General features: G+C 65.7%; 40 protein-coding genes (1 of these 40 only partly in view). 29 read left to right on the top strand and 11 right to left on the bottom strand.

The genetic code is table 11. The features are described 5' to 3' along the window. The 9 genes from ACFVAV_RS30485 to ACFVAV_RS30525 all read left to right on the top strand — a co-directional run. Positions 1 to 265, top strand: the final stretch of a protein-coding gene (locus ACFVAV_RS30485) for a 2OG-Fe(II) oxygenase family protein (RefSeq protein WP_379039028.1). Its footprint begins 785 nt before the window's first position; the window shows 265 of its 1050 coding nt (coding positions 786–1050); its start codon lies off the left edge, out of view; it ends in the stop codon at positions 263 to 265. Between the two features lie 177 nt (positions 266 to 442). Then, on the top strand, positions 443 to 6691 hold the full coding sequence (locus ACFVAV_RS30490; protein WP_379039029.1) for a type I polyketide synthase: 6249 nt from the start codon (positions 443 to 445) through the stop codon (positions 6689 to 6691). Positions 6692 to 6719: 28 nt separating this feature from the next. Then, the gene (locus ACFVAV_RS30495; protein ID WP_379039030.1) at positions 6720 to 7373 is read left to right on the top strand and encodes a hypothetical protein; all 654 of its coding nucleotides are present in this window, start codon (positions 6720 to 6722) and stop codon (positions 7371 to 7373) included. A 51-nt stretch (positions 7374 to 7424) separates the two neighbouring features. Continuing rightward, a complete protein-coding gene (locus ACFVAV_RS30500) occupies positions 7425 to 8222 on the top strand; it encodes a cupin-like domain-containing protein (protein WP_379039031.1) in 798 nt (265 codons plus the stop codon). Between the two features lie 37 nt (positions 8223 to 8259). Beyond that, positions 8260 to 8532: an acyl carrier protein gene (locus tag ACFVAV_RS30505; RefSeq protein ID WP_379039032.1), complete on the top strand. Its 273-nt coding sequence runs from the start codon at positions 8260 to 8262 to the stop codon at positions 8530 to 8532. Between the two features lie 40 nt (positions 8533 to 8572). Continuing rightward, a complete protein-coding gene (locus ACFVAV_RS30510) occupies positions 8573 to 9007 on the top strand; it encodes an ester cyclase (RefSeq protein WP_379039033.1) in 435 nt (144 codons plus the stop codon). After that, a complete protein-coding gene (locus ACFVAV_RS30515; RefSeq protein WP_379039034.1) occupies positions 9004 to 10353 on the top strand; it encodes a cytochrome P450 in 1350 nt (449 codons plus the stop codon). Before ACFVAV_RS30510 ends, ACFVAV_RS30515 begins: the two co-directional genes overlap by 4 nt. Before the next feature lie 13 nt (positions 10354 to 10366). Further along, positions 10367 to 11254: a phytanoyl-CoA dioxygenase family protein gene (locus tag ACFVAV_RS30520; RefSeq protein WP_379039035.1), complete on the top strand. Its 888-nt coding sequence runs from the start codon at positions 10367 to 10369 to the stop codon at positions 11252 to 11254. Between the two features lie 22 nt (positions 11255 to 11276). After that, positions 11277 to 12167: a phytanoyl-CoA dioxygenase family protein gene (locus ACFVAV_RS30525; RefSeq protein WP_379039036.1), complete on the top strand. Its 891-nt coding sequence runs from the start codon at positions 11277 to 11279 to the stop codon at positions 12165 to 12167. Positions 12168 to 12228: 61 nt separating this feature from the next. On the opposite strand, the gene ACFVAV_RS30530 is transcribed toward ACFVAV_RS30525, so the two are convergent. Further along, entirely contained in the window at positions 12229 to 12765 is a 537-nt protein-coding gene (locus tag ACFVAV_RS30530; RefSeq protein WP_379039037.1) for a DUF6879 family protein, read from the bottom strand. Positions 12766 to 12877: 112 nt separating this feature from the next. After that, positions 12878 to 13954 (bottom strand): 2OG-Fe(II) oxygenase family protein, encoded by a 1077-nt coding sequence (locus ACFVAV_RS30535; protein ID WP_379039038.1) that lies wholly within the window; start codon positions 13952 to 13954, stop codon positions 12878 to 12880. Between the two features lie 530 nt (positions 13955 to 14484). Between ACFVAV_RS30535 and ACFVAV_RS30540 the strand changes: the two genes are divergently transcribed. Beyond that, the gene (locus ACFVAV_RS30540) at positions 14485 to 16278 is read left to right on the top strand and encodes a glycosyltransferase family 87 protein (protein WP_379039039.1); all 1794 of its coding nucleotides are present in this window, start codon (positions 14485 to 14487) and stop codon (positions 16276 to 16278) included. On the opposite strand, the gene ACFVAV_RS30545 is transcribed toward ACFVAV_RS30540, so the two are convergent. Together ACFVAV_RS30545 and ACFVAV_RS30550 are read right to left on the bottom strand one after the other, a co-directional pair. Next, positions 16175 to 17647 carry an MFS transporter gene (locus ACFVAV_RS30545; protein ID WP_379039040.1) on the bottom strand — a complete coding sequence of 491 codons (1473 nt, stop codon included), beginning with the start codon at positions 17645 to 17647 and terminating at the stop codon, positions 16175 to 16177. The genes ACFVAV_RS30540 and ACFVAV_RS30545 overlap by 104 nt on opposite strands. Before the next feature lie 514 nt (positions 17648 to 18161). Next, on the bottom strand, positions 18162 to 19505 hold the full coding sequence (locus ACFVAV_RS30550) for a glycosyltransferase 87 family protein (protein ID WP_379039041.1): 1344 nt from the start codon (positions 19503 to 19505) through the stop codon (positions 18162 to 18164). A gap of 729 nt (positions 19506 to 20234) precedes the next feature. Here ACFVAV_RS30550 and ACFVAV_RS30555 point away from each other — a divergent pair. From ACFVAV_RS30555 to ACFVAV_RS30570, 4 genes are all read left to right on the top strand, one after another. After that, positions 20235 to 21377, top strand: a complete 1143-nt coding sequence (locus tag ACFVAV_RS30555; protein WP_379039042.1) for a glycosyltransferase — start codon at positions 20235 to 20237, stop codon at positions 21375 to 21377. 230 nt (positions 21378 to 21607) lie between these two features. Then, positions 21608 to 23218: an ABC transporter substrate-binding protein gene (locus ACFVAV_RS30560; protein WP_379039043.1), complete on the top strand. Its 1611-nt coding sequence runs from the start codon at positions 21608 to 21610 to the stop codon at positions 23216 to 23218. 134 nt (positions 23219 to 23352) lie between these two features. Continuing rightward, the gene (locus ACFVAV_RS30565; RefSeq protein ID WP_379039044.1) at positions 23353 to 25926 is read left to right on the top strand and encodes an oligopeptide/dipeptide ABC transporter ATP-binding protein; all 2574 of its coding nucleotides are present in this window, start codon (positions 23353 to 23355) and stop codon (positions 25924 to 25926) included. A gap of 50 nt (positions 25927 to 25976) precedes the next feature. Next, complete coding sequence (locus ACFVAV_RS30570; protein ID WP_379039045.1) at positions 25977 to 26975, top strand: ABC transporter permease; 999 nt, start codon at positions 25977 to 25979, stop codon at positions 26973 to 26975. Positions 26976 to 26995: 20 nt separating this feature from the next. Here ACFVAV_RS30570 and ACFVAV_RS30575 read toward each other — a convergent pair whose 3' ends face one another. Then, a complete protein-coding gene (locus ACFVAV_RS30575) occupies positions 26996 to 27595 on the bottom strand; it encodes a PadR family transcriptional regulator (RefSeq protein WP_379039046.1) in 600 nt (199 codons plus the stop codon). Between the two features lie 119 nt (positions 27596 to 27714). Between ACFVAV_RS30575 and ACFVAV_RS30580 the strand changes: the two genes are divergently transcribed. Next, entirely contained in the window at positions 27715 to 28131 is a 417-nt protein-coding gene (locus tag ACFVAV_RS30580; protein ID WP_379039047.1) for a nuclear transport factor 2 family protein, read from the top strand. Continuing rightward, positions 28128 to 28949, top strand: coding sequence for an SGNH/GDSL hydrolase family protein (locus tag ACFVAV_RS30585; RefSeq protein WP_379039048.1), 822 nt, complete (start codon positions 28128 to 28130; stop codon positions 28947 to 28949). Before ACFVAV_RS30580 ends, ACFVAV_RS30585 begins: the two co-directional genes overlap by 4 nt. 88 nt (positions 28950 to 29037) lie before the next feature. Here the strand turns inward: ACFVAV_RS30585 and ACFVAV_RS30590 are convergent, their stop codons facing one another. Further along, on the bottom strand, positions 29038 to 31071 hold the full coding sequence (locus tag ACFVAV_RS30590; protein WP_379039049.1) for an FAD-dependent oxidoreductase: 2034 nt from the start codon (positions 31069 to 31071) through the stop codon (positions 29038 to 29040). A 309-nt stretch (positions 31072 to 31380) separates the two neighbouring features. On the opposite strand from ACFVAV_RS30590, the gene ACFVAV_RS30595 reads away from it, so the two are divergent. Further along, complete coding sequence (locus tag ACFVAV_RS30595; RefSeq protein ID WP_379039050.1) at positions 31381 to 31599, top strand: hypothetical protein; 219 nt, start codon at positions 31381 to 31383, stop codon at positions 31597 to 31599. Between the two features lie 58 nt (positions 31600 to 31657). Next, the gene (locus ACFVAV_RS30600) at positions 31658 to 33490 is read left to right on the top strand and encodes an acyl-CoA dehydrogenase (protein WP_379039051.1); all 1833 of its coding nucleotides are present in this window, start codon (positions 31658 to 31660) and stop codon (positions 33488 to 33490) included. A gap of 90 nt (positions 33491 to 33580) precedes the next feature. Here ACFVAV_RS30600 and ACFVAV_RS30605 read toward each other — a convergent pair whose 3' ends face one another. Beyond that, on the bottom strand, positions 33581 to 34372 hold the full coding sequence (locus ACFVAV_RS30605; RefSeq protein ID WP_379039052.1) for a hypothetical protein: 792 nt from the start codon (positions 34370 to 34372) through the stop codon (positions 33581 to 33583). 220 nt (positions 34373 to 34592) lie between these two features. Here ACFVAV_RS30605 and ACFVAV_RS30610 point away from each other — a divergent pair, with 220 nt between their 5' ends. Beyond that, entirely contained in the window at positions 34593 to 35480 is an 888-nt protein-coding gene (locus tag ACFVAV_RS30610) for a hypothetical protein (protein WP_379039053.1), read from the top strand. 80 nt (positions 35481 to 35560) lie between these two features. Beyond that, a complete protein-coding gene (locus ACFVAV_RS30615; RefSeq protein WP_379039054.1) occupies positions 35561 to 36190 on the top strand; it encodes a TetR/AcrR family transcriptional regulator in 630 nt (209 codons plus the stop codon). Positions 36191 to 36269: 79 nt separating this feature from the next. On the opposite strand, the gene ACFVAV_RS30620 is transcribed toward ACFVAV_RS30615, so the two are convergent. Together ACFVAV_RS30620 and ACFVAV_RS30625 are read right to left on the bottom strand one after the other, a co-directional pair. Then, positions 36270 to 36923, bottom strand: coding sequence for a CoA transferase subunit B (locus tag ACFVAV_RS30620; RefSeq protein ID WP_379039055.1), 654 nt, complete (start codon positions 36921 to 36923; stop codon positions 36270 to 36272). Further along, positions 36920 to 37666 carry a CoA transferase subunit A gene (locus ACFVAV_RS30625; protein WP_379039056.1) on the bottom strand — a complete coding sequence of 249 codons (747 nt, stop codon included), beginning with the start codon at positions 37664 to 37666 and terminating at the stop codon, positions 36920 to 36922. Before ACFVAV_RS30625 ends, ACFVAV_RS30620 begins: the two co-directional genes overlap by 4 nt. A 253-nt stretch (positions 37667 to 37919) precedes the next feature. Here ACFVAV_RS30625 and ACFVAV_RS30630 point away from each other — a divergent pair, with 253 nt between their 5' ends. Both ACFVAV_RS30630 and ACFVAV_RS30635 read left to right on the top strand, forming a co-directional pair. Next, positions 37920 to 38699 carry an IclR family transcriptional regulator gene (locus ACFVAV_RS30630; RefSeq protein ID WP_379039057.1) on the top strand — a complete coding sequence of 260 codons (780 nt, stop codon included), beginning with the start codon at positions 37920 to 37922 and terminating at the stop codon, positions 38697 to 38699. 18 nt (positions 38700 to 38717) lie between these two features. Further along, a complete protein-coding gene (locus ACFVAV_RS30635; protein ID WP_379039058.1) occupies positions 38718 to 39926 on the top strand; it encodes an acetyl-CoA C-acetyltransferase in 1209 nt (402 codons plus the stop codon). A gap of 23 nt (positions 39927 to 39949) precedes the next feature. Here ACFVAV_RS30635 and ACFVAV_RS30640 read toward each other — a convergent pair whose 3' ends face one another. Next, entirely contained in the window at positions 39950 to 40690 is a 741-nt protein-coding gene (locus ACFVAV_RS30640; RefSeq protein WP_379039059.1) for a helix-turn-helix domain-containing protein, read from the bottom strand. Positions 40691 to 41105: 415 nt separating this feature from the next. Between ACFVAV_RS30640 and ACFVAV_RS30645 the strand changes: the two genes are divergently transcribed. The 7 genes from ACFVAV_RS30645 (at position 41106) to ACFVAV_RS30675 (ending at position 47528) form a co-directional block, all read left to right on the top strand. Continuing rightward, positions 41106 to 41996, top strand: a complete 891-nt coding sequence (locus ACFVAV_RS30645) for an NAD(P)-dependent oxidoreductase (RefSeq protein WP_379039060.1) — start codon at positions 41106 to 41108, stop codon at positions 41994 to 41996. Further along, positions 41993 to 42397 carry a nuclear transport factor 2 family protein gene (locus ACFVAV_RS30650; RefSeq protein ID WP_379039061.1) on the top strand — a complete coding sequence of 135 codons (405 nt, stop codon included), beginning with the start codon at positions 41993 to 41995 and terminating at the stop codon, positions 42395 to 42397. The genes ACFVAV_RS30645 and ACFVAV_RS30650 overlap by 4 nt, the downstream gene beginning before the upstream one ends. Continuing rightward, positions 42394 to 43470 carry a maleylacetate reductase gene (locus ACFVAV_RS30655; protein WP_379039062.1) on the top strand — a complete coding sequence of 359 codons (1077 nt, stop codon included), beginning with the start codon at positions 42394 to 42396 and terminating at the stop codon, positions 43468 to 43470. The genes ACFVAV_RS30650 and ACFVAV_RS30655 overlap by 4 nt, the downstream gene beginning before the upstream one ends. Then, complete coding sequence (locus ACFVAV_RS30660) at positions 43467 to 44351, top strand: intradiol ring-cleavage dioxygenase (protein WP_379039063.1); 885 nt, start codon at positions 43467 to 43469, stop codon at positions 44349 to 44351. The genes ACFVAV_RS30655 and ACFVAV_RS30660 overlap by 4 nt, the downstream gene beginning before the upstream one ends. Positions 44352 to 44504: 153 nt before the next feature. Then, a complete protein-coding gene (locus tag ACFVAV_RS30665) occupies positions 44505 to 45737 on the top strand; it encodes an MFS transporter (protein ID WP_379039064.1) in 1233 nt (410 codons plus the stop codon). 91 nt (positions 45738 to 45828) lie between these two features. Further along, entirely contained in the window at positions 45829 to 46893 is a 1065-nt protein-coding gene (locus ACFVAV_RS30670) for a zinc-binding dehydrogenase (RefSeq protein ID WP_379039065.1), read from the top strand. A gap of 134 nt (positions 46894 to 47027) precedes the next feature. Then, positions 47028 to 47528 (top strand): hypothetical protein, encoded by a 501-nt coding sequence (locus tag ACFVAV_RS30675; RefSeq protein ID WP_379039066.1) that lies wholly within the window; start codon positions 47028 to 47030, stop codon positions 47526 to 47528. 85 nt (positions 47529 to 47613) lie between these two features. Here ACFVAV_RS30675 and ACFVAV_RS30680 read toward each other — a convergent pair whose 3' ends face one another. Next, the gene (locus tag ACFVAV_RS30680) at positions 47614 to 49410 is read right to left on the bottom strand and encodes an acyl-CoA dehydrogenase (RefSeq protein ID WP_379039067.1); all 1797 of its coding nucleotides are present in this window, start codon (positions 49408 to 49410) and stop codon (positions 47614 to 47616) included. Positions 49411 to 49539 lie beyond the last annotated feature (129 nt).

Here is a 49539-nt window from a genome sequence, read left to right on the forward strand (position 1 = left end):
CCCCCTCGGGTCCATGATCTTGAACAGCGGCGACTGGCTCCAAATGGTCAGCGCCGATCGTTTCCGTTCGTGTTCGCATCGTGTGTGCGCGCCCAGAGAACCCGGACACCGGGCGGTGTCCCGGATCTCTGTTCCTTATCTCGTTCTTCCCGGTGAAACCTCAGTTCTCGAGGTATGGCCGGGCTGCAGCCCGAAATACGGCCCCATCGGCGCCAAGGACTTCATGGCCAAGCTGGCCGGCAAATATGTGAACTATGACGATTAGACGTCTTCCGTGCGAGATGGCGCGTAGGAGTTTCGCCACGGGACGGTGACCGTCGTTGTCGCCGACTCGTGGTCGGCGCGCCACCCCATCGGTGAGTTCTGCTTACGGTATTGAGAAATTCGCTCATTCTGATATTTGGTGCGAACTTTTGCGTAATCGCGATGAATGAATGGTGCCATGATTAACCACAGAGACTCCGGGCTGGGCGGATTGATTGCGATCGTAGGCATGGACTGTCGTTTCCCTGGTGCCGATGATCCGGATGAATTTTGGAAGCTCCTTTCCGAAGGCAGACATGTCTCCTTCGGCCTTCCCACGGAACGTGGCTGGGATCTTCGTCGTGTGTACAACGAGGACCCGGCCGTCGAGGGGTCTACTTACATCCAGCGGGGTGGCTTCCTACGGAATATCGGCGACTTCGATGCGACCTTGTTCGGGATCGGCCCGCGGGAAGCCACTACGATGGACCCGCAGCAACGAATGCTGCTGGAAAGTTCTTGGCTGGCGCTGGAACGCGCGCGCTTGAGCCCACGGTCGCTGAGCAATGTCCGCTCTGGAGTTTATGTCGGTGCGACCGACAGCTATTACGGCCTGGCAGGCTCGAGAATTCCGGGCCTGGAAAGGCATCTGCTGATGGGTACGATGCTGAGTGCGACCTCGGGAAGGATTGCGTATGCCCTGGGCCTCAACGGTCCTGCTATCACAGTGGATACAGCCTGCTCGTCCGCTCTGGTGGCCTTGCACTTGGCGATTCGTGCACTCCGGTCCGGTGAGTGCGACGTCACCATCGTCGGCAGCGCTACCGCGATTTCCGATCCGTCGATGCTGGCACGATATTCGCGGCACCGGGTCCTTTCGGTGGATGGCTACTCACGCGGATTCTCCGCGGACGGCAACGGATTCGCTCCGGCAGAGGGTGTTGCATCATTGGTCCTGATGCCGTTGGAGCGGGCCGAACTACTGGGAAAGCCTGTGCTGGCGGTGATCCGAGGCAGCGCGGTCAACGAGGACGGGGCAAGTGCCACTCTGCAGGCGCCGAACGGGCGTGCGCAGCAGGCCGTGATCGATGCCGCGCTCGACGACGCCGGTTTGCTTCCCCAGCACATCGGGGCGATCGAAGCACACGGTCCCGGAACTCCGCTCGGCGACGCCACCGAGGCCGCAACTCTGCAGACCAGTTATGCCCGGCACCACTCCGCGGACGATCCCCTGTGGGTAGGTTCGGTCAAATCGAACATCGGCCACACACTGGCCGCAGCCGGTCTCGCGGGCCTCATCAAAATGGTGCTGGCGCTCCAGCACGAGCGGCTGCCCGCCACGCTGCATGTGGAGAGACCGATTGCGGGTGTGGATTGGTCGGCAGGGGGGATGCGGCTACTGCATCAGCCGCGTTCCTGGCCGCGAACGTCCGAACCACGTCGCGCCGGCGTCCTGTCGTACGGGATCACCGGCACCAACGCCCACGTGATCCTCGAAGAAGCTCCCGAGCCCGCCGCTGTCAGGCATCAGACCCCGCGCCGGCGCGAGTCTTCCCCGCTGCGGCAGCAGATACCGATGTTGCCGCTGTACGCGGCGTCGCCGTCCGCTCTCGTCGCACAGGCCGCAGCGCTGGGCCGGTACGTGCGGAGCCACCGGGAACTCTCCGAGATGGATCTCAGCTGGTCGCTGGGCACCACGCGCAGCGCTCTGACGCATCGAGCTGTTGTCACCGGAGGCGGGATAGCGGAATTGGTGGCGAGGCTGGATGCCTTCGCTGCGGAAGCGGTACCTGCCCCGCTCGGCGTGGCCGTGGGGAAGGTGCGGCACGGACCGGGGCCGGTATTCGTCTTCCCCGGCCAAGGATCGCAATGGGTCGGGATGGGCACCCGGCTGCTTGCCGACTCGCCCGTTTTTGCCCGATCGATGGCACGCTGCTCCGAGGCTCTGAGACCTTACGCGAACTTCGACGTCATGGGGGTGTTGCGCGGAGATCGGAGTGCAGCGGTGGAGCGTGCCGAGGTGATCCAGCCGCTCCTGTTCGCGATGTACGTGTCGCTGGCCGAATTGTGGCAGAGCGTCGGTGTCACTCCCGCCGCCGTTATCGGGCACAGCCAAGGAGAGATCGCCGCAGCTCATGTAGCCGGAGCCCTGACGCTCGACGAGGCCGCCCGTGTGGTGGCGCTGCGCAGTGGCGCTCTGCGGGCGGTCGACAGGCGGGGGGCCATGGCGTCCCTGGTGATGCCCGCCGACCGTGCGCGGGAATTGTTGTCTCAATGGAGCGACCGGCTCGAGGTGGCGGTGGTCAACGGACCGTCGGCCACCGTGGTGGCCGGCGATGCCGAAGCGATGACACAGTTGCTGCAGCGGTGCGAACAGGACGGTGTCGAGGGGCGGCTATTGCCCGTGGACTACGCGTCCCACAGCAGTCATATGGAGATGCTGCGCGATCGTATACTCGCCGACCTCGCGGGAATCACATCGCGGGAAGCACGGCTACCCATGATCTCCTCGACCACCGGCGAGATGATCGATGCGACCAGCTTGGATGCCTCGTACTGGTTCGAGAACCTTCGCCGGACTGTCCATTTCGATGAGGCGATACGTCGTGCGCTGACCGCAGGATACCGGCAATTCGTCGAGGTATCGCCGCATCCCGTGCTGACCGGCGCCATCGCCGAAATCGCCTCCGCGGTCGACATCGACGCCGGGGTGACCGGCACACTTCAGCGCGGGCGAGGAGGAGGTGAGGACTTTCTCGCCGCCGTAGCCGACGCGCACGCGCAAGGCGCCGATGTCGATTGGGAGGCGCTATATCCCTGTGCCCGTGAGGTCGACCTACCTACGTATTCGCTGCAACGTCGGTCCTACTGGCTACCCGCAACCAGTACGTCACGGACTGTGCGCGAGGGGTCTTTCGATGTTGCAGACCACCCGCTGATCACCGCCACCACGGACCTTTCCGACGGCAGCATGGTGTGTGTCGGCCACCTCGATATGAAAGAGCACTCGTGGCTGGCGGACCACAAGGTATTCGACCGCGTCATCGTGCCGGCCACCGTGACGGTCGAAATTCTCGCCTGGTGCGCTTCGAGGGCGGGGGGAAGCGGAGTGCAGGATCTGGTCCTGAGCTCTCCTTTGCTGCTGACCGATACAGCAGTCGACATCCAGGTGATGTGCAGCCCGGTGGGAAAGGCCGGCGGCCGACGGGTAACCCTGCACTCCCGCGATCGCGGGGACAAAGGGCAATGGCGCTGCCATGGCGAGGCGACAACAACCATCGACACCGCCACCGCGCAAACCGGAGACGGTACACAGGACCAGGTGTGGCCCCCGCGAGGCAGTCATGCCATATCCGTGGACGGATGTTACCGCGCGCTACGAGACAGGGGTTACGACTACGGTTTCGCCTTCCAGAACCTGACGGCCGCGTGGAGCAAAGACGCCACGCTGTACGTCGAAGTCCATCTGATGCAGCAACAGCGCGTACACACCGAGGGCTTCGCTGTTCATCCCGCTCTGGTCGACTCGATCCTGCACGCTCTGCTGCTGACTGGATCCGAGCAGGGCACCGTATTGCCGTACTCCATCGGATCCGCGCGGATACTGCCGCGGAGGGCCGACGATCTGCGCGCCACGATAAGCCCGGCCGGACCGGACCGCTACCACGTTCGGGTCACCGATCCTGAGGGAAACCTTGTCGCAGACTTCCGAGATCTGCTCCTGCGTCCGGTGACGAAACGTGGATTGCGCAGCATGCTCGCCACCGACGGTCGCCATGCGTTCCGATTCCTGTGGCGGCCGGTGGATGTGGGCACCGACAGCGAAGAGGATTGTTCACGATGGGCGGTTGTCGGCTCACACCGTGATCTTCCAGGGGCGGATGTACACCCCGATGCCTGCTCGTTGTCCCTCGCGCTCCACAACGGGCGATGCGTACCGGAAGTCGTTCTGCTCGATCTTCGCTCCTCGGCTCAGGTGAACGAGCTGCCAGGCGAAACCGCACTGCGCGAACACCTTTCCCGTGTGATGGTCGATGCGCAGACGCTGCTGTCCGAAGATCTGCTCCACAAAACGCTGATCGTCTGCGTCACTCGCGGCGCTTACAGTGCGAGCGTCGCGGAGTGCGTGCCGGACGCGATCGGAGCAGCATGCGCAGGCATGATGCGCTCGGTTCTGAGCGAGAATCCGGGCCGTCTGCAGTTGATCGATCTCGACACCGGCTCTCTCGATCACCAGTTGATGATCGCGGCTATCGCCACCGACCATCCGCAGATAGCTCTGCGCGGCGCGCAGGCGTTCGTCCCACGGCTCGCTCCGGCAGTCGATGGCCTCCTCCGGCCCCCTGCCGTCGAGCAACCCTGGAGGCTGGTCCCAGGTCGGGACAAAACCTTGGACAGTGTCGTCGCTGCACCGGCACCCGACCTCACCATGCCGCTCGAGCCGGGCCAAGTGCGGATCCGTGTGCTGGCGACCGGCGCGAACTTCCGTGATCCTCTCGTCGCGCTCGGCATCCTCGACGAAACCGCACTCGGTTTCGAAGTGGCCGGTGAAGTCGTGGCGGTGGGCGAGCAGGTCGGCGACGTAGCACTCGGCGCGCGGGTCGCCGCGGTCGTGCTGCACGCGGGCTCGAGGCCGGGGGGCTACGGACCCTTCGTCGTCGTCGACCGATGTGCCCTCCTCACCGTGCCTGCGCACTGGAGTCATGCCCAGGCCGCCGGTGTGCCCATCGTCTTCCTCACGGCCTACCACGCGCTCGTCGAGCTCGCGGAGGTCAAACCAGGCATGCGGGTTCTGATCCACTCGGCGGCGGGGGGAGTGGGCATGGCCGCTGTCCAGATCGCCGCCATGCTCGGCGCGGAGATCTACGCGACCGCAAGCCTTCCCAAGCAGGGGGTCGTCGAGGCGATGGGGATTCCGCGAGAACGAATCGCCGACTCCCGCACCCTCGGGTTCGAACATCAGTTCCACGAGGTCACCGGCGCCACCGGTGTCGATGTCGTCCTCGGCAGTCTGGCCGGCGAAGCGGTGGATGCTTCGCTGCGGCTCCTGCGGCCCGGGGGGATCTACCTGGAGATGGGGAGGACCGACCTCAGAGATCCTGCTACTGCCACCGTCGGGTACCCCGATATCACCTACGAGACCATCAACATCGCGGTACTTCCGATGTCTCATGTGGAGGTAGTCCTGGACCACCTCCAATCGCTGTTCGCCGACGGTCTTCTGAGCCCTCTTCCCGTCCAGACCTGGAACATCGGTCACGCGCGGGAAGTGCTGCGGCACCTCAGTCAAGGGCACAGCATGGGCAAGCTCGTCCTGACTCAACCCGCTTCTCTCGTTCCGGAAGAGACCGTCCTGATCACCGGCGGTACGGGAAGTCTGGGTAGATTGCTCGCGCGTCATCTCGTCACCGCCCACGGTTGTCGCCATCTCGTCCTTCTCAGCCGCCAGGGCGACCAGGCGGTCGAGGCCCGGAAGCTGGCAGGTGAACTCCATGAAATGGGCGCGGAGGTCACCTTCGCGGCGTGCGATGTTTCAGACCGCACCGCACTGTCGTCGGTGATCCGAAATATCCCGCCGCGCCACCCTCTCGGCGCTGTCGTTCATGCCGCAGGAATCTTGGACGATTGTCTGTTCACCGACCTGACTCCCGATCGGCTCTGTGGAGTCCTGCAGTCCAAGGCGATCGCGGCGCTACACCTCCATGAGCTCACCGCGGAAATGAACCTGCGCGCCTTCGTGATGTACTCGTCGATCGCCAACCTGGTAGGCACGGCCGGACAAGCGAACTACGCGGCAGCGAACGCCTTCCTCGATGCGCTGTCCTACCACCGGCACAGCATCGGCCTGCCTGCCACATCGATCGCGTGGGGACTGTGGCAGCAATCCAGTGCGCTCACCTCCCACCTCGACGACACCGACCGAGCACGTCTCGCCCGGCACGGTCTGGCCCCACTCGACACTGCCGGCGCTCTGGCCATCTTCGACATGGCCCTGGAGCTGGATGAGCCTCTTCTCGCCGCGACGGCGCTGTCGCCCATCGACCCCGGTACGCCGCTGGCTGCTGTACTGGCCGAACTGCCTCGGCAACTCACGCCGCCACCTGTCGGCGACGGTACCGGCTCCGCTGCGCAAGACCTCCCGCGACCGGACCTCATGGGGCTGCTGCCCAGCGAACGAGTCAAAGCGCTGACAGCCTTGATTCGTACCCACGCCGCTCTCGTTCTGGGACACCAAGATCCCGACGCCCTCGCGGCGGACCGGACCTTCCGAGACGCCGGGTTCGACTCGCTGTCCAATGTGGAGCTACGCACTCGCCTCAGCAGCGCTACCGGCATCCGGCTCACGGTCGCAGGCATCCTGGACCACCCCACCCCGACTCGACTCGCCGTCTACATCAACGAGGCTCTCGACCACGACCGCCGCTCCCGGCCCCTCGACCTCCCGTAGTCGGGAAATGCCTTCGAAGGGAAAGCAAATGCCAACAGGCGACAATACTCCGCGGGTCACCGTCCGCACCATCGCCGGAAACGATATCGAGGTCAGAAACCTCCGGCTGTCCGATCTGGACCAAGTGGTGGAAATGGAGCGTGCCAAGTGGGACGACCAACAGGCCGCTACAGCGGAGGACTTGTTCGACAGAATCGATCAGCTACCCCAACATGCCGCTGGCGCGTTCGCGCGGGACGGGGACAGACTCCTCGCGACCATGTTCGCTCGACCCGTCACGAGGGAAACGATTCAGGAGGCGGAAAACTGGAGGGCGTGCGCCTACGCTCCACTGCCCCCACCCGGCAGTACCGATTGTCTGTTCGGCGTGAGTCTGACCAGCACCAGCTCCAGCGCGGCCGAAGCTCTCTTTCGCTCCTTCTTGCCGCAGCTGGCTGCCATGGGTTATCGGAACCTGTACGGAGGGTCGACCGTCCCCGGGTTACGCGAATGGATCAAGGCCAATCCGGAGGGTTCGCCCACCTCCTATGTCTATGCGACAAACGACGACGGAACGCCCCTGGACCGGCAGCTGCGCTACTACTATTTGAACGGTTTCACGACGATCGTCTCGGTCAAGCCTCATTACTTTCCCCACCCGCAGTCCCTGGACTACGGGGCCGTCATCCGCAGGAGTCTTTGATCGAGTTGCGGGTAACTGCACAAGGCGCCGGCGAAGGGGAGAAGAGGAAATATGCCGCAGCTACAACCTGCAACCGCACCGTTGAGCGAGTATATCGCCAACAGGGAACCAGCATTCTTTCCGGGGCTCGCCGCCGACTGGCCGGCCGTGCATCGGTGGGATTTCGAATTCCTCGGAAGGCTACGGCCGGAGATGTCCATCGAATTGGTTCGAGGGGATCGGGAGAGCGGCGCGACACGTTTCACGGAGTCGACGCTGGGAGCGTACATGGAGCTCCTCATGCACGACGACCCCGGCGAAGAATCCCTGTATCTGAAAGAATTCAACCTCCTGCGGAGGTTCCCGCAGCTTCAGGCCGACATATCTGCTCGAAAGAGGCTCTTCCCGCGACAGGTGGTCTCCCCACCTCCCGGAGTCTGGGTGGGTCCCGCAAGGGCGCGCACCGGCGCTCACTACGACCTTCTCGGCAACATCGCCGTAGTGATCCGCGGCAACAAGCGTTTCCGCATTGCTCCTCCGGGATTCGTAGAAGAGGCCGATGCGTTATCCACAAAATACGATCCATGGGCGCGCCTGTCGGCCCTGCCACTAGTCGAGATAGCCGCCGCGAGGACAAATTCGGAAGGGCGCCTGTATGAAGTCGAACTCGGGGCCGGAGACGCACTTTACGTACCTGATCATTGGTGGCATGAAGTTTACAATCGCTCAGCCAGTATCCTCTTGAGCGGCTTCTTCGGCACCTACAAACACGTCGCGGTTTGCGCGATCCAGGTCGCAGCACGCCACATTGTCCACCTCGCACACCTCGACCGTGGCACCGCGTGTACCTGCCATGAAACCACCGGCTGATCGTGGTGGGCCGCTGCTTTTCCGATAAGGAGCACTGATGAGAGAGTTCGTACTCGATGACCTGAGTCGACTGTACCGGGCCTGTGAGGGCGCCGACATGGAGCTCACCGTGAAGGTACTCGATGAGCCCTTCAGTGACCTCGGTCTGGACTCGCTGGGCACGATCGAATTGGCAGAACGAATTCAACGGGAATGGCATGTCCGCATACCGATGCTGCTACCGAACGAGACCGTAGAAATTCTCCGGACTCCGCGGCTCGCGCTCGAGTATGTCAACAAACTGTTGGCTGCGACGCACGAGAAGTATTAGAACCGGAAGGGGTTCGCGGGTGAGGCCGTCAGTCGACGACTTGATCAAGACCTTCTACCGCGGTTTGAGCGGCGACGTCGGTCTTCTGGATGATGTCCTGGCACCCGGCTGGAGCGACAACTCATCCGGGCCGGCGTCAGGACGTGACGAAATCGAAAGTCTCGTTGCCGCAGTCAATCACGCCTTCTCTGGATTCACGATCGTCGTGGAGACGATCGTCGACGGCCGCGAGGAGGACGGCAACGGGATGGTCGCGGTCCGTGGGGAGATGCGCGGCGTCCACGAGGGAGAGTGGCTCGGTGTGCCCGCGACCGGAAGAGCGGTCCGGATCCGAATCCATGAATTCCACGAGATCGCCGACGGACTCGTCGTTCGGTCATGGGGACTCGAGGACTGGTTCAGTTGGCTTCGCCAGGTCGGGGCCGTCAGCAGCGGTGACCCCGGGATCTATGAAGGGAAACGTAGCGTCTCATGACAGGGCTCTCCTACGAGATACCAACCGCGCCAGGGGCCCGGCCTGTGGTCGGCCATCTTCTGCCGTTCTTGAAGCAGCCTTTCGCATTTCTGGCTCAGCTGCCCGAACACGGTGATGTCGTGAAGATCCGCCTCGGTCCGAAGGTCGCTGTCGTGATATGTGATCCCGGGTTGACTCGCAAAGTTCTGGTCGACGACCGGACCTTCGACAAAGGTGGTCTGTTCCTGGAACGAGAGCGGGAGTGGCTGGGCGAAAGCGTCGCCACGTGTACGCACAGCAAGCATCGGCACAAGCGCCGCCTGGCCCAGCCTGCCTTTCATCCGAAACGTATCGCGGGCTACGCACGCACGATGACCACTCAGATAGCCTCCGTCGTAGACGGCTGGCATTCTGGTCAAGTCCTCGACGTGTGTCCCGAGATGTTTACGATCACTTCCAGAGTCTTCGGCGCCACTATGTTCTCCAGTACCCTCTCAGCCGGGGCGCTGCAGGAGGTGATCGGTGATCTCACCGCCACCTTCGACGGCACTTTTCAGCGCACGCTGCTGCCCGACGCGATCAGCCGGCTACCGATTCCCAGTACTCGACGGTATAACCACGCCAATCGCCGGTTACGGAAGACGATGAACGGCATCATCGCCGATCGCCGCGCGAGTGGCATCGACAACGGGGATCTGCTCTCGGCGCTGCTGGCGGTCCACGACAACGAGAGTGACGCTCATGGCGCGATCGACGGCGATGTCAGCGATGCCGTCGTGACGTTCTTCGTCGCAGGAACGGAGACTACTTCCTCCGCTTTGGCGTGGGTGCTGTATTTGCTTGCGCAACACCCTGATATAGAGGCGCAGTTGCATGCCGAGATCGATACTGTGCTTTCGGGACGGCAGCCCGATTACAGTGACCTGGACCGGTTGACGGTGGCGAGCAGGATCGTCACCGAAACCTTGCGCCTCTATCCTCCTGCGTGGTTCTTCACACGCACAGTCACCGCCGGGGTCGGGCTCGGCCCGTACGATCTACCTGCCGGCAGCACCGTCGCTCTGAGCCCCTATCTCATCCACCGGCGGGCCGACCTCTACGACGATCCCGATCGTTTCGATCCAGACCGGTGGCTCCCGGAACGCGCGGCGTCGTCCCCCGAAGCCCTCCTGCCCTTCGGCGGCGGGGCCAGAAAGTGCATCGGAGAAGCCTTCGGGATGATCGAGGTCGTTCTGGCCTTGGTGACTATCGCGAGTCGCTGGCGGTTGCAGACCATCCCGGGTCTGCGCATCCACCCCCCACTTTCGGTCTCATTGGTACCAGGAGGACTGCATCTGCGACTTATCGACCGCCGGGCCGGTCGATAAAAGGAGGTATTCGGTGTTCGAGTTGACAAAGACTGAACAAGAGTTGCTGCCGTCCGATGACGATGTCGACTTCTATCAGCAGCACGGCTGGTTCATCACACCACGATTGTTCACCGATGAGGCAGTCGACGATGCGTTGACCGCATTGGAGGCGCATCACCGACGCGAGCGTGATTACGCATTGCCAGGCGCGATCGACGAGCTCTACGACTGGGCCCCGGGCGCGGTTCACCAGATCCGGTTCAACGATTACGTCGCGTTGACGAATCGCCGCCTCCGCGATTTCATGTTGCAGCCGGTAGTCGCGGCGGTTGCCGCGCGGTTGGCGCAGACGAGCCAGATCAGACTGTGGCAGAGCAGTATTGTGTACAAGCAACCACAAACCCCCGGCGGCGATACCACCATAGGATGGCATGCCGAACGCGCCTACTTGCGTACCTGCACCTCCACCAATATGTTGACTGCGTGGATCGCTCTACAGGACTGTGACGAGTCCATGGGCCCGGTGGTGATGATCGATGGAAGCCACCGCTGGCCGGATACCGAAGACATTCGTGCCATCAGATTCGGTCGAACATTCTTCGGCGCCGATCCCGCGGTGTTGCAGGACCGTCTCGAGCGCACCGGTATGCCACTTCGACCCGTGCCCATGTTGTTGCGCAAAGGAGAAGTCAGTTTTCATCACTGCCTGACGCTCCACGGCAGCGGCCCCAATCTGAGCGGGCGCGCCAGGGTCGGTGCAACAGTTGATATGCAGGATCGCCTGAACCGCTACGAACCGGTTTACGATCAGGCAGGAGAACTGCTCACAACTGCCAACGATCGGATGTGCCGCAAGCTACCGAATGGCGATTTCGACTACAGCGACCCCGTGATTTGTCCCGTGCTGTGGGATACGTAAGGTAACACTGGAACGAGGTATTATGTTCAATTTGTCACCGGCTGAACAACAGTTGCTGCCATCCGACGACGATGTCGAGTTCTATCAGCAGCACGGCTGGTTCGTCACGCCACGATTGTTCACCGACGAAGTGGTGGAGGCCGCGTCGGCTGCGTTAGCGGCTCATCACAGGGGCGAGCGCGACAGGGTGTTACCCATCACGCTCGACGAGATGGACGACTGGATCGAGGGCTCGTCTTATCAGCTCCGATTCAACGATCACGTCGCACTGACCAGCAACCGTCTCGGAAGCTTTATGCTCCAGCCGCTGATCGGGGCCATTGCGGCGCGGCTGGCGCAGACCAGTCAGATAAGGCTCTGGTTGAGCAGCTTGATATACAAGCCGCCGCGCACGGAACACACCATCGAATGGCATTCCGACCGAGTTCATTGGAACACCTGCACCTCCACCAGAATGTTGACTGCGTGGATCGCTCTACAGGACTGTGACGAGTCCATGGGACCGGTGATCATGATCGATGGGAGCCATCTATGGTCAGATACCGAGCAGATAAGCGCGGTTCGCTATAACGACGAATTCATTCTCGGAGCCGACCCGGCAAAGGCGGAGAGTTTGCTCATGAGCACCGGAATGCCAATTCGTCGCGTGCCGCTGTTGCTGCGAAAAGGGCAGGTGAGTTTTCACAGCTGCATGACGATTCACGGCAGTGGCTCAAATCTGAGCAACCTTGCGCGAGTAGGGCTGATCGTGCATATGCAGGATTGCGCGAACCGATACCAGCGGGTTTACGATGAAACAGGGAAATTGCATTCACATGTCAACGATCAGATGTGTGGCAGACTGACGAACGGAGACGTCGACTACAGCGATCCTACGATTTGTCCCGTGCTTTGGGACGCGACAGGTGCTTGAACCACCCGGGGGGTTCAGCAACTGACTTTTGCTGAACCCCCGGCTGTTCGACACCCGCGGCCTATCGAGACCCCGGAACGTAGTCGGTGTGTCGGACAGCCTTTGCCCACAGCGCGTCGCGCACGGCAATTGCGCGTGCGACCTCGACCGGATCATGCGTCAGGCCGTAGCCCACGAAATCCTCCTCATCGAACAACGTCCAGGCAAGCGTGTCATCGTCGATCAGGCACCACTCGTCTGCGGTGTAGTCCTCAGGCTCCAGCCAATGACGAGGTAGCCAGCGAATGTCCTCACCGTGTGCCTGGTTGCGCCCGGTGACCGCGTGGAGAAAACGGATGTATTCGGTCAGGGGCTCGGTGACGACCCGGACCCGTTGCATGGCGACTCCTCGGGCGGTGGTCGCGTCACTCAGATCCTCCCATTCCTTCCACAATGTCGGGTAGTCGTCCGGGTCCAGCGGCACCAAGCCTGCCTGATAGCGACGCATCGGTTCGTGCTCGTCGCTCACGATATGTTCGTCTTCCATCTCGAATTGAAAGGCGCGGTACCGAGCCTGGCCGAACAGGGAAGCAATGTCGGACCGGGGAAGAAACAGCACAGTCACCACCTCCCGTGGACAGTCTGTCGGCTCCTGGAATGACCAGGGATGTTCGCATTGATCCGACTGTTCATGAGATCGCGTCCGTTCTCCGTGTGCTCGGGTATAAATCTCAAGGATGATTTGTCAACGATCTGCATCTTTCGGATAGTCTGTCAGCTACCCGTGTCATGAATTCTCTACCACTGGTCGGCTGATGTTTCGGATGGAGTCCCGGCAACACTTCGACGACCGATGCTTCATGTGGATGAAGCGTATAGAGAACAGTGACCCGCGGCACGGCCCGCTGGGCAGGGTCACGTGGCACGCTGACGCGATGGGTGCAGGCGCGGAAGCGATCGTTGCTGATAAACCGCAGCCATTCTCCACTGATCACGACAAGAGAACCGGCTGGAGTGTGGACCCTGCTCCAAGCTTTGCTGCGCGGACGATACACCTGCAGCCCTTCGATAGGACTGCCCGCCATCAGGCTGATGAGTCCATAGTCCTCGTGCGAGAGAACGCGGGCCGGCGAGGCAAGGCTCCCGGCAGCAGTGCTGATGGGTGGGTAGTGATTGATTCTCAGCGCGTCGTTCGTCGGGAAGATCTCCTCGTCATAAACCGAAGGATCGACATCCAGATACCGGAGCAGCGCTCTGCCGAGCTGCGGTGTCAAGTCCTCGCATGCCTGCCAGAAGTTTCTGAATGCGGCTTCGAACTTCTCGTTCGGCCAGTAGCTGAGGGCCTTGTCCGCATCTTCCCCGGGAACTCGGAAGGCAGATCTGTCGAACTCCCATGCTTCTACCGCATGGGGCAGCGAAGGCATACTCTCCTGGAGTGGAACGTACCCCAGGTAATAGGGCTCTCCATAGGCGCAGTCCGTCGAGACGAACCTCAATTTTTGTTCATCGGGTATCGTTGTGAAAACGTTCAATGCGTGATCATCGGTGGCCTTCAGTTCTTCGGCGCCGATACCGTGATTGATCAAAATCGCGATCCCGACATCCTCCATCGCGGTGCCGAGGAGGTTGATGAAGCGATCTCGTGCCGCCGGTCCGCCCGTCAGATCCGTCATGTCGCAGACCGGTGGCTGGAAATTGTCGTCGAAGTTGTCGTCAGGGCTCTCGATGAGCGTGTACCCGGAATAGTCGAGATCGTTGGATATCGCTCCGAAGTCGGATACCGTATCGTCGGTTTCTTTGTTGATCACGCCTTCACCCCTTTTGGACGATGATATCCTAGCGAAAGTAACTCGGACTGGTGTCCGATAATGATCGAGTAGCGGGTACGCGAGAGAAGCGCGAACTGGATAAGTTGAGACCGCTGATGCGAATTTTCGTACGCCTGTCGGTTGACGCGAACCTGTGCTGTATTCAACATCGCATCACCACAGCTGCGCTGTCAATAGTCGCAGATCAAAGCGGCGTTCGCGTCTGCGATCGGAAATTCCTTTCACGCGTGCACAGAGCGACTTTCGGCGATCTGAGGAAGCGTCGCGAGTGTCAAGACCTATGGACCACCAGTCCGGAATTTCGGTTGTGCCACAGGCGATTTCGGCATGACGAGCCGGATCTCTAGGTGCCACTTGCGTGGTCGATAATCCGGGGGTTCGAGCAAGGTCTGTGCCGCCGCGGTCGACGTCGGCCCCAACGCCTGGGTGATCCGGGCGCCGAATCCGCGCGGCGGTGCGTACCCGAGTGGCACCGGAAGCGCGGGCCGAGGGCGGTAGCCTCTGATGCCGTGACCGAGGACCAACCGGCACCGACCGCCGCCCCGGCGGAGCTCGCACCCGACCTGCGGTCGGCGGATCGGCGCGACAAGCCCAGTCGCACCGATTCGCTGGCCGCCCAGGCGTGCACCATCGTCGGCGGGCCGGTGGGCGATCATGCCCTGATCGGCCGGGCCCGTTTCTGGACCCCGCTGCGGGTGCTGCTCGCGTTCGCGGTGGTGTTCTTGGCGCTGGGCTGGTTCGGCAAGGCGGGCTGCATCCAGCAGGCCGGCGCCGACGGCGATCTGTCCCTGGACTGGAGCAACGGCCGTCAGTACGTTGCCATGTGCGTCTCGGACACCGTGCCGCTCTACAGCGTGGAGCGGCTGAACGAAGGCGCGTTCCCGTACAAGAAGTCGTGGACCGAGTATTCCGACGGCAGGTCGCAGACCCGGTACATGGAGTATCCGGTGCTGTCGGGCCTGTACCAGTACGTGTCCATGGAGGTCGCCAACGTCTGGGAGCTGTTGCCGCTGCCCAAGGCGCTGCCGGCCGTGGTCTATTTCAATGTCGTCGCGGTGGGCCTGGCCCTGGCCTGGCTGGTGACCGTGTGGGCGTCGGCGATGCTGTCCGGGCGGCGGGTCTGGGATGCCGCGCTGGTGGCGCTGTCGCCGTTGGTACTGGTGCACGCGTTCACCAATTTCGACGCTCTCGCAACGGCTTTCGCGGCCACCGGCCTGCTGGCCTGGGCGCGGCGGCGCCCGGTGCTGGCTGGTGTGCTGTTCGGGCTCGGTGGCGCAGCGAAGCTGTATCCGCTGCTGCTGCTCGGCCCGATCGTGGTGCTGTGCCTGCGCGCCGACACCCGGCATGGGCTGCCCTCGCTGCGGGAACTGCCGCGGTACAGCGAGACCGGATACCGGCAGGCGATCCGCGAGTACCAGGGCGGCGCGTACGTGCGACCGATGCGCGCGGCCGGGGTCGCGGCGGCCGCGGCCGCGGTGACCTGGCTGGTGGTGAACCTGCCGATCGCGCTGTCGTTCCCCGACGGCTGGCGAGAGTTCTTCCGGCTCAACACCGAACGCCACGCGGACGACGACTCGATCTACAACGTGATCACCTCGTTCACCGGCTGGCAGGGTTTCGACGGCCCGCTCGCGCCCTCGGCCACCCCGACCGTGCTGAACGTGGTGTCGCTGCTGCTGTTCGTGGTCGCGTGCGCCGCCATCGGCTACCTCGGCCTGACCGCGCCGCGGCGGCCGCGGGTGGCGCAGCTGGCGTTCCTGGTGGTGGCGGCGTTCCTGCTGACCAACAAGGTGTGGAGCCCGCAGTACTCGCTGTGGCTGGTGCCGCTGGCGGTGCTGGCGCTGCCGCATCGGCGAATCCTGTTGGCGTGGATGACGATCGACGCGCTGGTGTGGTTCCCGCGCATGTACTACTTCCTGGGCACCGACCGCAAGGGCGTGCCGGAGCAGTGGTTCACCGGCGCGGTCGTGCTGCGCGACCTCGCGGTGATCGGGCTGTGCGTGCTCATCGTCCGGCAGATCTACCGGCCCGCCGAGGACCCGGTCCGCCGCGACGGCGTCGACGATCCAGTGGGCGGCGTGCTGGACGGCGCGGTGGCTCCAAGATCCGGCGCCCGGACTACCTACCCAGCGTTGCTCGACGGGGACACCGTTTCCTGCGTCCACGAGGCAATGATCCCATTGCCGCGATCAGCGCAGGTCACACGGTCGTGGGATCGATCGATCGCGATCCAAGCACCGCTGCGGTCGCGGCCAAGACCAGTAGGCCCGCACCGGTCGTGGTGGCGACGTGCATGCCCGTGACGAAGGACCTCTGCGCCGCATCGGCCAGGGCGGGGTCATGGTACGTCCGCGCGAGTGTCTCCCCGAGCGTCGGAGCGAAGTCGCTGCCGGAACGGAATACCAGCGCCGCGAGCGAGCCGAGCAGGGAAAGCCCCAGGGCGTTGCCCAGTTCGATGCTGGTCTCGGAGATGCCGACTGCCGAGCCCGCCCGTTCGGGTGGCACCGCGGCCACCGCGAGGTCGGGCACCAACATGAGCACGATCCCGTAGCCGATGCCGACGATGATGGAACCGGCCATGTACCAGGTGATTCCGCTGTCGACGCTGATGCCGAGCAGCAGCAGGTTACCGACCGCGGCGGCGCCGAGCCCGAACCCGAAGGCGTTGCGCACCCCGAGCCGCCGCGCCACCCCGGCGCCGCACATCGAGGACACACAGACTGCCATCGCCCCTGGAATGCCGAGCAGTGCCGCGTCGAGTGCGTTGCGCCCGGCCACCGATTGCAGGTACACACTGGTCAGAGATCCCATCCCGCCGCCAGACAGCGTGGCAACCAGGCTGGAGGCGACGGCGAGCCGGAACCGTCCGTGCCGGAACAACCGCAGATCCAGCAGCGGTTCGGCAAGCCGTTGCTGCCGCCACACGAACGCCAGCAGCACGACCATGCCGAAGACGCCTGCCACAGCCGTCGACACGGTCATACCCGCCGCGGCGGCCTCCTTCACCGCGTACACCATCAGCAGGATCCCTGCGATCGACAGCACCACGCTCGGCAGATCCGGTGGTCCCCTCCCGGCCGCCCGATGCTCGGGCAACAGGAACGGGCCCAGCGCCAGCAAGACCAGCACCACCGGGGTGTTGATCAGGAAGACCGATCCCCACCAGAATTTGTGCAGCAGCACCCCTCCGATGATCGGGCCGATCGCTGACCCGCCCGCCGCGAACGCCGTCCAGGCGGCGATGGCGGTGGCCCGCACGCGGGGTTCGGTGAACAGGCTCGAGATCAGCGCGAGGCTCGACGGCAGCAGCATCGCACCACCCAGACCCATCAGCGCCCTGGCCGCGATGAGCGCGCCCGCGTTCGGCGCGAACGCCGCGAGCGCCGAGGCCAGCCCGAAGACAGTCGCGCCGCCCAGCAGGATGGTGCGCCGGCCGATTCGGTCGCCCAGGTTACCCATGGTGATCAGCAGTCCCGCCATGAGGAACGCGTAGATATCGAGGATCCACAGTTGCTGAGTGGCCGACGGGGCCAGCTGTTCGGTCACCGTCGGCATCGCCAGGTATAACACCGTGATGTCCATCGACACCGGGAGGACCGGCAGGATAAGCACTGCCAAGCCCAGCCACGCCCGGCGTGGCGGAGCGGTCCCGCGGGTATCGATACGGGTCATCACCTATCTTCCGCTTCGTGCGAACGACGCACGCCGCCGACTGCAGCGTGGAGGCGCTCTGCGTCGAGTTCGCCACGGTGCATCGCGTATTCCGCTATGGCCCAGGCGTCGCGCCGAGGCCCGATTCGGCTAGCGAGGAGGTCGATCAGTTCGCGGCTCGCCTGGACGGTCGGGGTGGTGGAGGTGGGCCGCAGATCTGGCCGTGGCGGACCACGCTGTCGATGATGAGCACCGAACCGGGAGGGGGCGGCTACAGAGCCCGCTGTGCGGTACCGGCCTCCGGCCAGGAATCGAGAGTGGCGTCGCTATTCCGGCTGCGGGTGGCAAAGGCTATGCGGGCTCGGGTGGATGGAGCAAGCAGCCCGTGCATTAGCTGTTACTTTGCTAAGAGTACGTCTTCGAGTATGCCCACTGGCTGTGAACGTAGGCAACCCGGATAACGAAACCGATGCGAAAGATGAAAGGCCTCGTTCGCTGCCGGCGGATACTGCGGATCGTCCCGCCTCGTCTCAGCTCAGGAGTCGACCGATGCCGGGGCAGTTCCCGCCGACGCCCGGCTATGCCCTGGAAAGCTGCCGAGGCGCGACACTGCGCTGTGTGCCTTGCGGCGGTGGATCCTCCACATCGGCTCGCTTCGCGAGTAGACGATGGTTGCTACGGCGACGATGAGGTAGAGAAGTGGCGCGTAGCCGCAGAGCAATATCCGCGTGAGTTCGTTGTGTCCCACGGCTATGTCGGTGCGCGAGTAGTCCATATCGGGGGTGATGGGCAAGTGTCGCGTCCGGAAGTAGGTCCAGACCCCCTCCCACATCAATACCAGGCAGGAGACCACGGCTGTCGCGGATATTGTCGCGCCACTTCGTGGTTCGCCGATCGCCTGGTGGAGCAGCAGAATGAGTAGCGGCACGAACCACACCCATTGGTGTCCCCATGTCAGGGGTGAGACGACGCAGCCGGCCATTCCGAGGATGATCACCGGCAACAGCAGCCAGCCCCGCCGATGCGCTAGGACCGCGGCCAGGAGACCGACGATTCCGGCGAGCCCGGCACAGATCAGCCACGCCCACGCCGGAACAGATCCGGGCGAGTACAGGTTGGCCAGGACGGCGTTGACGGATTGGTTGGTGACATCGTCGGGATGCCCGACCCGGCGGACCTGATAGGCGGTGTGGGTCCAATACTCGCGGCTGTCTTCTGGTAGCAGCACGAACCCGGCCGCGATGGTTACGGCCGCGACGCCCGCCGCCGTAGCTGCCGCGCGCCATTGCCGCGTGAGCAGCAGATAGGGAAGGAAGACCACGGCCATCAGCTTCATTCCCGCTGCTACTCCGACCGACCAGCCGCGCCAGCGGGCGCCGGGCGGGCGGGTGAGGTCCCAGATGAGGATGGCCATGAGGACGATGCTGATCTGCCCCCACGTCAAGGCGCCGCGGACGGCGTCGACCTCGACCGCCAACAGCGACAGGCCGATACAGAGCAACATCGTTGGCCGGTCGCGTTGATACCCCAGCACGCGCAGACACCGCCACACCGTCAGGACCAGCGCGACACATGACAGGGCGAGCCACGTGTGTCGAGCGATCGGCTCCGTGACGAACGTCAGCGGCAGAAACGCCAGTGCGGCGAACGGCGGATAGGTGAAATGGTTCGGCAATCCCGAATACAAGGGGTGAGCGTCGACGACGGCCTGCGCGCCTTCCCGATAGACCACAAGGTCCATCCCGTTGTTGATCAGCCCGAGGCGGGGTGGCGCGGTGAAGGGAATGAGAACAGCATGCAATACCAGCCCGGCGACCCCGGCCGCCAGCGCACCGGCGTGCATCGATACTGATGTGCCGTCAACTTTGCCGGCGCTCACAACGTTGCCCCTGACTGTGGTTGATACAAAGACGGGACAGTAGCGATGTTACTTCTGAGGCAGAATGATAGCTCTGTGACTGATGTGGTTACGGAGGGATGGTAGCCGAACTGGACGCGACCAGGGCGGCGGTGCCGCTACCGGAGTGGGATCTGATCCGGCAGATGGTGGAGCGTGCCCGCGGCAAGGCGGTGAACGCGAAGATTCGCGACGGCAACGTGGCGAACGGGCCGGTCCGACCGGCGGGCCGCGGGCACGGACCGAACCGAGTGTCGTTGCGGTACTGGCCGATACGCGGAACCCAGAGGTGGGTGGCTGGTACGATTGCAGTGGATCAACGCCTGCCCGAGGGGAGGATCGGTCATGGGCAAGGTGAGAGACGTCATCAGTCCCAGTGCCGCTTAGGTAGACGTTCCGACTCGCGTAGCTAGCAGCCTCGCGCTCCTGATTCTCGGCCGAGCGCGGTTTGCCTTGTGAGACAAGGCTCGGCCGCTGTTTCGGCCCGGTTGGTTTCGCCGGAATGACGAGTCGCGCCTCGTTCGCTCCCTGCGGCGGACTGGGCTGGCCTACGCGGAAGAGTTTCTCTGAGGCAGGTCGAAGCTGTGCGCTCACGAAATGCCCTGGGTGCCCGGCTGATCGACAGGGAGGTCACATGCACGCTGCCAACCTTCTTTTCGCTGAATCCGCGACATCCATGATGCGGTCGGCGACCACCGGCGAGTCGGCCACATGAAGATCGTCATCCTCGCGGTCGAGGCGGTAGTCGGTTGGGGCGGCAGCGAAGAGCTGTGGGCCGACACCGCCCGGGCCGCGCTGGCCGCCGGACACGAGGTCTGGTTCACCCCTCGCGTCGACCCCCGCGGATACGAGGCGCCGCTGGACGAACTCGTCGCGTTGGGAGCGACCAAGCTGCCCCGAAGGTCATGGACGGACGCCGATGACCGAGTGCACGCCGAGATGGTCCCCGCCGAGCTGGCGGCCATCGCGTCGCGCGCCGATGTCCTGTTCGTCAGCATCGGCTCCCTGCGCCATGTGCTGGATGACGCCCTCACCAGCCTGATCCAGGACGCGGGAGTGCCGGTGGCGGCCACCATTCAGCTCACCAGCGAAACCGATATGCTGCCGGACGCGCTACGCGAGCGCGTGCGCCGGGTGCTCGGACTTCTCGGAGCACTCGTAGTCCCCGCTCACCGGAGCCTGACAACGCTACAGCGCATCCTCGCGGCCAGAGTCGACCACGGCGTGGTGATCCCGAGCCCGATCCGGCGCGACCTCACCGGGCCGGTCGCGTGGCCGGACTCGGCGGTGCCGACCCTGGCGTGCGTCGCGCGGCTGAGCCCGATCCAGAAGGGGCATGACCTGCTGCTGGAGGTGCTCTCCGACCCACTCTGGAAAAGCCGCCCATGGGCGCTGAATTTCGTCGGCAGAGGGCGGTCGGACCGCTACCTCGCCGAGCTGGCCGCCTTCTACGGGCTCGCGGACCGACTGACACTCACCGGATTCCAGAGCGACATGCGAGCCGTCTGGTCACAAAACCATATGCTGGTGCTGCCGTCGCGTGAAGAGAGCATGCCCATCGCGATCATGGAAGCGATGTTCTGCGCGCGCCCGTGCCTGGTGACCGACGTCGGGGACAACGCGCGCCTGATCACCGACGGTGTCAACGGCTATGTGGCGGAGGGGGACCGCCCCCACGCGTTGGCCGCCGCGTTGGACCGGGCCTGGCACGGTCGCCACGGCTGGAAGACCATGGGGCAACGCGCCTTCGAGACGTACACCGCCGATCGCGACCCGACGCCGGGGAAGACAGTGCTGTCGCTCCTCGAGTCGATGTGCGCCACCGCACCCAGCCGGACGGGGGGCGCCGAATGAGCCACTCGCACCGCGAAGTCGGAAGTTCGGTTGCGCCACACGTGATTTCGGCATGTAGAGCCGGATTCCTATGTGACACTTGAGATTCGGATCATGTGTCTGATTGCCGCGATGGTAGGTGGCGGAACCTCGGAACGAAATCAGATGTTGCTCGCGATGTCGGTGGTACTCGGCACCGCGCCCGCGATCGCCTCGCTGGTGATCGACGACGGGGAAAGGTGCGTTGCGATATGAGCATGACTGCGGATCGACGGACGTTCCTGAAGGGCAGTGCGCTCGTCGCCGTGGCGGAAGCCCTCGGGATATCGGCGCTGTTGTCGGCATGTTCGGGTGGAGCCGGTGGAGCCGGAATGGTCGGCGACACTATCCGGTTCGGATTCCTGGCGGACATGCAAGTGCCCGACCCGGACATCTTCTATGAGGGAGAAGGTCTCCAGGTCACACTGAGTGCCTATGAGGGTTTGGTCGCCTACAAACCCGATTCGCCCGAAATCGGGCCCGGCCTGGCCGAGTCGTGGACGGTCACCGACGACGGCCTCACCTACACGTTCAAGCTACGTGCCGGCGTCACCTTCCACGACGGCACGCCGATGACGGCCACCACGATCATCAAGAGTTTTGAACGGCGTACCGCCATCAACCAAGGGCCTGCCTATCTGATCGCCGACGTGGCGTCGATGTCCGCGCCCGACGACTCCACTCTCGTGGTCGAGCTCAGGCATCCTGTCGAGCCGTTCCTGGACTACCTCGCCTGCCCGTGGGGCCTCAAGGCAGTCAGCCCGACCGCGGTGCAGACCCATACGGTGAACGGTGATCTGGCGCAGGGCTGGTTGAGTACGCACGACGCGGGAACCGGGCCGTACCAGATCACGGAGTTCGTGCCGAGCAGTCACTACACGTTGACCGCGTACGACGGCTACTGGGGAACAAAACCGGAATTCACCTCACTGCGCATCCAGATCATCCCCGACATCACAACGCAACGCCTTCTGCTCGAGCAGGGGCAGCTGGATGTCATCACCAAGGGCCTGCCGATCGCCGCGATCGAGGCGATGAAGACGAACCCGACGTTGACCGTGGTGGAACATCCGACGGCGTTCAAGTCGTCGATCTTTCTGAACTGGAAAAAGGGCGTGTTCTCCGCAACCGGGTTCCGCCAGGCGATGCGCTCGGCAGTAGACGTTCCCGCGCTCATCAACCCGGCCTACGGCTCGACAGCCTCACGATCCACCCAGTTCTACCCGGCCGGAGTGCTGCCGGACGGCGCTGCCCCGGACGCGCCCGACCACGACGTATCCAAGCTGAAGGCGCTGATCGCGAAGCTGTCGGACAGTGACAAGCAGATCGACCTCGCCTACGACGAGGCGGGCGGAGCGACCGATGCCCGCGTTGCCGAGCTGCTCCAGACTCAGTTGGCAGCGCTGGGACTGACTGCCACGGTGCGGGCCATGCCCACCTCGCAGGTGTTCGCACTGCATTCGGCGCCTATCGGGCAGCAACCGCACATGCTGGTCCACGGGTCCGGCGGTGACGCGCTCAATGCCGACACCACACTGCGGATCTTCTTCCGCACGGGCGTATCGCCGATCAACTGGTTCAACTATTCGAACACCGCTCTCGACGCCGTCATGGACGCCGGGCAGCGATCCCGCAGCAAAGCGGACGCCGAAGTGCACTGGGTCAGGGGCGCTGAGATCGTGATGGATCAGGCATGGGTTATCAACCTCTGCGATATGAAAGACGTCATTGTGACCAACTCCGGCATCGGCCAGGTTGTGCATACGCTGCTGGGCCCGGGGATGGTGCCCATCAACCTGCTCCGGAAGGTGCAAGCGAGGTGAAGCACTCCCTGAACGGCGCAGCTCGTGGAGACGATGGCGGCCAGTCGGCTGCCGCACGTGCTCCCCGTGCATGTGTGAGCGACCTCCACGTGACGTTTCGGCGCCGAGGAGTGGCGTTGCATGCGGTGCGGGGCGTGACCATCGAGATCACCGCCGGAGAGATCCTTGCGCTCGTGGGGGAGTCCGGCTCCGGCAAGAGTGTATTGGGGCTGAGCTTGCTCGGACTCCCGGTCGGCGATCCGCCTGCCGTCATCAGCGGGCGGGCCGAGGTGTGTGGTGTCGACATGGTCGCTGCTTCGCCTGCCGAGCGACGCAGGATCCGTCGCGCCCACCTGGGCTCTGTCTTTCAAAATCCGATGACGTCACTGAATCCGACGATGCGAATCGGCGACCAGGTGCGGGAAGTTGCAGGCTCGACTGCGGAGGCATGCCGGCTACTCGACCTGGTCGGTGTCCCGCAGGCCGGCCGCAGGCTGCGGTCATACCCCCACGAGCTTTCCGCGGGATTGCGGCAACGGGTCATGATCGCGATCGCGATCGCCGCAGAGCCGGATTTGATCATTGCCGACGAACCGACGTCGGCGCTGGATGTCACGGTGCAGGCGCAGATTCTTGCGTTGCTTTCCGAACTGCGGGCGGAGATCGGTTGCTCGGTGCTGCTGATCACTCACGATATCGGCGTCGCCGCAGAGGTCGCCGACCGTGCCGCGGTCATGTACGGAGGGCGCCTCGTCGAGATCGGCGCCATGACCGACGTCCTCGCCGCCCCCTCGCACCCCTACACGGTCGGCCTGCTGGGTTCACGACTCGATCTCGGCCTGCCGTTGGGCCACCGCATACCGGTCCTGACCGGTATGCCACCAGATCCCCGCAACCCGCCGCCGGGTTGTCCGTTCGCTCCGCGTTGCTCGTTCCGCACCGACGAATGCGATGGGTCGCTGATCCCCCTGACGCCGGCTGCCACACACTCCGGTCGCGCGGCGTGCATCCTCCCGGCAGAGGTCGAGCGGACCCATGCGCGCGAGCCCACTCCCGCTTTCCCGCCGTTGGGCATCCCGGCCGGTCCGCGACCTGCCGTGCGTTGCATCGAAGTCGGCAAGGACTTCCGAATTCGCAACGGCCTGGCCAGGCGCGAGGGGCTGTCGGTACTGCGCAACCTCAACCTGCAGGTGGAAGCAGGTGAGGCCGTCGCCGTGGTGGGCGAGTCCGGATCGGGCAAATCGACACTGCTGCGGATGATAGCGGGGCTGGAGAAACCCGACAGCGGTGTCATCGAGCTGTCCGGATCACCGACGCAGATGATCTTCCAAGACGCCGGCGCGTCGCTGACGCCGTGGCTGACCGTCGGCCGACAGGTCGGCGAACGGCTGCCGCGGACGCTCGACCGGGCTGGTCAGCGGGCCCAGGTGATCGCAGCGCTCGAACGCGTCGGGCTCCCGGCGGCCGTCGCTGATCTCCGTGCCGGCAGCTTGTCGACAGGGCAGCGCCAGCGCGTCGCGTTCGCGCGGGCGACGATCGTTGTTCCCGCGCTGTTGCTGTGCGATGAGCCGACCTCAGCGTTGGACGCGCCGCTGGCGGCGTCGACGTTGAACTTGCTTCAGACACTGCGGCGCGAGTTCGGGCTGACGGTCATCTTCGTTACCCACGATGTAGCCGCAGCGCGTTTCATCGCCGACCGCGTCGCAGTGATGTATCGCGGCGAGATCGTCGAGATCGGTGCCGCCGTGGAGGTGGCCCATGCACCGTCGCACCCGTACAGCAAGGCGTTGGTGGCTGCGGTGCCGAATCTCAGGAGCGCACCGGTACAGCCGCGCGGCAAACCGACAGGCGCGACGAACATTCCGCCGGCGGCGCCCTCCACGAGCAATGGCACGCGCAGCGAATCGGCGGCCGCGGCTGTAGCGGCGCGCCGACTCTCGAAACCGGGTGATGTGATCACGCTGTGTGTGCTGGCGACCCTGATCGTCGTCATGCTCGGCGCGCCGTGGATTGCCCCCTACCCGCCCGATCTACCGGTCGGGCCCCCGACATCCCCACCGAATGCAGCGCATTGGCTCGGCACCGACGAGGTCGGGCGCGACATCCTGAGCCGCGTCCTGATCGGCATGCGCTCCAGCTGGTGGGGTGCACTCTGCGTGATCGCCTCCGGAGTTGTCCTAGGCGGCGCCGTGGGGCTCGTCGCCGGCACCCTCGGCGGGTTCGTCGACCGGATCCTGATGCGCATCACCGATATCTTCATCGCTCTGCCCGCAGCCCTGCTCGCGATCGCCGTGGTAGTCGCGATCGGGCCGTCGTATGTGCATACGCTGTCGGCGGTGGCACTCGTCTGGTGGCCGCTGTACGCACGGGTTGTGCGGGGCGAGGTGACCAGGCTCCGTTCGCTGCCGCACATCGACGCCGCGCGGGTGTCCGGAGCCGGCCGATTCAGGCTCGGCTGGCTGCACCTGTTACCCGGCGCGTGGCCGCCGACCATCATCGCGGCCAGCCTCGACGTCGGCGCGTTGATCCTGATGCTGTCCGGCCTTTCCTTTGTCGGGCTCGGCGCACCCGCGCCGGCTCCCGAGCTGGGAGCGATGTGTTCGAGGGGACTGCCCTACCTCCTTGATTCCTGGTGGGTGCCGATCATGCCCGCGATCGGGCTTTTCCTGCTCGCCACGACCGCGAACCTCGCCGGTGACGTAATCCGCGATCGCCTCACCGATCGCTGACCGCAGTCCAGCATTGCCCCTTTCTGCCCTCGCAAAGGGAGAAACTTCGAATGCTCACAGTCATAGCCCGGCGCGGCTGCGCGACTATCCTCGTGCTGCTCGCGCTCGTTGCGGTGGTGTTCGTGCTACGGCAAGTCTCTCCCGTCGATCCGGCCCGAGCGTTCGTTGGCGACAGGGCGTCCGCCGAGGTCGTCGAGCGCGCACGGCACGATCTCGGCCTCGATCGGTCGCTACCGGTGCAGTACGTCGACTACGTCGAGAAGGCGGCCACCGGCGACTTCGGGCAGTCTGCGGTGACCCGCAGACCGGTCAGCTCCGATATCGCCGAGTTTCTGCCCGCCACAGCGGAACTGGTCATCTGCGGGTTCATGCTGGCCGCACTGCTCGGCTTGCTACTCGGAGTGGCGACTGCACTGCAATGGCCCGGATCGGGCGCCCTTCGATTCGTGCTGATCGGCGGATCGTCGATGCCGATATTCCTCGCGGCGCTGCTCGGAATCCTGTTGTTCTACAAAGAATTCGGAATTCTACCCGCCCTCGGACGCAGCTCCTACAGTGACGCGCCCAACGGGCCGACCGGGTTCTTGCTCATCGACTCGCTGCTCGCCGGCCGACCAAGCGTATTCCTCGACGCCGTCGAACACTTGATTCTTCCGGTCGCGTGCCTGTCCATGGTGCCTGCGGTCGCCATCGGACGGGCGCTCCGTAGCAGCTTGCAGCACACGCTGCGCTCGGACTTCGTTCGCACTGCCCGCGTCAAAGGCATGACCGAGCTACGCGTCGTCGTCAAACACGCGCTGCGGAATTCGGTGAACTCGACTCTGTCGATCGCGGGCATGCAGGTCGCTGCCATGTTCGGCTCCGACATCCTGCTGGAACTGATTTTCGCCTGGCCCGGCATCGGCCTCTACACCGCGCAAGCCATCAAAGCCGGCGACTACACCGCAATCGCCGGGATCACCTTGACACTCGGCGCAATCTACGTCCTGACGAACTTTCTCGTCGACCTCGGTCAAACACTTGCCGATCCCAGGACCCTCGAGGACTGACGGGTGAACGAATCGCGCGGTCACCGGGTGGTGGTCAAGCCTTCGTCGTCGACGGGATCGGACTCGGTCGCACTACGTCGTCGGATGGCGTCCAGGCTGAACTGCGCCCAGCGGATGTTCTCCTGCTCGAAAGCGATGCCGCGCAGCAGGGTCAGGTAGGGGCCGATGCGGGCGGATTCGCTGAGGTAGGCCTGTTCGCTGCGACCGTCGAGCATCCGGGCCCGTGAACGCTCGTAGCGCGCGAGCTTCGCCTCCGCCCAGCCGATTCGTTCGACCAGGACGGCCGCGACGGCGGCGGTGTCGCCGGAATCCATGCCCTGGACCTTGACCAGCATTTCGTCGCGGATGACCGTGGGTTTGGTCGGGTCGGCGATGAATGTGCGCAGAGCTTCCCGCCCGGACTCGGTGATCGAATGGAGCTTTTTGTTCGGGCGTTTCTCCTGCTCGACGACCCGCGCGTCGATGAGGCCGTCCGCCGACATCCGCTCGAGCTCCTTGTACAACTGCTGGGGGGTGGCCATCCAGAAGTTCGCGACCGATGCGTCGAATTCCTTCGCCAGGTCGTAGCCGGACGCCTCGCCTTCCATCAGTGCGGCCAGTACCGCATGTCGTAACGCCATCGACCCAGAATACAGTATTGAACTATTCAATTCGGACACTGGTGCTGCCGCCCTGGACAGGGGTGCCGACGAGGGATAGCCTCAATCTCGTCTACTCAATTATTTGTCTAGGAGGCAGGGTGCATCAACGGTTTCGGGCCGCGGTGGAGTCGCGGAATCTCGACAACGTGGAAGAGTTGCTGGCCGACGATGTGGTGTTCACCAGCCCGGTGGCGTTCGCGCCGTATCCCGGAAGGCCGGTGACAGCGGCGATCCTGCGCGCGGTGCTGCGGGTGTTCGAGGACTTCCGCTATGTGCGTGAGATCGGCGGCGCGGAGGATCGTGACCACGCGCTGGTGTTCGAGGCCACCGTGAACGGGTTGCAGCTGACGGGCTGCGACTTCCTGCACTTCGACGCCGACGGCAGAATCGACGAGTTCACGGTGATGGTGCGCCCGCTCTCGGCCGCCCAGGCGCTGGCTGCCCGCATGGCCGAGCAGTACCCGCGGATCCAGCAGGAAGCCCGGGAAGCGATCGAAAGCAAGGCCTCGGAGTGAGCGACCGGCCCGGGGTCTCGTTCTCCCGCTATGTCGCGCTGGGGGACAGTCAGACCGAAGGGGTCGGCGACGGGACGGACGACACCGGGCTGATCGGCCTCGCCGATCGGCTCGCGGTGGCGATGTCGGAGTCCAATCCTGCTCTGCTGTACGCGAATCTGGCGGTGCGCGGGAAGCTCGCGGGCCAGGTTCGTCACGAGCAGCTCGATGCCGCGCTGGCGCTTCGCCCCGATGTCGCCACGGTGATCGCCGGCGTGAACGACCTGCTCCGGCCGGAGTTCGACGCCGGCGTGGTGGGCCGGCATCTCGAGGCGATGTTCGCGGCCCTGACTGCGCAGGGCGCGGTGGTGGCGACGCTGACGTTCCCCGACATCACCCAGGTCATCCCCGTGACCCGGCCCCTCGGTGCCCGGGTGAGCGCGCTCAACCAGGAGATCCGCGCGGCGGCGCAACGGCACGGGGTCCTGGTGGCGGAAACCGCCGATCACGCGGTGGTCACCGATCCGCGCATGTGGTCCTGGGATCGGTTGCACGCCAGTTCGCTGGGGCACCAGCGCATCGCGGACGCGCTGGCCGAGGTCTTGGAACTGCCGGGATCCGACAGCGCTTGGACCGAGCCGTTGCCGCGAGACCCGGCCCAGCGAGGTGCGGTGGCCGCCGTCGCCACCGAACTGCGCTGGGTGACAGGGTTTTTGGCGCCGTGGCTGCTGCGGCGGATCACCGGCAAGTCTTCCGGTGACGGCCGGGTTGCCAAGCGGCCGTCCCTGGCCCCGGTCGAGGCGAGGACCGGCTCGACCGTTCTGGACTCGCCCGTGTAGGTCTGCGGGTTCGCGAACCTCGATGTGCTCCCGCAGCCGGGAATGCCGGGCCCGTCCCCACCCTCGGTGGTGACGGGCCCGGCGCTGGTCAGATCGTGGCGGCGAGCCGGGTGCCTTGATCAATGGCGCGTTTGGCATCGAGCTCGGCGGCCTTGTCGGCCCCACCGATGAGATGAACGGCTATCGCGCCCTCGGTGATCAGCGAGTCGTACAGGGAGCGGTTCGGTTCCTGGCCGGTGCACAGCACGACGTTGTCGACCTCGAGCACGTGGGATCGGTCCCCGAGGCGGTAGTGCAGGCCCCGGTCGTCGATGCGTTCGTAGTGGGCACCGGCGATCATCTGCACGCCACGATTCTTGAGTTCGGTGCGATGGATCCATCCGGTGGTCTTGCCCAAGCCTGCGCCGACCTTGCTGGTCTTGCGCTGCAGCAGTGTCACCTGCCGCGGAACCGCGTGCCGCACAGCAGACACCAGCCCGCCGCGGTGCTGGTGTTCGACGTCGACGCCCCACCCGGCAAGGAAGGAGGCGATGTCGGGTTCAGCGGCCGGATCCGGTGCGGTGAGGAACTCGGCCACATCGAATCCGATCCCGCCGGCTCCCAGGACGGCCACACGCTGCCCGACAACTGCCTTGTCACGCAGCACATCCAGGTACCCCAGCACCATCGGATGATCGATGCCCGCCAACTCCGCGGGGACGCGGGGGCTGACTCCGGCGGCGATGATCACTTCGTCGAATCCACCGGCAGTCAATTGTGCAGCGGTAGCGGCTGTGTCGAGGTGGACCCGGACCCCGGTCGCCGTCAACCGATGGCGGAAGTAGCGCAGCGTCTCGTCGAACTCGCTCTTGCCGGGGACCTGGCGGGCGATGTTGAGCTGCCCGCCGATCTGGGAGCCCGCTTCGAACAACTCCACCTGGTGCCCGCGTTCGGCCGCGGCGGTGGCAGCCGCCAACCCGGCGGGACCGGCGCCGACGACCGCGAGCCGTTTGCGTCTCGGCGCCGGCCCCAGCACGAGTTCGGTCTCGTGGCACGCGCGCGGGTTCACCAGGCAGGACGTGATTTTGAGGCTGAAGGTGTGGTCCAGGCATGCCTGATTGCAGCCGATGCAGGTGTTGATCCGCTCCGGCGTGCCCGCGGCGGCCTTGTTCACGAAGTCCGCGTCCGCCAGGAAGGGGCGCGCCATCGACACCATGTCGGCATAGCCGTCGGCGAGCAGTTCTTCGGCCTTGTCGGGGGTATTGATCCGGTTGCTGGTGACCAGCGGGATAGAGACCGAGCCCATCAATTTCCGGGTCACCCACGCGTACGCGCCGCGGGGGACCGAGGTCGCGATGGTGGGGATGCGGGCTTCGTGCCACCCGATGCCGGTGTTGATGATCGTCGCACCGGCCGCTTCGATCTGCTGCGCGAGTTCGACGACTTCGTCGAAGGTCGAGCCGTCGGGAACCAGGTCCAGCATGGAGAGCCGGTAGATGATGATGAAGTCCTCGCCGACCGCGGCCCTGACCCGCCGGACGATCTCGACCGGGAACCGGATGCGGTTCTCGTAGCTGCCGCCCCAGCGGTCGGTGCGCTTGTTGGTGTGGGCGGCGATGAACTCGTTGATCAGGTAGCCCTCCGAGCCCATGATCTCCACCCCGTCGTATCCGGCGCGTTGGGCGAGCACGGCGCAGCGCACGAAGTCCTCGACGGTCTGCTCGACCTCGGCGTCGTCGAGTTCGCGTGGCGGGAACGGGCTGATCGGGGCCTGCAGCGGGCTCGGAGCGACCAGGTCGGGGTGGTAGGCGTAGCGACCGAAGTGCAGGATCTGCATCGCGATCTTGCCACCCGCGGTGTGCACGGCGTCGGTGACGACGCGATGGCGCGCTGCCTCGGCTTCTTCGGTCAGCATCGCGCCGCCTGGGTAGGGGCGCGCTGCTTCGTTCGGTGCGATACCGCCGGTGATGATGAGCCCGACCCCTCCGCGGGCCCGCTCGGCATAGAACGCTGCCATTCGCTCGAACCCGTTGGGCGCCTCTTCCAGGCCGACATGCATCGAACCCATCAGCACGCGGTTTCTGAGGCTGGTGAATCCCAGGTCCAGTGGTTGGAGCAGATGCGGATACGCGGTCGTGTTCATCGAGATCTCACCAGTCGTCGTGGGGCTGTTGTCGTTCCGGGCCAGTCGGCCGCGGCCGATGCCGCACCTCTCGTCCCGGGCTTGCCGCAGGACAGGCAGCGGATTTAATTAATCAAATAATTACATGGATCGACGGCACCTTACCGGACTCCAACTAGGTTCGTCCAGCGATCATATAGACAAGTTTTTTAGTAGATGCCGTGATAGATTCTCGACCGCTGACGACGAGCGCCAGCGCAGCTGCCGGTGCATCGGCACCGGCCGGCACGCAGCAGGGGCGCCGCGACCCGACCCATCACCGAGAAAGACATGGACAGCGAACAACTGAAACTTCTCGACCTCGCCCTGGTGTGGCAGCCCTACGGCGGACCGCCCGACGAAGAAATCTTGCTCGCCTTCGGAATCTCGGCTCCACGATTCCGACACCGGATTCGCCGGATCCTCGCCGCGTCCTCGGCCGATCCCATCCTGCGCTGCGCCGCCACGATGCTGCGTTCCTACCTCGACGAGCGTCCGCGCGATCTCTGAACCGACCCCAACGCGACCCACGACTCCCGTCGGCCGCGCCGAAGGAAAGGCAAACACCATGGGACACTACAAAAGCAACGTCCGAGACCTCGAGTTCAACCTGTTCGAAGCGCTGAAACTGACCGGGATCCTCGACTCCGATGCCTACGGCGACCTGGACTCGGACACGGTGCGAACCATGCTGGTCGAACTACGCCGGGTCGCCGAAGGTCCGTTCGCGGATGCCTTCGCCGAAATCGACCGCAACCCACCGACTTTCGACCCGGACACCCACACCGTGCGCCTGCCTGAATCGCTGAAAGAGGCCTACCGTGCCGCGATCGCCGATCCGGAATGGGACAAGATCGGCATCGCCGAGGAACTCGGCGGCACCCCCATGCCGCGGGCGGTGATGTGGGGCCTGATGGAAATGCTGCTGGGCGCCAACCCCGCAATCCACTTGTATGCCAACGGAGCGTGCTTCGGTAACGTCTTCCTGAACAACGCCAGCGAGGAACAGAAGCCGTGGGCCCGCATCTGGGCGCAGCGCAACTGGGGCTCGTCGATGGTGCTGACCGAACCCGACGCCGGATCCGATGTCGGCGCCGGACGCACCAAGGCCGTCGCGCAGCCCGACGGCACCTGGCACATCGAGGGTGTCAAGCGGTTCATCACCTCCGCGGACTCCGACGACCTGTTCGAGAACATCATGCATCTGGTCCTGGCGCGTCCGGAAGGTGCCGGGCCCGGCACCAAGGGCCTGAGCCTGTTCCTGGTCCCGAAGTTCCACTTCGACTTCGAAACCGGTGAACTCGGCGAACGCAACGGTGTCTTCGTCACCGGCCTGGAGCACAAGATGGGTCTGAAGGGTTCGGCGACCTGCGAGCTGACCCTGGGCGGGCACGGCACACCGGCGGTCGGCTACCTCGTCGGCGAGAAGCACGCAGGCATCGCGCAGATGTTCGACGTGATCGAGTTCGCGCGAATGATGGTGGGTACCAAGGCGATCGCGACCCTGTCGACCGGCTATCTCAACGCCCTCGAGTATGCCAAAACTCGGATCCAGGGCGCCGACCTGACGCAGATGACCGACAAATCCGCACCCCGCGTCCCGATCATCCGTCACCCGGACGTGCGCCGATCGCTGATGCTGCAGAAGGCCTACGCCGAAGGGCTACGCGCGGTCTACCTCTACACCGCGGCGCACCAGGATCCCGAAGTCGCACAGCACGTCTCGGGGGCGGACCCGCAACTCGCCGCCCGGGTCAACGATCTGTTGCTCCCGATCGTCAAGGGTGTCGGCTCCGAGCGCGCCTACCAGTACCTCACCGAGTCCCTGCAGACCTTCGGTGGCTCGGGCTACCTGCAGGACTACCCGATCGAGCAGTACATCCGCGACGCGAAGATCGACTCGCTGTACGAGGGCACCACCGCCATCCAGGCGCAGGACTTCTTCTTCCGCAAGATCGCCCGCGATCAGGGCGTGGCCCTGGCCCACATCGCCTCCCAGATCCAGAAGTTCGTCGACAGCGGTGACGAACGGCTGAAGGCCGAACGCGAACTGCTGTCCACAGCGCTCGAGGACGTGCAGGCGATCACCGCGACGCTGACGGGGCACCTCTTCGCGGCACAGCAGAATCCTGCCGAGCTGTACAAGGTCGGCCTCGGATCGGTGTGTTATCTCCTGGCCGTCGGCGACCTGCTGATCGGGTGGCAGCTGCTCACCCACGCCGAGATCGCACTCGCCACGCTCGATGCCGAAACGAGCCCGGCCGATGTCGGCTTCTACCGGGGGAAGCTCGCGGCCGCAGCCTATTTCGCGCGCAATGTCCTGCCGGAGCTGACCGCGACCCGCGCGATCCTGGCGGCGATCGACCTGGACGTCATGACCGCCGACGAGGCGACGTTCTGATCGCTCAGCCGGTGTGTCCGCACCCGCCGATGGATTTGTCGGCGGGTGCGGCAACACCTTCGCGGGTACTCAGGGGTGTGGCTCGCGCCGTCAGGATGTCGCGGCGACGGGTGCCGCGGCGATCAGCCAGTTGCTGAACTCACCGGCGAGGTGCCACTGGTGCTGGTGGATGAGCCTGGCGGGCAGATTGCCGGGGAACTGCACGGTCAGCAGGGCTTCGAGAGTGCCGTCGCGGTCGCGGAATTGGTGCCGGACGCCACCGATGACCAGGCCGTCGTCGAGCACGGCGATGCCGGCGATCTGGACGGGGTAGTCGGGGTCGACGGGGATGGTGAGTGCGTCGGTCCTGGTGTAGTCGACGAGGAATCGCGACGCGGTCGGTGATCCGCCGGTTGTCTCGACGACCTCCTGGCGTCCGTCGGGCAGGCCGCGTAGCAGGTAGTGGTCGGGGCTGGCGTCGACCATGTCGGCTTCGGCGTTGGTGGCGGTCAGGTCGTTGAACCAGGCGGCGAATCGTTCGGCGCAGTAGTGGGGGACTTCGAGGCGGGTGACGGCGTGCTTGGTCCGGCCCCTGCTCGTGGCGACACCGATCCGTGCCATCCGTTCCGAGATGGCCAGGTCTCTCTTGAGCATGGCGTAGATCCCCGCGTGGCCCAGCTCGATCTTCAGTGCGGTCAGGGTGGCACGCTGGATGTCGAGGGGTGCGCCGGCCACCTCGTCGACTGTGCGGTCGGGCAGAAGTTCGGCCATGGCGTGGGGTCCCAGGCGCGAGGCGAACTTCCCGAGCACCGATTCGGCGCGCCGGGCTTCCCACGCGCGCACCTGGTCGCGAGTGATGTTCTCCGCGCCGAGTGTTGTCCGGATTTCGATGGAATCGACCATGGCGGCTCCGCCTCTCGTTAAAGCTATCAGTACTTGCGTTAAATATCCTCGCTGGCGACTATAAACGCAACCTCTCTTGGCGTTAATCATGCCCGAGCTGTTGACATGGCGGCGCGCATCACGGATGCTGTCTTAACGCAAGTATATCTTGCGTTAGATCTCGGCTCCTCGCGTGAGCTTTGACGTCGCGAATGAGCAAGTACCCGAAAGGAATTGGTCAATGTTGACCAGAAGAAGCTTCATGGTGCGTGCGGCTGGGGTAACGGCCGTCGCCACCGCAGCGGCGGCCTCGGCCGGCGCCGGTATCACCTTCGCCGCGCCCGAGGCTCCGGCGGCCGGTGCGGGACTGCGTACCTTCATCGACGGGACGATGGTCGACCAGGCCGAGGTCGTCGAGTGGGAGCGCCGTCGGCTGTCGGTGGCCGCGGCGCGGCTGCGCAAAGACTACGTCGGCCTGCTCGCGGGCGAGCTGGACTCGCTGCTGGCCCGCTTCGCTGTCACCGTCGACGATGTTCCCGCCGCTCGGGCGGCGCTGGCCCGGGCGCGCCTGGCCATCGGCCCGAACGGGTTGCGTGAGCTGCTCGCCGGTGAGCTCGTCGCTTCCGAAGCCGCCGCCCGGACCGGGGTGGCTGCCTCGGGTGGGCGCTGGCAATACGCGATCACCGAAATCGCGAGCGATCGAGGCACCGCGCAAGGCTTCCTGGACTGGTTCGACCGCGCACGCGTGACCGACGATCGCGCGGTGTGGACCGACGCCTGTCCGGACCACTACATCATCGCGACGCTGCCCGACGGCCGTCAGGAGGTGATCGAAGTGACCGGCGGAGCGATGCTGGCCAGCCAATTCTTCGTCGACTACACCGATACAGCGCGGGTGATGGTCCCCTCGGATCCGGCCTACCCTTTCACGGTCACCGGCGTCGCCTCCCTCGCCGACGGTCACATCATCGGCGGCGTCCGCCACCAGTTCCGCGACGAGCCCGGTGGCGGGTTCCGCAGCCAGCTCAAGGTCGCCTTCCCCGCGGCGCTGCCGGAACTGTACATCGCCGAGCACCGGTGGCATCTCGCCTGCGAGTTCGGCAACTGGATCTCGGCGTATCTGCGCTGAGCGCGATGTGTGGTCACCGACCGGCGTGGTCGGTGACCACGCAGACGGCACCTGGGATGGATGTCGAGTAGAACTGGACCATGAACCAACCTGGACGCGGTGTCGACGACGAGTCGCCGGCGACACCCCCGGGTCCGCGCAGGCGGACCGGGGGACGCTCGGCGCGGGTGCGCGAAGCGGTACTGAAGGCGACCATCGAGCAGGTGACCGAGCACGGCATCGAAGGATTGACCATCGGCGATGTCGCGGCACGCGCCGGTGTCGCCGAGACCACGATCTACCGGCGCTGGGGTACCCGCACAGCGCTGATCGCCGAGGCGGTCGCGGAACTGGCGGCGGTCGGTAATCCTGTGCCCGACACCGGCAGTGTGCGGACCGACCTTCGGATGCTCGCCGAGCAAGTCTCCCACCTGATCTCGCGCCCGGGAATCGCGCGGCTGGTGGGGACTGCCATCGCGCTCTCGTCGGACCCCGAAGTGGACGCCGCTCGCCGCCGATTCTGGAACGACCGTTTCGAGCGCAGCTCCCAGATCGTCACGAGGGCGGTCGATCGTGGGGAACTGCCGGCAGCGGTAGACCCTCGTGAGGTTCTCGAAACCCTGTCCGCCCCATTGTATTTCCGGCTCCTGGTGGGTGAGAAGCCCATCGACGATGCGTTCGTCGCGCGCTGCATCGACCAAACCCTGGCCCTGCACGGCAAGCCGGCCTGACCGAACAACGCGCACACCCAGCCCGCAATCCCGCCGATCGTGTCCCCCACCCCCTTCGGCGGGGGCACACGATCGGGAATCACCGGATCGACGTGAGGCCGAGCGCCACGGTGAAGTCGGCCCCGGTGGCTGCTCGAACATCGGATTCGCTGACTCCCGGCGCGGTTTCGACGAGGACCAGTCCCTCGGGGCCGACATCCAGTACGGCCATATCGGTGATGATGCGGTGCACGCAGCGCACTCCTGTCAGCGGCAGCGTGCACTGCTCGACGATCTTGGGTTCGCCACCGCGGGAACGGTGTTCCATCATCACGATGACTCGTTTCGCGCCGTGGACCAGGTCCATGGCACCACCCATGCCCTTGACCATCTTGCCCGGAATCATCCAGTTCGCCAGATCGCCCCGCGCGCTGACCTGCATCGCGCCGAGCACCGCGACATCGACACAGCCGCCGCGGATCATCCCGAACGACTGCGCGGAGTCGAAGTACGAGGCGCCGGGCGCGACGGTGATCGTCTCCTTGCCCGCGTTGATCAGCTCGGGATCGACCTCGTCTTCGGTCGGGTAGGGGCCGACGCCGAGCACGCCGTTCTCCGAATGCAGCACGACGGTGACGTCGGCCGGCAGATAGTTCGGCACCAGGGTCGGCATGCCGATGCCGAGGTTCACGTACTGGCCGTTCCGCAATTCGGCGGCCACTCGGGCCGCCAGTTCCTGGCGTGACCACGTCATGCCCGCACCGTCCTGTTCTCGATTCCGACCTCGACCTTGCCGACATGCACCACGCGCTGCACATGGATGCCGGGGGTGTGCACTTCGTCCGGGTCCAGCTCGCCGGGCTCCACCAGAGTCTCGACCTGGGCGATGGTGATGCGGCCCGCCGCCGCGGCAGGCGGATTGAAGTTGCGCGCGCTGCGCCGGTACACCAGGTTGCCGTGGCGGTCGCCCTTCCAGGCATGCACCAGCGCGAAGTCGGTGACGATCGCGTGCTCGAGTACGTAGGGCACGCCGCCGAAGACCCGGGTCTCCTTCACGGGACTCGCGAGCGCGATGCCGCCGTCGCCGTTGTAGCGCAGCGGCAGACCGCCATCGGCTACCTGGGTGCCGACGCCGGCGGGAGTGTAGAACGCCGGAATGCCCGCCCCGCCCGCCCGCATCCGCTCGGCGAGGGTGCCTTGCGGCGTCAGCTCCACCTCGAGTTCGCCCGCGAGGAACTGGCGCGCGAACTCGGCGTTGGACCCGACATAGGAGCTGGTGGTGCGCCGGATCCGGTGTGCTTCGAGCAGCACGCCGAGCCCGACGCCCGCGGTGCCGCAGTTGTTGCTCACGACCTCGAGATCGGTGGCGCCGTGGGCGAGTACGGCGTCGATCAATGCCTGAGGCACGCCGACCAACCCGAACCCGCCGACCGCGAACGACGCGCCGTCATGAATATCGGCAACGGCCTCCGCGGCCGTCGCAAAGACTTTGTCCATCACATCAGCGATGCTAGACGAAGCGTTCGTATTGCGCACTAATGTTCGTATAGCGAACACTTGCGCTCGGATGCGAGGTGGACGTAGCGTGTTCGCTATACGGACTATCGTTCGCATAGTGAACATTGACTGTCGGCGCAGGCGGCGGCTCGGGCCGGACCGACGCGACGTAGCCTCGGGCCCGGCTCGATGAACCGACGTCCGCCGCGGGTGGACGCCATCGGGCCCACTGGGAGAAGGAGTTACGGCAGCCATGACAGAACCGTCGCCGGATTACGTGCAGTCCCTCGGGCGCGGCCTGGCCGTCATCCGGTCGTTCGATGCCGAGCATCCCCGTCGCACCCTGAGCGAGGTGGCCCACGCGACCGACCTGACCCGGGCCACCGCGCGGCGCTTCCTGCTCACCCTGGTCGAACTCGGCTACATGCGCACCGACGGAAACCAGTTCTGGCTCACGCCACGAGTTCTCGAGCTCGGCTACAGCTTCCTGTCCAGCCTGAGCCTGCCCGACCTGGCCGGCCCACACCTCGAGGCACTGGCGGAGAAGGTCCGTGAGTCGACCTCGGTGTCGATCCTGGACGGTGCCGACATCGTCTACGTCGCCCGTGTTCCGGTGAGCCGGATCATGACCGTCTCGATCAATATCGGCACCCGCTTTCCCGCGTACGCCACCTCGATGGGCCGGGTCCTGCTCGCCGGCCTCGACGCCGACGCGCTCGACGACTACCTGGCGAAAGCCGACCTGACACCCCTCACCGACGCGACGGTCACCACGAAACGGCAACTGCGGGCAGAGCTGGCCCAGGTCCGCGCGGACGGCTACTGCGTCGTCGACCAGGAACTCGAACAGGGACTGCGGTCGATGGCGGCACCCATTCGCGACCGGCACGGAGCGGTTGTTGCCGCGGTGAACATCTCGACCCAGGCGGCCCGCTACACGCTACGCGAGGTCCGCGACTCCCTGATTCCCGCCGTGCTCGAGACCAGCGCCGCGATCGAGCACGACCTCACCCAGATCCGATCCAACACCTGACGCCTACGAGGAAGATTCATGCCCGAAGCTGTTATCTGCGAACCACTGCGCACCCCGGTCGGCCGATTCGGCGGAGTGTTCAAAGACATCGCCCCCCAGGAATTGGCCGCGACCGTGATCACCGAATTGATCGCGCGCACCGGACTCGACGTCGCGACCGTCGACGACGTCATCCTCGGCCAGTCCTCGCCCAACGGCGAGGCGCCGGCGATCGGCCGCATCGCCGCGCTGGACGCGGGCCTGGGCATCGGGGTGCCCGGCATCCAGGTGGACCGGCGTTGCGGATCGGGTTTGCAGGCCGTGCTGCAGGCCTGCATGCAGGTGCAATCCGGGGGCAGTGATCTCGTGCTTGCCGGCGGTGTGGAATCCATGAGCCGCACCGAGTTCTACGCCGACGACATCCGCTGGGGTGTCCGCGGCGACGGCCCGGTCCTGCACGATCGCCTCGCCCGCGCGCGGGTCACCGCCGGGGGCAAGAACTTCCGGGTCGACGGCGGCATGATCGAAACCGCGGAGAACCTGCGCGCCCAGTACTGCATCAGCCGCACGGACCAGGACGCGCTCGCCGTGCAGTCGCACCGACGTGCCATCGCCGCGCACCGCGGCGGCCGCTTCGCGGACGAGATGGTGACTGTCTCTGTGCCGCAACGCACACGGGAACCCCTGCTGGTCCGCGCCGATGAGCACCCGCGTGCCGATGCCGACCTCGACATGCTGGCCCGGCTGCGCCCGATCCGGCTGGCTGCCGATCCCGAGTCCACCGTGACCGCGGGCAACGCCAGCGGCCAGAATGACGGCGCCGCCGTCTGCATCGTGACGACACCGCAGCGCGCGCAGGCACTCGGGCTGCGGCCCATGGCTCGGCTCGCGTCGTGGGCGGTCGCCGGTGTACCGCCTGCCACCATGGGCATCGGGCCGGTCCCGGCCACCGAGAAGGCGCTCGCCCGCCTGGATCTCACGCTCGACGACATGGACGTGATCGAACTCAACGAGGCCTTCGCCGCGCAGACCCTGGCTGTGCTGCGGACGTGGAAGATCGAACCCGACGACCAGCGCGTCAACCCCAACGGGTCGGGGATCTCCCTCGGTCATCCCGTCGGCGCGACCGGCGCCAGAATCCTGGCCACCCTGCTGCACGAACTGTCTCGCAGGGAAGGCCGGTACGGCCTGGAAACGATGTGCATCGGTGGCGGACAGGGATTGGCGGCTGTTTTCGAACGCCTCTGACCCACATGTCCGCCCGGTCGCGGCTAGCTGTCGCGGCCGGGCCGAGCGGGTGGCCGCACAGCGGCGGCGCCGAGGAGATCCAGGGCGTCGATCGCATTCGTCAGGCGGCGGGGCGATTCGGTATCGGTCTCACCGAGCTGTGCGGCGACCCACGCCCGGGTAGGGCCGGACTCGTGGCGGCCCGCGACGAACCACACGCCCCGCGCGGGTTCGTCGGACTGATTGACATACATGTGCGGGCGGGTGGAATCGAAACACAGCGAGTCACCGGCGCCGATCGTGTACCGGTCGAAGTCGAGCAGCAGGGTCAACTCGCCGGTGAACAGGTACGCGTACTCGGTTCCGGAGTGGCGCATCGGCATTCGGTCCACCGAGCTCGCGGCACCTGGGTCATAGGTGACCAGCAGGGCGTCGACACCCGCGTCCGGGTCGACCGCCAGCTTCTCCCACCGGACCCCGTTGGCCATTTCCAGCACAGGGTTGTCCGCGGCGCGTTGAACGACACCGGTGGACCGGTTCGCGGGCGAACCTGCCACCGGTTCCGCGGGTTCGATGCGGCCGTGCTGGATGCCGAGCAGTTCGTCGAGGGAGACCTCGAGACGGTTGACGAGGGCATAGAGGGTACTCACCGACGGCTGGGACTTGTTGTTCTCGATCTGTGAGAGCTGGCTGGCCGAGATGCCCGCCGCCGCCGCGAGCCCACGCAAGCTCAACCCCTGATCCAGGCGTGCCTGCTTCAACGCGGGCCCGATCCTGTCCTGCATCAGTGCACCTCTGTCTACTCGCCGAAACACGTTAACTCTCAGTGAACGCGACGTGTTCACTCTCTTCGAACTGTACCGGCGGCGGGCGGTGTATTGCGAGACCCGGTCCCGACGTGGCGATTCGAGGTGATGCGGGTCTCGGGTTTCGGCGCGACGCGCCGTTGTCCGGTGGGCCTGGGGCCGCCCTCAGGTCTCGACCCATCACTCAATGTTGCGTGGTGGTTGACATCACTCACTGAATGTTTAATGATACTGAACACATTCTCGGTGGCTCTCGCCCCGTTCCCCGTCACCGCCGACGAAGGAGACTCATGTCCTTCCCGCTTGCGCGACTTCGGTCAACCTGCCCGCCTCCGCGCTCAGCGACCGCCCACCGGTTCGCCGCGACGATCTCCGCAGCAGGGGAGGGGCGGCCGTGCTGATCGGATTCGCGGGCCTGGGCCGGATGGGCAGGCCGATGGCCGCACACCTGGCCGCGGCAGGACACACCGTCCTTGCCTACGACCCCCTGGCCGAGCAGGCGCCCGGGCAGGTCACCCTCGTCGACACCGCCGCCACGCTGGCCGCCACTCCGTTGACGATCAGCATGTTGCCCGACGGCGATTCCACCCGCGCCCTCGTCGTCGAGGATCTGCGCAGCGTCGCCTCCGGCCACCTGCACATCGTGATGGGCACCGTCGGCCCCGAGATCGTCCGCGAACTCGCCGGCCTGCCTGGGCTTGCGGTGATCGACGCGCCGGTGTCGGGCAGTGTGTCGATGGCCGAAACCGCCGCCATCACCACGATGGTCGGCGCCACGGCCGAACAGTTCGAGCGGGCCCGACCGGTGCTGGCCACGATGACCGCCGCCCAATTCCACGCCGGCCCGGTCGGCGCGGGGTCGACAGCCAAACTCGCGGTCAACGCGGTCCTGGCGGGACTGAGTCAGGCTGTCGCGGAAGGGATTCTGCTCGCCCAGGCCGGTGATCTCGACCCTGCCACGTTCTACGACATCCTGCGCAACAGCGCGGCGGGCGCGCCCTATGTCGGCTACAAGCAGCAGGCCTACCTCGCACCGCAGGCGACCCCGGTCGCGGCGCCGGTGTCACTCATCCGCAAGGACCTCGGCCTGGCGCTGGAGCTGGCGCACCGCCGCCGACTGACGCTGCCAGGCGCCGAAGCCGCACTGGCCGTGCTCGATGACGCCATCGCCGTCGGGCTCGGCGAGGCGGACATGGCCGAGGTCCTCACCGCGTTGCGCCGCAGCAACCAGCTGGCGCTGCACGAAACCCCTTCCACCCCACAGCAGACAGGAGCACGCTCATGACCGGCGAAACCCTCGCCACCGTCGAGATCGAATCGACGATCCGCTCGCTCGAGGACGCCCGCTACGCGGCCGTGGTGGCCGGTGATATCGACGGCTTCGCCGCCTTCGCCCATCCCGATCTGGTCTACACCCACTCCAACGCCGAGGTCGACACCCTCGACAGCTACCTGGCCAAACTTCGTGCGGGACACTACGTCTACCACCGCATCGACCACCCGGTCGCCCGCATCGTCGTGGTCGGCGACACCGCCGTGGTCTCCGGGGAGATGCACGCCGACATCACCGCCGGCGGGGTGCGCAAGCAACTGGCCAATCGTTCGGTCGCGGTCTGGGTACGCGAAGGCGACCGCTGGCTGCTGCTGGCCTACTGGCCGACCGTCATCCCGGGGGCGGTCCGATGACGGAGTTCACCTATGACGGGTTGCCCGGCCGGGTCGCGTTCGGCGCCGGTGCCGCGCGGACCCGGCTGCTCGGCGAACTGGATCTGCTCGGGGCTCACCGCGTTCTGGTCATCGCCACCGATGCCGAGAACGGCATTGCGACCGCGCTGTGCGCGCCGTTCGCCGACCGGGTGGTCGCCACGTTCTCCGAGGTTCGCCCGCACGTTCCGGTCGAGGTCGCCGAGCTCGCCCGCAAAGCAGCGATCGAGGCCGAGGCCGATGTGGTGCTGTCGGTGGGTGGTGGGTCGACCACGGGTACGGCCAAAGCCGTGGCCCTGACGACCGGGCTGCCGATCGTCGCCGTGCCGACGACCTACGCCGGTTCCGAAGTCACTCCGGTATGGGGCATGACCGAAGGGGGTCGCAAGACCACCGGCACCGACCGGCGGGTTCTTCCGAAGACGGTCGTCTACGACCCCGAGCTGACGGTGTCTCTGCCGGTGGAACTCTCCGTCGCCAGCGGTCTCAACGCGGTGGCCCATTGTGTGGAAGCATTCTGGGCGCCGCGGCGTAGCCCGGTGTCCAGCGCGGTCGCCGAGGACGGCATCCGCCACCTCGTCGCAGGACTGAACACGATCGCCGCCGACCCGAGCGCTCAGGCCGGTCGCGGTGCGTTGCTGTTGGGCGCCTATCTCGCCGGATCGGCGTTCGCGGTGGCCGGTTCGGGGCTGCACCACAAGATCTGTCATGTGCTGGGTGGTGCGTTCGATCTGCCGCATGCCCAGACACACGCGATCGTCCTTCCTCATGTGCTGGCCTACAACCTGCCCAACGCCGAGGAAGCCGCCGACCGGATCGCGCGGGCCCTGGGCCGCACCGACATCGTCGAGGCGTTGCGCGAACTCGGTGACGGGCTCGGTGCCGGCGGAGGTCTGCGTGAGCTCGGCATGGACGAGTCCGGCATCGACGACGTGATCGAGGACATCGCGGCCATCGCACCCGCCGACAATCCGACCCCGGTCACCGCGCAAGGCCTGCAGGCCATTCTGCACGGTGCATGGGCCGGATCCGACCCGACGGGGTCGACGAGATGAGCATCGACAACACCGTCGCCACCGACCGCGAGCACGCCGTCACCGCCGAGGTGCTCGCCAGCTTCGACAAAACCCCCGACCCCCGGTTGCGTGACGTCATGGGAAGCCTCGTGCGGCACCTGCACGCCTTTGCCCGCGACATCCGACTCACCCCGCCGGAATGGGAGGCGGCGATCGAATTCCTCACCCGCGCAGGGCATATCACCGATGATCGGCGCCAGGAGTTCATCCTGCTCTCCGATGTCCTCGGGCTGTCCATGCTGACCGTCGCCATCAACGAAGCCGCCGCGCCCGGCGCCACCGAATCGACCGTGTTCGGTCCGTTCTTCGTCGACGACGCCCCCGAGATTCCCCTCGGCGGTGACATCGCCCGCGGTGCACCAGGTTGTGCGTGCTACGTCTCCGGCCGGGTCCGCTCGGTCGGCGGCGAACCGATCGTGGGCGCGCGGATCGAAGTGTGGGAAGCCGACGCCGACGGCTTCTACGACGTCCAGTACGCCGACGGCCGCTCGGCCGGTCGCGGCTGGCTGCGGTCCGGCGCGGACGGCGGGTACCGGTTCTGGTCGGTATTGCCCGCGCCCTATCCGATTCCCCACGACGGTCCGGTCGGCGACCTGCTGACCGCGACCGCGCGCGGCCCGATGCGTCCGGCGCATCTCCATTTCATGGTCACCGCACCGGATTTCCGGCCATTGATCACGCATATCTTCCTCGCGGATGACCCCTACCTGGACTGTGACGCGGTGTTCGGTGTGAAGGAGAACCTCGTCGTCGAGGCCGTGCATCACACCGACACCCCCGCCCCCGACGGTTCCCATCCGCAGGGCGGCTGGACGAGCATCACCTTCGACCTGGTGCTCGCACAAGCCGACGGCCACTAGCGCGCTCGCCGGCGACACTCGGTACATCCAGTCGCGTTCTGGCGAGCCATGCCTCGGTACCGATTCCACCCCCGCGGGAACGACCGTTTCCCGCGATTCGAAGATCACCGCTGCCCGGGCACGACCCCAGCAGCTCACACTGGAGGTACAACGATGCGACGTACTCGTTGGATCGTGCTCGGCGGGTGTTTCCTCGCCTACCTGTTCGATGCCCTGGAGATCGTCCTGCTGTCCATGGCGCTACCGTCCATCCGCACGGACTTGGGCCTGACGATCACCCAGGGTGGGCTCCTCGCCACCGCCACCCTGGTCGGCATCGGCGTCAGCAGCGTCCTCGGCGGTTATGTGGCCGACAACTTCGGTCGCAAGAAGGCCCTGATCGCCTCGCTGGTCACCTTCGGTGCCTTCACCGCCGCGATCGCGGTCGCCCCGAGCTTCGAGATGTTCCTGGTGCTGCGGTTCCTGGCCGGTATCGGGCTGGGCGCGGTGTGGAGCGTGGTCTCGGCGTATGTGGTCGAGACCTGGCCGGAGCAGCACCGCGGCCGTGCGGCCGCCTTCGTGATCAGCGCCTTCCCCGCCGGCGGCGCCATGGCCGCCACCATCTCCGGCTGGTTCCTGCCGGACTGGCGGCTGATGTTCCTGGTGGCGGGCACCGCGGTGGTACTGCCTCTGGCCATCGTTGTGATCTTCTTCTCCGAATCCGCCAGCTGGGCAGCCCAGAAGGCCGGCAATGCCGGCGATGTCGTCTCGGTGCGCGATGTCCTGGGCTCCTCCCTGCGTCGCCGAACCCTGCTCGGCACCCTCATGGCGGCCCTGGCGCTGTTCGGCTACTGGGGCGCGATGACCTGGCTGCCCACCTACCTGACCACCGAGCGTGGTCTGGCGTCGACGTCGGTCGCAGTGTTCGTCACCATGGTGAATCTGGGAATGTTTGCCGGCTACAACGGATTCGGCTTCCTCGCCGACCATATCGGCAGGCACCGCACGATCATCATCACGTTGCTCGGCGTCACGCTGACACTGCCGATCTACGCACTCACCACCGATCTGACCGCCCTGCTGTGGCTGGGCCCGCTGTTCGGCGCGTTCACCGCCTTCTTCGGTTTGTTCGGCTCCTACCTCGGGGAACTGTTCCCGACCCGGGCCCGGGCTACCGGCGCGGGATTCTGCTTCAACGTCGGACGCGGAGTGTCGGCGCTGGCGCCGTTCGCCCTGGCCGGGCTGGCCACGAGTATCGGATTCCAGGGCGGCCTCGTCCTGTGTGCCGGATTCTTCGGACTCGCGGCGCTGGTGGCGGCGTTGCTTCCCCGCAGCAGCGGTGGCGTCGATGACATTGTCGTCCAGCGAAGTTCAGATCCCCGAGACGACGCACCCGCCACGGTGTGACTCCGCTGATCCGGGCCGCCCGCGTGGTCGGCCCGGATCCGTTGCCCGCCGCCGCAATCCTGACCACCCTCGCGACGAGAAAGGCACCGCTGTGCCATCGACAATGCAAGCCGCCGTCTACTACGGATCCCGCGACATCCGGATCGAGGAGGTCCCCACCCCTGTCCCGGGCGTGGGGGAGGCGCTGGTGAAGGTGCTGCGCTCGGGAATCTGCGGCACCGATGCCGCCGAGTGGACCGCAGGGCCGAAAACCTTTCCCGTGCACCGCCGCCACCCGCACAGCGGTCACCTCGGACCCATCATCCCCGGCCACGAGTTCGTCGGCGAGATCATCGAAGCCGACCCGAGCTCCGGCCTTGTCGCGGGCACGCTGGTCGCCAGCGGTGCCGGTGTGTGGTGCGGTGCTTGCCGGCGCTGCGCCGAAGGCCGCACCAATCAGTGCACGCGGTACCGCACTCTCGGACTCAATGTCCACGGCGGCATGGCCGAATACGTGGCCGTCCCGACGAAGACACTGCGCCCGTTGCCCACCGGACTGTCGGTGGACCATGCCGGGCTCGCTCAACCGCTCGCCGTCGGCATCCACGCGGCCCGACGCGCCGGCGCCCGCGACGGCGACCGCGTGGCGGTGATCGGTGCCGGGGCGATCGGCTCCTTCGTGCTCGCCGGTCTCCGATACCTCGGCGACTTCGACATCACAGTCATCGACTTCCCCGGTGGCCGCCTGGACCGGGCGACTCGACTGGGAGCCGACCGCACCCTTGTCGCGTCTCAGGGCCTCGCCGCCGAAATCGCCGATGCGCTCGGCACCAAACCCGACGTCGTCATCGAAGCCAGCGGCGCGCCGGGGCAACTGGCGACGGCTCTGGAGATGGTCGTCGACGGCGGACGAGTCCAGGCTGTCGGAATCCCGAAACAAATGCCTGCGCTCGATCTGCACTCGATGATCTTCCGCGAAATCACGCTCGATACGACGCTCGCCCACGTCTGCGATACGGACCTTCCTGCCGCCCTGGACATCCTGGCTGCCGCACCGAATCTTGGTGACGAATTCGCCGAGAGCCCAGTCGGACTCACCGAATTGGGCGCATCACTGGATCGTCTGGCCGCCGGCAAGGTGGATGGAAAGGTATTGATCAGCCCGTCCGGTCGGTGACGCACCGTCGCCGGTCAGACGGCGGTGGGCTATTACCTCTGGCGCCCTCGGGACCACATCGCCGTCACCGCGTCGACACCCGGCGCCGCAGAGGCGTCAACTGACGCTGTGCCGCACGGCTATCATCGGCGAATGTGCAGCTACAGGTGAACGACCTCTACGGCGGGGTGGTGGGTACGGTGCTCGCCAGTGTCATGCTGGCGGCTGTTCCGGCGGATCAGACGCCGATGTACGCGGCGGCGTGGATCGTGGTGGGTGTGGCCATCGCGGCGGTCACGCGCAGCTACGGCCAGCACGTGTCCACGCACCAGGCCGGGTCGAGGTCGGGGTTCTGGGTCGACCTCGGTCGCAGCATGCTCACCGGGATACCGATGGTCATCGCGTGCGTGCCGACGCTGATCGTGCTGTTGCTCGCGCATTTCGCGGGGTGGAGCGACGACGTCTTCCATCCTGACGGGTCGGTGACGCCCGGTTACACCACGGTGGCGCTGGGCCTCAATGCTGCGATCCTGTTCGGCTGGGGCGTGGTGGCGGCGCGGGTGGGCGGATACTCCCGATGGGGTGCCTGCGGGGTCGGCATCGCCAACACCACCCTCGGACTGGTGGTCGTCGTACTCAACGTCATCCTCAATTAGCCCATTCGGCAACCGGTGCTGGTCACGTTCGCACGAAATACGGAATGAACAGAATGTGAAAGTGCGGCAAGGTCTGATCCGAGGGTCAGAACCAGTTTTCGTCGGTGTCGAGGGTGGTGCGGTCCAGCTCGGCGAGCAGGTCCAGTTGTGGTGCGGTCTTGGGCAGTTCGTAGTGGAAGTAGTAGCGGGCAGCCGCGCGCTTGCCGTCGTAGAAATCGCCGTCCTTGCCGACGGTAGCGAGTTCCTGCTCGAGCCAGATCCAGGCGACCACGATGTGCCCGAATGCCTCGAGGTAGACGGCGGCATTGGCCATGGCCGCGGCCGGGTCTCCCGCGGCGAACATGGCTGCGGTGACGGCGAGTAGTCGCTGCCATGCGGCGTCGAGTCGCTCGGCATGCTCGCCGGGTTGTCCGCCTGCCCCGCGGGCGGCGGTCACGGTGCTCGCGATGTGCTCGCTGAGCAGGAGCAGCGAGGCGCCGTCGTGCTGGATCACCTTGCGGCCGAGCAGGTCCAAGCCCTGGATACCGTGGGTGCCCTCGTGGATGGGGTTGAGCCGGTTGTCGCGGTAGTGCTGTTCGACGTCGTATTCGCGGGTATAGCCGTAGCCGCCGTGGACCTGGATCGCCAGATTGTTGGCTTCCAGACACCACTGCGACGGCCAGCTCTTGGCGACGCCGGTGAGGATCTCCAGAAGCCGGGTGTGCGCGCGGGCGGCCTCGGGATCGGTGTCGGTGCGCTCGAGATCGATGAGCCGGTTGCAGTACAGCAGCAGCGCCAGCGCGCCCTCGCTGTAGGCTTTCTGCGCCAGCAGCATTCGCTTCACATCGGGGTGTTCGATGATCGGGATCTGCGCGGTGGCGGGGTCCCTGGTCGTGAGGGCGCGGCCCTGGTGGCGGGTGCGGGCGTACTCGACGGATTTGAGGTAGCCGGTGTAGCCGAGGGCGGTGGCGCCGAGGCCGACACCGAGGCGAGCCTCGTTCATCATCGTGAACATGTAGGACAAGCCACGGTGTGCCTCGCCGACGAGATAGCCGACCGCACCGGGTGATCCGTCGGGCGTGTGGCGGCCTTCGCCGAAGTTGAGCACGGTGTTGGTGGTGCCCCGGTAGCCCATCTTGTGGTTGAGCCCGGCCAGCACGACATCGTTGCGCTCACCGCGAGACCCGTCGTCGGCGACGAGGAACTTGGGCACGATGAACAGCGAGATGCCTTTGGTGCCCGCGGGTCCGCCGGGGATCTTCGCCAGCACCAGATGCACGATGTTCTCGGTCAGTTCGTGATCACCGCCGGAGATCCACATCTTCGACCCGAACAGCCGATAGGTGCCATCGGCCTGCGGCTCGGCGCGGGTGACGATATCGGCCAGCGAACTGCCCGCCTGGGGTTCGGACAGGCACATGGTGCCGGTGGCGGTTCCCTCGATCATGGGGTGGACGAACCGCTCGATCTGGTCGGCACTGCCGTGCGCCGCGATCAGATTCGCGTTGCCGATGGTCAGAAACACATAGGCGGTGGTGCCGACGTTGGCGGCCTGGAACCAGCTCATGCCCGCGGCCTGCACGGTCGCGGGCAGTTGCAGCCCACCCAGGGCCTCGTCCATGCCCGCGCCGATGAGGTTGGCCTTGGTGAACGCTTCGACCGCCGCGCCCACCTCCGGGATCATGGTGACCGTCGTGCCGTCGAAGGTGGGTTCGTGGCTGTCGTTGCGCTTGTTGTGCGGGGCGAAGTAGCGCGTCGCGATGTCCTCGCACAGCTCCAGGAAACCGTCGAAGGTCTGCTTGGAGTGTTCGGCGAACCGCGGGGACCCGGTGAGGTCCTCCACTCGCAGCCATTCGTAGAGCAGGAAGTCCAGATCCCGGCGGGAGATCAGGTTCGAGCGCACGGTCGTCCTCTCCGGGGCGTCCGCCTCGGACGGCGGCCCCTGTGCTGTCGGCACCAAGCTACCGACGATCTGTCAGTGGTTCAGGAGGAACTCGCCACGGGGTCGGCGCCCGCGGTGAGACCAGGGGTC

Source organism: Nocardia sp. NPDC057663 (assembly GCF_042799895.1).
GTDB lineage: Bacteria > Actinomycetota > Actinomycetes > Mycobacteriales > Mycobacteriaceae > Nocardia.

Excerpts from the sequence above, each read along its gene's own strand:
- ACFVAV_RS30590 (WP_379039049.1), bottom strand. The coding sequence starts at position 31,071 with ATGAACACGACCGCGTATCCGCATCTGCTCCAACCACTGGACCTGGGA.
- ACFVAV_RS30575 (WP_379039046.1), bottom strand. The coding sequence starts at position 27,595 with ATGGCGTTACGACATGCGGTACTGGCCGCACTGATGGAAGGCGAGGCG.
- ACFVAV_RS30640 (WP_379039059.1), bottom strand. The coding sequence starts at position 40,690 with ATGCAGGACAGGATCGGGCCCGCGTTGAAGCAGGCACGCCTGGATCAG.
- ACFVAV_RS30630 (WP_379039057.1), top strand. The coding sequence starts at position 37,920 with ATGACAGAACCGTCGCCGGATTACGTGCAGTCCCTCGGGCGCGGCCTG.
- ACFVAV_RS30495 (WP_379039030.1), top strand. The coding sequence starts at position 6,720 with ATGCCAACAGGCGACAATACTCCGCGGGTCACCGTCCGCACCATCGCC.
- ACFVAV_RS30635 (WP_379039058.1), top strand. The coding sequence starts at position 38,718 with ATGCCCGAAGCTGTTATCTGCGAACCACTGCGCACCCCGGTCGGCCGA.
- ACFVAV_RS30570 (WP_379039045.1), top strand. The coding sequence starts at position 25,977 with ATGCTCACAGTCATAGCCCGGCGCGGCTGCGCGACTATCCTCGTGCTG.
- ACFVAV_RS30650 (WP_379039061.1), top strand. The coding sequence starts at position 41,993 with ATGACCGGCGAAACCCTCGCCACCGTCGAGATCGAATCGACGATCCGC.
- ACFVAV_RS30555 (WP_379039042.1), top strand. The coding sequence starts at position 20,235 with ATGAAGATCGTCATCCTCGCGGTCGAGGCGGTAGTCGGTTGGGGCGGC.
- ACFVAV_RS30660 (WP_379039063.1), top strand. The coding sequence starts at position 43,467 with ATGAGCATCGACAACACCGTCGCCACCGACCGCGAGCACGCCGTCACC.
- ACFVAV_RS30600 (WP_379039051.1), top strand. The coding sequence starts at position 31,658 with ATGGGACACTACAAAAGCAACGTCCGAGACCTCGAGTTCAACCTGTTC.
- ACFVAV_RS30560 (WP_379039043.1), top strand. The coding sequence starts at position 21,608 with ATGAGCATGACTGCGGATCGACGGACGTTCCTGAAGGGCAGTGCGCTC.
- ACFVAV_RS30605 (WP_379039052.1), bottom strand. The coding sequence starts at position 34,372 with ATGGTCGATTCCATCGAAATCCGGACAACACTCGGCGCGGAGAACATC.
- ACFVAV_RS30505 (WP_379039032.1), top strand. The coding sequence starts at position 8,260 with ATGAGAGAGTTCGTACTCGATGACCTGAGTCGACTGTACCGGGCCTGT.
- ACFVAV_RS30595 (WP_379039050.1), top strand. The coding sequence starts at position 31,381 with ATGGACAGCGAACAACTGAAACTTCTCGACCTCGCCCTGGTGTGGCAG.
- ACFVAV_RS30625 (WP_379039056.1), bottom strand. The coding sequence starts at position 37,666 with ATGGACAAAGTCTTTGCGACGGCCGCGGAGGCCGTTGCCGATATTCAT.
- ACFVAV_RS30545 (WP_379039040.1), bottom strand. The coding sequence starts at position 17,647 with ATGACCCGTATCGATACCCGCGGGACCGCTCCGCCACGCCGGGCGTGG.
- ACFVAV_RS30490 (WP_379039029.1), top strand. The coding sequence starts at position 443 with ATGATTAACCACAGAGACTCCGGGCTGGGCGGATTGATTGCGATCGTA.
- ACFVAV_RS30500 (WP_379039031.1), top strand. The coding sequence starts at position 7,425 with ATGCCGCAGCTACAACCTGCAACCGCACCGTTGAGCGAGTATATCGCC.
- ACFVAV_RS30655 (WP_379039062.1), top strand. The coding sequence starts at position 42,394 with ATGACGGAGTTCACCTATGACGGGTTGCCCGGCCGGGTCGCGTTCGGC.
- ACFVAV_RS30620 (WP_379039055.1), bottom strand. The coding sequence starts at position 36,923 with ATGACGTGGTCACGCCAGGAACTGGCGGCCCGAGTGGCCGCCGAATTG.
- ACFVAV_RS30525 (WP_379039036.1), top strand. The coding sequence starts at position 11,277 with ATGTTCAATTTGTCACCGGCTGAACAACAGTTGCTGCCATCCGACGAC.
- ACFVAV_RS30665 (WP_379039064.1), top strand. The coding sequence starts at position 44,505 with ATGCGACGTACTCGTTGGATCGTGCTCGGCGGGTGTTTCCTCGCCTAC.
- ACFVAV_RS30515 (WP_379039034.1), top strand. The coding sequence starts at position 9,004 with ATGACAGGGCTCTCCTACGAGATACCAACCGCGCCAGGGGCCCGGCCT.
- ACFVAV_RS30610 (WP_379039053.1), top strand. The coding sequence starts at position 34,593 with ATGTTGACCAGAAGAAGCTTCATGGTGCGTGCGGCTGGGGTAACGGCC.
- ACFVAV_RS30615 (WP_379039054.1), top strand. The coding sequence starts at position 35,561 with ATGAACCAACCTGGACGCGGTGTCGACGACGAGTCGCCGGCGACACCC.